The 55892-nt window shown below is 72.4% G+C and carries 53 protein-coding genes (1 of these 53 running past the window's edge); 29 read left to right on the plus strand and 24 right to left on the minus strand.

Annotated features, from left to right (window positions below):
• Positions 1-127 precede the first annotated feature (127 nt).
• The 3 genes from FHS88_RS17560 to dnaJ all read left to right on the plus strand — a co-directional run bounded on the left by FHS88_RS17560 (position 128) and on the right by dnaJ (position 4845).
• Positions 128-988 carry a hypothetical protein gene (locus tag FHS88_RS17560; protein ID WP_184486779.1) on the plus strand — a complete coding sequence of 287 codons (861 nt, stop codon included), beginning with the start codon at positions 128-130 and terminating at the stop codon, positions 986-988.
• Between the two features lie 324 nt (positions 989-1312).
• Positions 1313-3235 (plus strand): molecular chaperone DnaK, encoded by a 1923-nt coding sequence (gene dnaK / locus FHS88_RS17565; RefSeq protein WP_184486780.1) that lies wholly within the window; start codon positions 1313-1315, stop codon positions 3233-3235.
• A 449-nt stretch (positions 3236-3684) separates the two neighbouring features.
• Complete coding sequence (gene dnaJ / locus FHS88_RS17570) at positions 3685-4845, plus strand: molecular chaperone DnaJ (protein ID WP_184486781.1); 1161 nt, start codon at positions 3685-3687, stop codon at positions 4843-4845.
• Positions 4846-5344: 499 nt separating this feature from the next.
• Here dnaJ and FHS88_RS17575 read toward each other — a convergent pair whose 3' ends face one another.
• The 5 genes from FHS88_RS17575 to hemJ all read right to left on the minus strand — a co-directional run bounded on the left by FHS88_RS17575 (position 5345) and on the right by hemJ (position 9233).
• Positions 5345-5917 carry a nucleotide exchange factor GrpE gene (locus FHS88_RS17575; protein ID WP_184486782.1) on the minus strand — a complete coding sequence of 191 codons (573 nt, stop codon included), beginning with the start codon at positions 5915-5917 and terminating at the stop codon, positions 5345-5347.
• A 106-nt stretch (positions 5918-6023) separates the two neighbouring features.
• Positions 6024-6371, minus strand: a complete 348-nt coding sequence (locus FHS88_RS17580) for a hypothetical protein (protein WP_184486783.1) — start codon at positions 6369-6371, stop codon at positions 6024-6026.
• Between the two features lie 122 nt (positions 6372-6493).
• Positions 6494-7048 (minus strand): HD domain-containing protein, encoded by a 555-nt coding sequence (locus tag FHS88_RS17585; RefSeq protein WP_184486784.1) that lies wholly within the window; start codon positions 7046-7048, stop codon positions 6494-6496.
• 121 nt (positions 7049-7169) lie between these two features.
• Positions 7170-8444 (minus strand): transcription termination factor Rho, encoded by a 1275-nt coding sequence (gene rho, locus FHS88_RS17590; protein WP_184486785.1) that lies wholly within the window; start codon positions 8442-8444, stop codon positions 7170-7172.
• Between the two features lie 336 nt (positions 8445-8780).
• Positions 8781-9233, minus strand: a complete 453-nt coding sequence (gene hemJ / locus FHS88_RS17595; protein ID WP_184486786.1) for a protoporphyrinogen oxidase HemJ — start codon at positions 9231-9233, stop codon at positions 8781-8783.
• A 154-nt stretch (positions 9234-9387) separates the two neighbouring features.
• Between hemJ and FHS88_RS17600 the strand changes: the two genes are divergently transcribed.
• The 4 genes from FHS88_RS17600 to FHS88_RS17615 all read left to right on the plus strand — a co-directional run bounded on the left by FHS88_RS17600 (position 9388) and on the right by FHS88_RS17615 (position 15209).
• A complete protein-coding gene (locus FHS88_RS17600) occupies positions 9388-10311 on the plus strand; it encodes a 3-hydroxyacyl-CoA dehydrogenase family protein (RefSeq protein WP_184486787.1) in 924 nt (307 codons plus the stop codon).
• The gene (locus tag FHS88_RS17605; protein WP_184486788.1) at positions 10308-11609 is read left to right on the plus strand and encodes an FAD-dependent oxidoreductase; all 1302 of its coding nucleotides are present in this window, start codon (positions 10308-10310) and stop codon (positions 11607-11609) included. The genes FHS88_RS17600 and FHS88_RS17605 overlap by 4 nt, the downstream gene beginning before the upstream one ends.
• Positions 11610-11813: 204 nt before the next feature.
• Positions 11814-13007 carry an MFS transporter gene (locus FHS88_RS17610; RefSeq protein ID WP_246420217.1) on the plus strand — a complete coding sequence of 398 codons (1194 nt, stop codon included), beginning with the start codon at positions 11814-11816 and terminating at the stop codon, positions 13005-13007.
• A 624-nt stretch (positions 13008-13631) separates the two neighbouring features.
• Positions 13632-15209 carry an ABC transporter substrate-binding protein gene (locus FHS88_RS17615; RefSeq protein ID WP_184486789.1) on the plus strand — a complete coding sequence of 526 codons (1578 nt, stop codon included), beginning with the start codon at positions 13632-13634 and terminating at the stop codon, positions 15207-15209.
• A 40-nt stretch (positions 15210-15249) separates the two neighbouring features.
• On the opposite strand, the gene FHS88_RS17620 is transcribed toward FHS88_RS17615, so the two are convergent.
• From FHS88_RS17620 to FHS88_RS17645, 6 genes are all read right to left on the minus strand, one after another.
• Positions 15250-16125 carry a DUF6683 family protein gene (locus FHS88_RS17620; RefSeq protein WP_184486790.1) on the minus strand — a complete coding sequence of 292 codons (876 nt, stop codon included), beginning with the start codon at positions 16123-16125 and terminating at the stop codon, positions 15250-15252.
• A 116-nt stretch (positions 16126-16241) separates the two neighbouring features.
• Positions 16242-16850, minus strand: a complete 609-nt coding sequence (locus FHS88_RS17625) for a malonic semialdehyde reductase (protein WP_184486791.1) — start codon at positions 16848-16850, stop codon at positions 16242-16244.
• A gap of 200 nt (positions 16851-17050) precedes the next feature.
• On the minus strand, positions 17051-17620 hold the full coding sequence (locus FHS88_RS17630) for a NifU family protein (RefSeq protein WP_184486792.1): 570 nt from the start codon (positions 17618-17620) through the stop codon (positions 17051-17053).
• Between the two features lie 79 nt (positions 17621-17699).
• On the minus strand, positions 17700-18206 hold the full coding sequence (locus tag FHS88_RS17635; RefSeq protein WP_184486793.1) for a universal stress protein: 507 nt from the start codon (positions 18204-18206) through the stop codon (positions 17700-17702).
• A gap of 8 nt (positions 18207-18214) precedes the next feature.
• The gene (locus tag FHS88_RS17640; RefSeq protein ID WP_184486794.1) at positions 18215-18982 is read right to left on the minus strand and encodes a TIGR02186 family protein; all 768 of its coding nucleotides are present in this window, start codon (positions 18980-18982) and stop codon (positions 18215-18217) included.
• On the minus strand, positions 18979-19890 hold the full coding sequence (locus FHS88_RS17645) for a TSUP family transporter (protein WP_184486795.1): 912 nt from the start codon (positions 19888-19890) through the stop codon (positions 18979-18981). The genes FHS88_RS17640 and FHS88_RS17645 overlap by 4 nt, the downstream gene beginning before the upstream one ends.
• Before the next feature lie 134 nt (positions 19891-20024).
• Between FHS88_RS17645 and FHS88_RS17650 the strand changes: the two genes are divergently transcribed.
• The 3 genes from FHS88_RS17650 (at position 20025) to FHS88_RS17660 (ending at position 23191) form a co-directional block, all read left to right on the plus strand.
• Positions 20025-21611 (plus strand): bifunctional metallophosphatase/5'-nucleotidase, encoded by a 1587-nt coding sequence (locus tag FHS88_RS17650; protein WP_184486796.1) that lies wholly within the window; start codon positions 20025-20027, stop codon positions 21609-21611.
• A gap of 89 nt (positions 21612-21700) precedes the next feature.
• Positions 21701-22393 (plus strand): aquaporin Z, encoded by a 693-nt coding sequence (gene aqpZ / locus FHS88_RS17655; RefSeq protein WP_184486797.1) that lies wholly within the window; start codon positions 21701-21703, stop codon positions 22391-22393.
• A 33-nt stretch (positions 22394-22426) separates the two neighbouring features.
• Positions 22427-23191: a maleate cis-trans isomerase family protein gene (locus FHS88_RS17660; protein ID WP_184486798.1), complete on the plus strand. Its 765-nt coding sequence runs from the start codon at positions 22427-22429 to the stop codon at positions 23189-23191.
• On the opposite strand, the gene FHS88_RS17665 is transcribed toward FHS88_RS17660, so the two are convergent.
• The gene (locus FHS88_RS17665; protein WP_184486799.1) at positions 23188-23727 is read right to left on the minus strand and encodes a Yip1 family protein; all 540 of its coding nucleotides are present in this window, start codon (positions 23725-23727) and stop codon (positions 23188-23190) included. The genes FHS88_RS17660 and FHS88_RS17665 overlap by 4 nt on opposite strands.
• A 109-nt stretch (positions 23728-23836) precedes the next feature.
• On the opposite strand from FHS88_RS17665, the gene FHS88_RS17670 reads away from it, so the two are divergent.
• The 5 genes from FHS88_RS17670 to FHS88_RS17690 are packed head-to-tail and all read left to right on the plus strand — an operon-like array spanning position 23837 to position 28066.
• On the plus strand, positions 23837-25105 hold the full coding sequence (locus FHS88_RS17670; RefSeq protein WP_184486800.1) for an AmpG family muropeptide MFS transporter: 1269 nt from the start codon (positions 23837-23839) through the stop codon (positions 25103-25105).
• Complete coding sequence (locus tag FHS88_RS17675; RefSeq protein ID WP_184486801.1) at positions 25102-25446, plus strand: DMT family protein; 345 nt, start codon at positions 25102-25104, stop codon at positions 25444-25446. The genes FHS88_RS17670 and FHS88_RS17675 overlap by 4 nt, the downstream gene beginning before the upstream one ends.
• 48 nt (positions 25447-25494) lie before the next feature.
• Positions 25495-26376: a class I SAM-dependent methyltransferase gene (locus tag FHS88_RS17680; protein WP_184486802.1), complete on the plus strand. Its 882-nt coding sequence runs from the start codon at positions 25495-25497 to the stop codon at positions 26374-26376.
• A 59-nt stretch (positions 26377-26435) separates the two neighbouring features.
• Entirely contained in the window at positions 26436-27542 is a 1107-nt protein-coding gene (gene ald, locus FHS88_RS17685; protein WP_184486803.1) for an alanine dehydrogenase, read from the plus strand.
• Complete coding sequence (locus tag FHS88_RS17690) at positions 27539-28066, plus strand: hypothetical protein (RefSeq protein WP_184486804.1); 528 nt, start codon at positions 27539-27541, stop codon at positions 28064-28066. Before ald ends, FHS88_RS17690 begins: the two co-directional genes overlap by 4 nt.
• Here the strand turns inward: FHS88_RS17690 and FHS88_RS17695 are convergent, their stop codons facing one another.
• Positions 28067-28465 (minus strand): nuclear transport factor 2 family protein, encoded by a 399-nt coding sequence (locus FHS88_RS17695; protein ID WP_184486805.1) that lies wholly within the window; start codon positions 28463-28465, stop codon positions 28067-28069.
• 70 nt (positions 28466-28535) lie between these two features.
• On the opposite strand from FHS88_RS17695, the gene FHS88_RS17700 reads away from it, so the two are divergent.
• Positions 28536-28997, plus strand: coding sequence for a MarR family winged helix-turn-helix transcriptional regulator (locus tag FHS88_RS17700; protein ID WP_184486806.1), 462 nt, complete (start codon positions 28536-28538; stop codon positions 28995-28997).
• On the opposite strand, the gene FHS88_RS17705 is transcribed toward FHS88_RS17700, so the two are convergent.
• The 6 genes from FHS88_RS17705 to FHS88_RS17730 form a co-directional block, all read right to left on the minus strand.
• Positions 28998-29963 carry a Bug family tripartite tricarboxylate transporter substrate binding protein gene (locus tag FHS88_RS17705; RefSeq protein WP_184486807.1) on the minus strand — a complete coding sequence of 322 codons (966 nt, stop codon included), beginning with the start codon at positions 29961-29963 and terminating at the stop codon, positions 28998-29000. It lies immediately after the preceding gene.
• Between the two features lie 629 nt (positions 29964-30592).
• Positions 30593-32179, minus strand: a complete 1587-nt coding sequence (locus FHS88_RS17710; protein ID WP_184486808.1) for a dipeptide ABC transporter ATP-binding protein — start codon at positions 32177-32179, stop codon at positions 30593-30595.
• Positions 32176-33009 carry an ABC transporter permease gene (locus FHS88_RS17715; protein WP_184486809.1) on the minus strand — a complete coding sequence of 278 codons (834 nt, stop codon included), beginning with the start codon at positions 33007-33009 and terminating at the stop codon, positions 32176-32178. The genes FHS88_RS17710 and FHS88_RS17715 overlap by 4 nt, the downstream gene beginning before the upstream one ends.
• A complete protein-coding gene (locus tag FHS88_RS17720) occupies positions 33009-33986 on the minus strand; it encodes an ABC transporter permease (RefSeq protein ID WP_184486810.1) in 978 nt (325 codons plus the stop codon). The genes FHS88_RS17715 and FHS88_RS17720 overlap by 1 nt, the downstream gene beginning before the upstream one ends.
• Positions 33983-35575, minus strand: a complete 1593-nt coding sequence (locus tag FHS88_RS17725) for an ABC transporter substrate-binding protein (protein ID WP_211842353.1) — start codon at positions 35573-35575, stop codon at positions 33983-33985. Before FHS88_RS17725 ends, FHS88_RS17720 begins: the two co-directional genes overlap by 4 nt.
• A gap of 23 nt (positions 35576-35598) precedes the next feature.
• Positions 35599-36387 (minus strand): VOC family protein, encoded by a 789-nt coding sequence (locus FHS88_RS17730; RefSeq protein ID WP_184486812.1) that lies wholly within the window; start codon positions 36385-36387, stop codon positions 35599-35601.
• A 205-nt stretch (positions 36388-36592) separates the two neighbouring features.
• Here FHS88_RS17730 and FHS88_RS17735 point away from each other — a divergent pair, with 205 nt between their 5' ends.
• Both FHS88_RS17735 and FHS88_RS17740 read left to right on the plus strand, forming a co-directional pair.
• Positions 36593-37600, plus strand: a complete 1008-nt coding sequence (locus FHS88_RS17735; RefSeq protein WP_184486813.1) for a VOC family protein — start codon at positions 36593-36595, stop codon at positions 37598-37600.
• Between the two features lie 46 nt (positions 37601-37646).
• Positions 37647-39194: a D-aminopeptidase gene (locus FHS88_RS17740; protein ID WP_184486814.1), complete on the plus strand. Its 1548-nt coding sequence runs from the start codon at positions 37647-37649 to the stop codon at positions 39192-39194.
• Between the two features lies 1 nt (position 39195).
• On the opposite strand, the gene FHS88_RS17745 is transcribed toward FHS88_RS17740, so the two are convergent.
• On the minus strand, positions 39196-40563 hold the full coding sequence (locus FHS88_RS17745) for an MmgE/PrpD family protein (RefSeq protein ID WP_184486815.1): 1368 nt from the start codon (positions 40561-40563) through the stop codon (positions 39196-39198).
• A 150-nt stretch (positions 40564-40713) separates the two neighbouring features.
• Between FHS88_RS17745 and FHS88_RS17750 the strand changes: the two genes are divergently transcribed.
• Positions 40714-41766 carry an SDR family oxidoreductase gene (locus FHS88_RS17750; protein ID WP_184486816.1) on the plus strand — a complete coding sequence of 351 codons (1053 nt, stop codon included), beginning with the start codon at positions 40714-40716 and terminating at the stop codon, positions 41764-41766.
• Positions 41767-41791: 25 nt separating this feature from the next.
• Entirely contained in the window at positions 41792-42709 is a 918-nt protein-coding gene (locus tag FHS88_RS17755) for an SMP-30/gluconolactonase/LRE family protein (protein ID WP_184486817.1), read from the plus strand.
• Positions 42710-42766: 57 nt separating this feature from the next.
• Here the strand turns inward: FHS88_RS17755 and FHS88_RS17760 are convergent, their stop codons facing one another.
• On the minus strand, positions 42767-43537 hold the full coding sequence (locus FHS88_RS17760) for a GntR family transcriptional regulator (RefSeq protein ID WP_211842354.1): 771 nt from the start codon (positions 43535-43537) through the stop codon (positions 42767-42769).
• Positions 43538-43605: 68 nt separating this feature from the next.
• Here FHS88_RS17760 and tcuA point away from each other — a divergent pair, with 68 nt between their 5' ends.
• The 5 genes from tcuA to FHS88_RS17785 all read left to right on the plus strand — a co-directional run bounded on the left by tcuA (position 43606) and on the right by FHS88_RS17785 (position 48570).
• Positions 43606-45003, plus strand: a complete 1398-nt coding sequence (tcuA, locus tag FHS88_RS17765; protein WP_184486818.1) for an FAD-dependent tricarballylate dehydrogenase TcuA — start codon at positions 43606-43608, stop codon at positions 45001-45003.
• Between the two features lie 4 nt (positions 45004-45007).
• Positions 45008-46120 carry a tricarballylate utilization 4Fe-4S protein TcuB gene (gene tcuB, locus FHS88_RS17770; RefSeq protein ID WP_184486819.1) on the plus strand — a complete coding sequence of 371 codons (1113 nt, stop codon included), beginning with the start codon at positions 45008-45010 and terminating at the stop codon, positions 46118-46120.
• Positions 46121-46192: 72 nt separating this feature from the next.
• Positions 46193-46807, plus strand: coding sequence for a M35 family metallopeptidase (locus tag FHS88_RS17775; RefSeq protein ID WP_184486820.1), 615 nt, complete (start codon positions 46193-46195; stop codon positions 46805-46807).
• 186 nt (positions 46808-46993) lie between these two features.
• Complete coding sequence (locus FHS88_RS17780) at positions 46994-48166, plus strand: thiolase domain-containing protein (RefSeq protein ID WP_184486821.1); 1173 nt, start codon at positions 46994-46996, stop codon at positions 48164-48166.
• 5 nt (positions 48167-48171) lie between these two features.
• Positions 48172-48570, plus strand: coding sequence for a Zn-ribbon domain-containing OB-fold protein (locus FHS88_RS17785; protein WP_184486822.1), 399 nt, complete (start codon positions 48172-48174; stop codon positions 48568-48570).
• Positions 48571-48657: 87 nt separating this feature from the next.
• Here FHS88_RS17785 and FHS88_RS17790 read toward each other — a convergent pair whose 3' ends face one another.
• Positions 48658-49635, minus strand: a complete 978-nt coding sequence (locus FHS88_RS17790) for a Bug family tripartite tricarboxylate transporter substrate binding protein (RefSeq protein ID WP_184486823.1) — start codon at positions 49633-49635, stop codon at positions 48658-48660.
• Between the two features lie 304 nt (positions 49636-49939).
• Between FHS88_RS17790 and FHS88_RS17795 the strand changes: the two genes are divergently transcribed.
• The gene (locus FHS88_RS17795) at positions 49940-50680 is read left to right on the plus strand and encodes a THxN family PEP-CTERM protein (RefSeq protein WP_184486824.1); all 741 of its coding nucleotides are present in this window, start codon (positions 49940-49942) and stop codon (positions 50678-50680) included.
• Between the two features lie 83 nt (positions 50681-50763).
• On the opposite strand, the gene FHS88_RS17800 is transcribed toward FHS88_RS17795, so the two are convergent.
• Both FHS88_RS17800 and FHS88_RS17805 read right to left on the minus strand, forming a co-directional pair.
• Positions 50764-51411: a CoA pyrophosphatase gene (locus FHS88_RS17800; RefSeq protein WP_184486825.1), complete on the minus strand. Its 648-nt coding sequence runs from the start codon at positions 51409-51411 to the stop codon at positions 50764-50766.
• Complete coding sequence (locus FHS88_RS17805; RefSeq protein ID WP_246420219.1) at positions 51408-51980, minus strand: DUF1285 domain-containing protein; 573 nt, start codon at positions 51978-51980, stop codon at positions 51408-51410. Before FHS88_RS17805 ends, FHS88_RS17800 begins: the two co-directional genes overlap by 4 nt.
• Before the next feature lie 122 nt (positions 51981-52102).
• On the opposite strand from FHS88_RS17805, the gene FHS88_RS17810 reads away from it, so the two are divergent.
• From FHS88_RS17810 to FHS88_RS17820, 3 genes are all read left to right on the plus strand, one after another.
• Entirely contained in the window at positions 52103-53107 is a 1005-nt protein-coding gene (locus FHS88_RS17810; protein WP_184486827.1) for an AAA family ATPase, read from the plus strand.
• A gap of 247 nt (positions 53108-53354) precedes the next feature.
• Positions 53355-54209 carry a DUF58 domain-containing protein gene (locus tag FHS88_RS17815; protein WP_338146646.1) on the plus strand — a complete coding sequence of 285 codons (855 nt, stop codon included), beginning with the start codon at positions 53355-53357 and terminating at the stop codon, positions 54207-54209.
• A protein-coding gene (locus FHS88_RS17820; RefSeq protein ID WP_184486828.1) for a DUF4159 domain-containing protein crosses the window boundary here: on the plus strand, positions 54209-55892 show its 5' portion. Its footprint extends 1052 nt past the window's final position; 1684 of the gene's 2736 nt are visible here — the first part of the coding sequence; the start codon lies at positions 54209-54211; its stop codon lies beyond the right edge, outside the window. The genes FHS88_RS17815 and FHS88_RS17820 overlap by 1 nt, the downstream gene beginning before the upstream one ends.

Below are 55892 nucleotides of genomic sequence, written 5' to 3' on the forward strand. Positions count from 1 at the left end.
TCGCTACCCGCTACGACCAGACCGCCGAGAGCTTCCTCGGCTTCGCGACACTCGCCTCCATCCGACTGTGGATCAGGTTTGTCCACGCGGCCTAACGTTGGCAGAGAACCAACAGGAGGACCAAACCGTGGCAGAGATCCTCGCCTATACGTTCGAAATCAAAGACCAGAATGGAAGCGTCATTGGGGACGTGAAAGTTTATGCTGAGGACGCTACCGGTGGTGTGAACTTCCGCTTCGACACGACTTTGCCTGATGGCTACAGAATTGATCTCAACGGATTCTTTGTCGATACAGGGGGAGATGGAGGGGCCATACGCGCCTTCGGCACGAAGTCCAACAACATGAACGGGGGGAATAACGACGGCTACGACTATGCCATCGCGCTCGGTTCTGTGGGCGGCAACGATGCCGATTTCGTGGATGGCACCCGATTCATGGCGGGCATTACAGTGGCGGACCTTGCCGGGTCCGATGCTGGCCTCCGCGCCACGAGCTACGGCCTGGACGGCGAGGGCAGCCTGAAGCTGGTGGCTGAGTACACCCCGCCGCCGCCGCCGCCGGGCGATGACTTCCCGCTCTGGGGCCAGGATATCTCGAACACGATCCTGGTGTTCAACACCACGGCGGGTGACGAGAAGCCGAAGCCGGAGGGCGATGGCTACTACACAGTGAAGATCGACAATTGGCCCAATCCCGCCGACGACGACCTGGATAACTCCATCGGCGACATCATTGCCTGGCTGGAAGCCCATGATCCTATCTTCATGCAGGAACAGTACGACGCCTCCGAACTCCTGATGGGTGTCATCATCAAGGGTGGCAACCAGGACACGAACTTCTATGCCTTCGGGGACAATAACCTGAACGGCACCCTTCCCGACGACCCGCCCGCTGGCCTGGGCCTGACTTGGGATGGCAGCGACAATCCGCAGCCGGCGAACGCCGTCGACGTGAGCTACACCTACGAGTCCGTCCTTGGTGTCTGAGAAGGCCGACCATTGACCGTGCGGGGCGGCAGAGGTCGCCGCCCCGCGCCGCGACGGGAACGCGCCGCGCCTGCCCGCCTGGTGACGCAGCCCCGCGGTGTTGCCCGGGCCCGCCGTTGCGGCGCGCGACCGTCGCGGCCATCGCGCGACAGGGCTTGTCCCCGCGCACCGGCATCAATACATCACCGTTCGTCAGGGCCCGCACGCCATGCGGGGACCCGAACCACCCCCATCCGCGGCGGCCCGCGCCGCCGGTTCAGCACAGGGGGCGGGCACGGCGCCAATCCCGGGCCGATCCCGCCTGCCGCAGAGGAGAGTACACGGATGAGCAAGGTCATCGGCATCGACCTCGGCACCACCAATTCCTGCGTCGCCATCATGGAAGGCAAGGACGTCAGGGTCATCGAGAACGCCGAGGGTGCCCGCACCACCCCCTCCATGGTCGCCTTCGCCAAGAACGGCGAGCGGCTGGTGGGCCAGGCCGCGAAGCGCCAGGCGGTGACGAACCCCACGGGCACGCTCTTCGCCGTCAAGCGCCTGATCGGGCGCCGCTTCGACGACCCGATGGTGCAGAAGGAGATCGCGCTCGCGCCCTTCAAGATCACCAAGGCCGCCAATGGCGACGCCTGGGTGCAGGTGGACGGCAAGGACTACGCCCCGCAGCAGATCAGCGCCATGGTGCTGACCAAGATGAAGGAGACGGCCGAGGCCTATCTCGGCGAGACCGTCTCCCAGGCGGTCATCACCGTCCCCGCCTACTTCAACGACGCCCAGCGCCAGGCGACGAAGGAGGCCGGCGCGATCGCGGGCCTCGAGGTGCTGCGCATCATCAACGAGCCGACGGCCGCGGCGCTGGCCTACGGCATGGACCAGAAGAAGGGCGGCACGATCGCGGTCTATGACCTCGGCGGCGGCACCTTCGACGTCTCCATCCTCGAGATCGGCGACGGCGTCTTCGAGGTGAAGTCCACCAACGGCGACACCTTCCTGGGTGGCGAGGACTTCGACCAGCGCATCATCGACTACCTGGCGGATGAGTTCCGCAAGGAGCAGGGCATCGACCTGCGCGGCGACAAGCTCGCGCTGCAGCGCCTGAAGGAAGCCGCCGAGAAGGCGAAGATCGAGCTCTCCTCCGCCAAGGAGACCGAGGTCAACCTGCCCTTCATCACCGCCGACGCCTCCGGGCCGAAGCACCTCGTGATGAAGCTGACGCGCGCCAAGCTCGAAGCCCTGGTGGACGACCTGATCCAGCGCACGCTCGAGCCCTGCAAGCAGGCGCTGAAGGATGCCGGCCTGTCGGCGGGCGAGATCGACGAGGTGATCCTGGTCGGCGGCATGACCCGCATGCCCAAGGTCATCGAGACGGTGAAGGGCTTCTTCGGCAAGGACCCGGCGCGCAACGTCAATCCCGATGAGGTCGTGGCCATCGGCGCGGCGATCCAGGGCGGCGTGCTGCGCGGCGACGTGAAGGACGTGCTGCTGCTCGACGTGACGCCGCTCAGCCTCGGCATCGAGACGCTGGGCGGGGTGTTCACGCGCCTGATCGACCGCAACACGACCATCCCGACCAAGAAGAGCCAGGTCTTCTCGACCGCCGACGACAACCAGACCGCGGTGACCATCAAGGTCTACCAGGGCGAGCGCGAGATGGCGGCCGACAACAAGATGCTCGGCACCTTCGACCTCACGGGCATCCCGCCCGCGCCGCGCGGCGTGCCGCAGATCGAGGTGACCTTCGACATCGACGCCAACGGCATCGTCTCCGTCAGCGCGAAGGACAAGGCCACCGGCAAGGAGCAGCAGATCCGCATCCAGGCCAAGTCCGGCCTGTCGGACGCCGACATCGAGCGCATGGTCAAGGACGCCGAGGCCCACGCCGCCGAGGACAAGAAGCGGCGCGAGCTGGTCGAGGCGCGCAACCAGCTCGACGCGCTGGTGCACCAGACCGAGCGCACGCTGCGCGAGAACGGCGACAAGGTGCCGCCGGCCGAGAAGGCGGATGTCGAGGCCGCGGTCGCCGACGCCAAGGCGGCGATCGAGAAGCAGGACCCCGAGGCCGTGACGCGCGCCAGCGAGCGCCTCGGCCAGGCGGCGATGCGCATGGGCGAGGCCATCTACAAGGCCCAGCAGTCCGAGCCGAAGCCCGAGGGCGGCGGCGAGGGCGGCGGTTCCTCCGGCCCCGGCGGCGACAAGGTCGTGGACGCCGAGTTCGAGGAAGTGGACCCGAACAAGCGCAAGCCGTCCTGAGCGGACAGGACGCGCCGAGCATGAGCCGCACCGCCCGGTTCCGCCAAGGACCGGGCGGCGCATCCTTCGGGGCCGCCGGATGAGGCGCGATCGGGCAGTGACAGGCGGGCGGGCGGCGCAGCGCGGGGCCGGGAGCGCGGCGACGCGGCGTGTCGCCGGCCGCCGTTTGTCGCAGGCACGGGCCCGCCGCGATGCATGCCTGGGGGTCTCACGCGCGAGCGGCACGATGCCGGGCGCGCCATGCGACGGCGCCGCGGCGTCGCGCCCGGCCGTCGCGCGCAGAACCCCAGGCGGCCGCGCTCCGGCGGCACCGGGCGCGGCGGCGACGCGGGCCGATGCCCGCCCCTTGCTGGGCGCGGCCCGGTGGGCGGCCATCCACGGCGCCTCCGTCCAGGGCACGAAGGCAGGCCGCGCGCATGCGCGGCGCCCGCCGATTGAGGGCAAGACCCATGTCCAAGCGTGACTACTACGAGGTGCTCGGCGTCGCGCGCGACGCCGACGAGGAGGCCCTGAAGAAGGCCTACCGCAAGCTCGCGATGAAATGGCACCCCGACCGCAACCAGGGGAACAAGGAGGCCGAGGCCAAGTTCAAGGAACTGAACGAGGCCTACGACGTGCTCAAGGACGCCGAGAAGCGCGCCGCCTATGACCGCTTCGGCCACGCCGCCTTCGAGCAGGGCGGCCCGGGCGGGCCCGGCGGCTTCGGCGGCGGCGGCGGCAGCCCCTTCGGCGGCGCCTTCGAGGACATCTTCGAAGAGATGTTCGGCCGCTTCGGCGGCGGCGGGCGCAATGGCCGCGGCGGCGCCACGGGGCGCGGGGCCGACCTGCGCACGCAGGTCGAGATCAGCCTCGAGGAAGCCTTCGCCGGCACCAAGACGAACATCCGCATCCCGACCTCGGTCTCCTGCGAGGCCTGCAAGGGCACGGGCGCCGAGGGCGGCTCCTCGGCCGGGGTGCAGACCTGCGGGACCTGCGGCGGCCAGGGCAAGGTGCGCGCGCAGCAGGGCTTCTTCCTGATCGAGCGCACCTGCCCGACCTGCGGCGGCTCGGGGCGGATCATCAAGAACCCCTGCAAGATCTGCCACGGGGCGGGGCGCGTGCAGCGCGAGCGCACGCTGAACGTGACCATCCCGCCCGGCGTGGAGGACGGCACGCGCATTCGCCTCGCCGGCGAGGGCGAGGCCGGGCTGCGCGGCGCGCCCTCAGGCGACCTCTACGTGGATGTCGCGGTCAAGCCGCACCCGATCTTCCAGCGCGACGGGTCGAACATCTTCATCCGCGTGCCGCTGCGCATGACGCAGGCGGCGCTCGGCGGGCATGTCGAGGTGCCGAGCATCGACGGCGGCCGCGCCCGCGTGACGATCCCGCCCGGCACGCAGACCGGCGACCAGTTCCGCCTGCGCGGCAAGGGCTTCTCGGTCCTGCGTTCGGCCGCGCGGGGGGACATGTATGTCCAGGTGAGCGTCGAGACGCCGCAGAACCTGACGCCGCGGCAGCGCGAACTGCTCGAGCAGTTCGAGGCCGAGGCGGCGAAGAACGCCAAGAGCAGCCCGGAAAGCGAGGGCTTCTTCGCCAAGGTGAAGGAGTTCTGGGACGGGCTCGGGCGGTAGCGCCGGGACGCGGGCGGCGGCCCCTCGCGCGGACTGCGCGGAGGGCACCGGATCGCCCGCCCGCACGGCCAGCACGCCGCAGGCGCATGGCGCCGTTATGGTCCGATGCGGCGGCAACCGGGAGCCGACCAGAAGCCGCGATCACCCGCGTTTGCTTCCCTGACCCGCCGGCCGCCCGCCGCGCAGGCGCGCGGATCATCTGATCGCCGTCTGCCTCACGCCGGCCGACTTGCGCCCGCCGCGGATCCGCGGGCATCGGCGCGCTTCGGCCGCAGACGGGGGCGCTGCCCTGGCCCGACACCGCGAGGGCCGGCAGGAACCGGGCGTCGCCGCCCAAGCCCCTGCCCTGCGCGAGACCGGAGCGGCCCGGCCGTGAGCCCTGGCTTGTCGCAGCGTCTGCCCGGCCTCGAGGAGCGGCGGCGTGGCGGGCCAAGGGCATGCACGCGGCGGACGGGGCCCGCGTCCGCATCCGCCGCGGATCGCATGACGGGGCTGGCGCTCAGGCCGCCGGCCGGGTCGCCACCACCACCATCGCCGGCTTCAGCAGCCGCCCGTTCAGCGTCCAGGCCGGGGTCCAGCAGGCGCTGACGGTGCCGGGCTCGGTGCCCTCGATCGCCGGCTGCTCGGCCATGGCCTGGTGCAGTTCGGGGTCGAAGGGCTTGCCCGTCGGATCCTCGCGCCGGATGCCGTTGCGTTCGAGGATGCCGAGGAAGGAGCGTTCCACCCCTTCGAAACCGTCGCGGATCTTGGCGATGGCCTCGGGCTCGTTCTCCGCCTTGGGCGGCAGGGCATCGAGGCCGCGGCGGAGGTTCTCCGCCGCCTCCACCACGTCGCGGGCGAATTTCTGCGTGGCGTAGGCGCGCGCATCGGCCACCTCGCGCTGGGTGCGGGCGCGCAGGTTCTGCATCTCGGCCTCGGCGCGCAGCCACTTGTCGCGCAGCGCGGCGACCTCGGCCTCGAGGGCGGCGATGCGCTCCTCCGGGGTGGGGTCGGGACGGGGGGCGTCCTCGGCGGGCGGCGCCGTCTCGGCCGCCTCGGTTTCGGCGGGTGGGGTGTCCTGCTTCTCGCTCATCTCGGGATCGCGTCTCATGTCGCGGGCGCGGCGCGGGGCCGCTTGTCAGGGCATCACGTAAGCCCCCGGCGGCCGATGGACAAGCCGCGCCCGCGCACGGCGCGCCCTATTGGGTGGCGAGAGCCTCATGCAGCGTGCGCGGCCGGCGCGGCTGCGGCTGGGCCTGCTGCGGCGGCGGGCGCTGCGGGCGATCGGCGCTGCGATACTCGGGGCGGCGGTCGTGGTAGCGCCGGTCGTAGCGGTCGTCGCGCCAGGCGCGCGGCGGCGGGGCGCCGTAATAGGGGCGGCTGCCCCAGCCGGGGCTGTAGCCGCGGGCATAGCCGGGCGCATAGCCGTAGGACGGCGCGTAGCCATAGGCCGGCGCATAGCCGTAGCGCGGCGAATCGTCGTAAGCGCAGGCCGGCGCGACGGAAACGGCTGCAAGCAGCAGCAGGGCGGTCGTCAGGCGGCGCATGGCGGGTCCTCCCGGTTGCGCCAGCATAGCACCATGGCCGTCCGGCGCTGCGGCGGCATGATGATGGCGCCGCGAAGGCAGGCGGCGGCTTCCCCCGCCGCTTCCGGGGGCGGGCGCCCCGCTCAGGGCGCTTCCTGCGCGAGGCGGGCGACGGCGGCGCGGTAGGTCTCGCGGAACAGCGCGTCGAGGGCCGGATTGACGCCCATCAGCCCCTCCGCCACGCGTCCGGCCCAACCGATGTATTCGGTGCGGCGGGCGTGGTTCCAGTTCGCCGGCGGGCTGTCGGCAATCGCGCGCAGGTTGGAGATCTTGTCCGCGAGCTTGAGCTGCCGAGCGGCTTCGGACTTCCGGGGTGCCTCGCTGACCTGCAGCGCCTTGCGCGTCTCCTTGGGCAGGGTCTTGTCGTCGGTGGCCTCGGCGACGATGGCGGCGACCGCCTCGCCGAACTCGGCGACGAGCTGCTCGTGGGTGACCTCGGTGTCCTCGACCGTGTCGTGCAAGAGCCCGGCGATGATCGCCTCGGGCGGGGCGCCGTGCTCGGCAAGGATCGCGGCGACCTCGATGACGTGGTTGACGTAGGGCTCCCGCGCCGCGCCCTTGCGGACCTGCGTGGCATGGGCGCGCGCGGCGAAGAGCGCGGCGCGCAGCAGGGCGGCGGGGTCGGCTTGCGGGTTCATGCGGCTCCTGTCCTGGCGCGGCGCCGGGGCAGCGCGCGCGATGGGGGCGGCACGCCGGCCGCCCGGCGGGTCATCGCGCCGCGCCGCGGGCATGCCGGTGCTGCGGATGCGCGGGGCGCCCTCAGGTGTTCATGGCGTCGAAGAAGTCCTGGTTCGTCTTGCTGTACTTCAGCTTGTCGAGCAGGAACTCCATCGCGTCCTGCGTGCCCATCGGGTTCAGGATGCGGCGCAGCACCCACATCTTGGCGAGCGTGGCGCGATCGACCAGCAGCTCCTCCTTGCGGGTGCCGGACTTGGTGATGTCGATCGCGGGGAAGACGCGCTTGTCCGACAGCTTGCGGTCGAGCACGATCTCCGAGTTGCCGGTGCCCTTGAACTCCTCGAAGATCACCTCGTCCATGCGGCTGCCGGTGTCGATCAGCGCGGTCGCGATGATGGTCAGGCTGCCGCCTTCCTCGATGTTGCGGGCGGCACCGAAGAAGCGCTTCGGGCGCTGCAGGGCGTTCGCGTCCACGCCGCCCGTCAGCACCTTGCCCGAGGAGGGCACCACCGAGTTGTAGGCGCGGCCGAGGCGCGTGATCGAGTCGAGCAGGATCACCACGTCGCGCTTGTGCTCGACGAGGCGCTTGGCCTTCTCGAGCACCATCTCGGTCACCTGGACGTGGCGCGTGGCGGGCTCGTCGAAGGTGGAGGCGACGACCTCCCCGCGCACCGTGCGGGCCATGTCCGTGACTTCCTCGGGGCGCTCGTCGATCAGCAGCACCATCAGGAAGACGTCGGGGTTGTTCGCGGTGATGGACTTGGCGATGTTCTGCAGCATCACCGTCTTGCCGGTGCGCGGCGGGGCGACGATCAGCGCGCGCTGGCCCATGCCGATCGGCGCGATCAGGTCGATGACGCGATGCGTCATGTCCTTCATCGGCCCCTTGGCGACGCTCTCGACCTCGGGGTTCTCCATCTTCAGCCGCCGGTTCGGGTAGAGCGGCGTGAGGTTGTCGAAGTTGATGCGGTGCTTGATGGCCTCGGGCGGCTCGAAGTTGATCGCGTTGACCTTGAGCAGGGAGAAGTAGCGCTCCCCGTCCTTCGGCGCGCGGATCTGGCCTTCCACCGTGTCGCCGGTGCGCAGGCCGAAGCGGCGCACCTGGGCGGGCGAGACGTAGATGTCGTCGGGCCCGGGCAGGAAGTTCGCCTGCGGGCTGCGCAGATAGCCGAAGCCGTCGGGCAGGATCTCGAGCGTGCCCTCGCCGAAGATCGCCTGCTCGTTCTCCGCGAGCGTCTTGAGGATGGCGAACATCATGTCCTGCTTGCGCAGGATGGAGGCGTTCTCGACGCCGACTTCCTCCGCGAAGGCGAGGAGGTCGGCGGGGCTCTTGGCCTTGAGTTCGGAGAGGTGCATGGGTCCTGGACGCGGTCCGACAGCAGGGGATTGGCCGGGACGTTCCCGAAGGCCGGCCGGCGCGGCATGGCCGCGGCAGGCGGGCCCGTTCGCCCCGGGGCCGCGCCATGGATGGCGCGAGGGGCGAAGTCCCGTGGATAAGGAAGGAATTGGCGGCGCCAGGCGCGGAACGCCCCGCACCGCTGGCGGGAAGCGCGCGAACCCTATGGAGGCCCGGCGCGCCCGTCAACGGGGGATGTGCGGCGCGGGGGGCGGAAAATCAAGCACCGGGCCGGCGCGGGAGGGTCTCGGGGGGCCACATCCGCGCCTCGGGCCCGCCCGGCCGCGCGCCGCGGGTCAGAACGGCTTCACGATCACCATGACGACGATGAGGATGAGCGCCAGCGTCGGCACCTCGTTGGCGATGCGCCAGCCGCGCTCGCTGCGCGTGTTGGCGTCCCGCGCGAAGCGCTTCCGCGCGATCGAGAGGTCGTGGTGGAACCAGGTCATGGCGAGGATGCCGAGCAGCTTCCCGTGCCACCAGCCGCCCCGCCAGTCCACGATGCCCGGCGTCAGCACCAGCAGCACGCCGAAGGTCCAGGTCCAGATCATCGCCGGGTTCATGATGGCGCGCAGCAGGCGCCGCTCCATCACCTTGAACAGTTCGGACTGCGCGGAGCCGGGGGCGACCTGGCAGTGATAGACGTAGAGGCGCGGCAGGTAGAACAGCCCCGCCATCCAGGCGAAGGCGCCGAGCAGATGCGCCGCCTTGATCCACGGATACCAGGGGGCGAGGGCGTCGATCGTCATGGCGCGGGATGCTGCTTCGCGCAGGCGCCGCACGCAAGCGGGCGGCCCGCCGAGGCGCGGCTGCCGCGACATCCGCGCCCGGCCCTCACGGCCGCCGGCGGTTCCACGCGCGCGGAGGCTGCTCTAGGCTGGCCTGCAACGGGAGGCGGACGCCATGGCCATCGCGATCCTCGGCAACGGCATCATCGGGCACGGCATGGCGGATGTGTTCGCCAAGGCCGGCCACGAGGTGCGCCTGATCGGGAGGAGCGAGGCGAGCCTCGCCGCCGCGCTCGCGCGCATCCGCGAATCCATGGGCGTCTTCGCGGCCGAGGGGCTGTTCGAGGCGGCGCAGATCGAGCCCGCCATGGCGCGCATCTCGACCGCCACCGACCTCGCCGCCGCGCAGGGCTGCGACTTCGTCTTCGAGGCGGTGCCGGAGGACATGGAGCTCAAGCTGTCGCTGTTCGAGCGGCTCGACGCGATGCTGCCCCCCACGGCCATCCTCGCCTCCTCCTCCGGCCATCCGGCGAGCGCGCTGGCGGCGCGCATGACGCACCGGGCGCGGATGGTGGCGGCGCATTTCTGGTACCCGCCGCAGCTCCTGCCGCTGGTCGAGGTCTGCGGCGGGCCAGAGACGGCGCCCGAGGTGGTGGATCGCACCGTCGCGCTGCTGCGCGCGGCGGGCAAGGAGCCGGTGGTCATCGAGAAGGAGGTGCCGGGCTTCATCGGCAACCGCATCCAGTTCGCCGCCCTGCGCGAGGCCTGGTCGCTCTGGGCGCGCGGCGTCGCCTCGGCCGAGGCGATCGACGCCGTGGTGCGGCATTCGATCGGGCGGCGGCTCGGCGTGACGGGGCCGATCGAATCGGCCGATCTCGGCGGCCTCGACACCATGTGGCATTTCGCGCGCTTCCTGCAGCCGGACCTCGACGCCGAGCCGCAGCCGCCCGAGGCGATCGGGCGGCTGGTGGAGCAGGGCGCGCGCGGCGTGGCCAACGGGCGCGGGGTGCATGACTGGTCGCGCCGCGACGGCGCCGCGCTGGCCGAGGCGCGGCGGCGCGAACTGATCCGCTGGCTGAAGGCGGACCGCGCCCGGTGAGCCTGCCGCCCGGCCACGCCGAGGCGCCGCACTGGTGGGAGGCCGCGCCGCGCCCCGTCCTGCCCGAACAGCCGGTGCCGGCGCGCAGCGATGCGGTGATCGTCGGCTCGGGCATCACCGGGCTCAATGCCGCGCTGGTGCTCGCGCGCGCGGGGCGGCAGGTGACGGTCTTCGAGGCGGGCGATCCCGGCGCGGGGGCGAGCACGCGCAATGCCGGCTATGTCGGCCGTTCGCTCAAGCACGACTATTCCGCGCTGCTGCGCCGCCATGGCCGGGCCATGGCCGCCGCCGTCTATGCCGAGATGCAGGCGGCGAACGACGCGGTGTTCGAGGTGGTCGAGGCCGAGGGCATCGCCTGCCATCTCGAACGCTGCGGGCGGGTGGTGCTCGCGCATTCGCCGCGGCAGATGCGCGACCTCGCGGCGGAACTCGCGCTGAGGCAGGAGCATCTGGGCGAGGCGCACATGCTGCTCGACCGCGCGGGCGTGGCCGCCGAGACCGGCTCGGACCGCTTCGCGGGCGGGGCGCTGATCCCGGACCTCGCGGCGCTGCATCCGGGGCTCTACCACGCCGGGCTGCTGGAGCGCGCGCTGGCGGCCGGCGTCACGGTGCTGGCGCGCACGCCGGCCACCGGCGTGGGCGGCGAACGCGGGGCGCTGCGGGTGGCGAGCACGCGTGGCAGCACCCTGGCGCGCGAGGTGCTGTTCGCCACCAACGGCTATACCGGCGAAGGCGCGCCCGGCTGGCTGCGCCGCCGTGTCATCCCCTTCGATGCCTGGATGTTCGCGACCGAGGTGCTCTCGCCCAACCAGGTCGCGGCGATCCTGCCCGCGAACCGCACCTTCATCGACACCAACCACGACATCCTCTTCGCGCGCCGCTCGCCGGACGGGCGGCGCATCCTGTTCGGCGGGCAGACCGGCGTGCGGCCGCGCCCGGTGCGCGAGCGCGCCGCGGCGCTGCATGCGCTCGCGGCCTCGGTGCTGCCGGGCATGGCGGGGCTGCGCGTGGACCAGGCCTGGACGGGGCGCTGCGCGGGGACGCTCGACCTCTATCCGCACCTCGCGGAGCGCGACGGGGTGTGGTTCGCGGGCGGCTACTGCTTCGCCGGCGTGCCGATGGGGACCTATCTCGGTCGCAAGGCGGCGTGGCAGATGCTGGGGCGGGCGGAGGGCGCCACGCATTTCGCGACCCGCCCCTTCCCCGGCCAGCCGCTGCCGGAGGTGGCGCGGCGGCTGGTGCCGGCGGTGATGGCCTATTGGCGGGCCTGCGACCGGCGGGCGATGCGGGCGCGGTGACGCCCGCCCGCCCCGCCCCGGGCGGCGGCCGGCTCGCGGCGGCCCGGCGCGGTTCGCGCGTGCTGTGCGCGGAGCGGGCGCCCGCGCGGCCTGCATGGCGCCGCCGCGTCCCTGCATGCCCGCGCGCCGGCCTGCTCCGGCACGCCGCACGCGGAGAAGGGACGCGGCCTTGCCGCCGCCTTCGCTGCGGCGCAGCATGAGGCCATGACCCCCCCGCCGGACGACGAGGCCGCCAGCCGCGCGCGCATGCGCCGGGTGCTCGCGATGTATGGCCCGGCGGTCTTCGCCGGCGCGCTCGCCACCCGCGCGACCGACCCGGTGGTGGCCGACATCGCCGCCGATTTCGGCACCACCGCCGCCCAGGTGGCGCTGCTCGGCACCGCCTACACCCTGCCCTTCGCCCTGGTGCAGCCCATCCTCGGCCCGGTGGCGGACGCGATCGGCAAGCGGCGGGTGGTGACGGTCTGCGTCGGGCTGCTGTGCGTGATGCTCGCGCTCTCGGCGCTCGCGGCCTCGCTCGGCTGGCTGATGGCCTTCCGCGCGCTCTCCGGCGCGGCGGCGGGCGGCATGATGCCGCTGACGCTCGCCATCATGGCCGATGCCGTGCCGCTGAAGGAGCGGCAGGTGGCGCTGTCGCGCATGCTGGTCTTCGGCATCTCCGGCCAGATCGCGGGCGGGGCCATCGCCGGGCCCGTCGCCGCGGTGGCGGGCTGGCGCGGCATGCTCGTGCTCTGCGCCGCCGCGGCCGTGGCCGGGCTGCTCGCGCTGCTGACGGCGGGGCGCGGGGCGGCGCCCGAGGCCGTCACGCGCTACGACCCGGTGCTCGCCGCCAGGCGCTACCGCGGCATCCTGCGCAACCCCAGCGCCGTGCCGCTCTATGCCTCGGTCGCGATCGAGGGCGCGCTCGTCTTCGGCTCCTTCCCCTTCATCGCGCCGCTGATGATTGCCCGCGGCATCGGCGGCACCACCGAGGCGGGGCTCGCCATCGGCGCCTTCGGCATCGGCGGCCTCGCCTATGCGGCGATGGCGCGGCCGCTGCTCGGCCGCTTCGGCCAGGCGGGGGTGGTGCGGATCGGGGGCGGGGTCGGCTTCCTGGCCCTGGCGGGGCTCGCCCTGGCGCCCGCCCTGGCGGTGGCGGTCGGCGCCGGCTTCCTGCTCGGCACCGCCTTCTACATGATCCACAACGCGATCCAGACGCGGGCCACGGAACTCTCGCCGCAGTTCCGCGGCAGCGCGGTCTCGCTGCACGCCTTCTCCTTCTTCGCGGGGCAGTCGCTCGGGCCGGTGGCCTTCGGCCTGGGGGCGGCGACGATCGGGCTCGGGGCCTCGCTCGGGGTGGCGGCGGTGCTGCTGGCCGTGCTGGCCTGGTCGCTGGCGAGACGCCCGGCACAGGGCTGAGGGAACGGAAGGTGATTCACGCGCCCGGATCGCGATGGCCGGGTTGCGATGAATCAAGCACTTGGTCCGAGTCGCGCGAACGAATCGCTGACGACCGCCGCCCGATTCGCAAAGCCGCCTGAAATCAAAGGCTTGTGGTGCGCCCCGGGGCGCGGGCACAAGCGTGTTCGCGCTCCGTGCGCGCCCCGGTCCCGAGTCGCGGCCGATTCGCACGGAGCGTCTCCGGTGCGGCTCCGTGGGGCGTCGCGGCGGGACCGATCGCGCCACCCGCGAACCCGCTGATGCCGGAGCAGGCGCGGAAAGGGCCGCGGTCCGATGCGCAGCCCGGCGCAGCGTCGCGGCCGATCCGCCTGCGACTGTTCGGGCGCAGCCGCGCGCGCCGTTCGGGGGGGGCAGGGGGAACAACGCGCGCTCGCAAACGCCCGACAAGCGGTGCGAAAGACCGCGTGGCGCGTTTTCGCTCCGGCGCGGCGGGGACGATGGAGCGAACCAGCCCTCGGCACGCCGCGCGCGGGATCTGCGCCGCATCATCCGGTCCGGCACAGCGGGAGGGCGGTTTCCCGCCGGGGCGAAAGCGCCCTAGGCTCGCGCCCAACACCGAAGGAACCGCCGAGGAGAACGCCCATGATCCGTCGCCGCTCGCTCTTCGCCGCCGGCGCGGCCGGCCTCGCCGCCGCGCCGGCCATCGCGCAGAACACGCGCGCCACCACGCTGCGCTTCGTGCCCCAGGCCAACCTCTCGGTGCTCGATCCGATCTTCACCACCGCGACGGTGACGGGGAACCACGGCTACCACGTCTACGACACGCTCTACGGCGTGGACGCGCAGCTCCGCCCGCAGCCGCAGATGGTCGAGGGGCACGAGGTCTCCGCCGACGGCCTCACCTGGTCCTTCCGCCTGCGGGAGGGGCTGCGCTTCCACGACGGCAGCCCGGTGCGCTCGGCCGACTGCGTGGCCTCCATCACCCGCTGGTGCGCGCGCGAGCCCTTCGGCCAGTTGCTCGCCCGCGTGGTCGAGGAATGGACCGTCCGGGACGACCGCAACTTCCGCGTCCGCCTCAAGCGCGCCTTCCCGCTCCTGCTCGACGCGCTGGCCAAGCCGGATTCCTCGACGCTGTTCGTGATGCCCGAGCGGATCGCGAGCACCGATCCGGGCCGCGCCATCACCGAGGTGATCGGCTCCGGCCCCTACCGCTTCATCGCCGGCGAATACAATTCCGGCAGCCGCGTGGTGTACGAGAAGTTCGACGGCTACGTCCCGCGCAGCGAGCCGCCCTCCTGGACCTCGGGCGGCAAGGTCGCGCATTTCCGGCGCATCGAGTGGCACATCCTGCCCGACCCCGCGACCGCCGCCGCCGCCCTGCAGAACGGCGAGGTGGACTGGTGGGAGCGGCCGCACCCCGATCTCGGCGCGCTGCTCGCGCGCTCCCGCGACGTGCGGCGGGAGGTGACGGACCCGAACGGGCGGCTCGCGGTGATGCGCATGAACTGCCTGCACCCGCCCTTCGACAACGCCGCCATCCGCAAGGCGGTGCGCCTTTCCGTGCTGCAGGAGGACTACATGCGCGCCTCCCGCGGCGATGCGCGGGAGGACTGGGACATCACCCGCAGCCTCTGGCCGCGCGGTACGCCCTATTACCGCGACGAGGGCGAGGCGATGATGCCCGGCAACCTCGATGCCGCCCGCGCCGCGCTGCGCGAGGCGGGCTATGCCGGCCAGCGCGTGGTCATCATCAACCCGACGGACTTCCCCGATATCGGCCCGCTCGGCCTGGTCTCGGCAGACCGCCTGAAGCGGATCGGGATGAACATCGACCTCGCCGACAGCGACTGGGGCACCGTTGTGCAGCGGCGCAACAACCGCGAATCCGTGGACCGCGGCGGCTGGTCCATGCTGCACACCACGGGCGGGGCCACGGCCTGGGCCAACCCGGCGCTGTCCTTCCTGGTGCGCGGCCAGGGCACGCGCGGCTGGTTCGGCTGGTGGGAGAGCGCGCGCGCCGAGGAACTGGCCGAGGCCTGGCTCTACGAGCGCGACCCGGCGCGGCAGGCCGCGATCGCGCACGAACTCGGCCGGCACGCGCTGGAGGAGGCGGCCTTCCTGCCGCTCGGCCAGTTCCGCATCCGCACGGCCTTCCGCCGGGACATCACGGGCATCCTGCAGGGCTCCTCGCCCTATCCGTGGAACGTGCGGCGGGGCTGAGACCGGTGGGCGAAGGGCCGGACCCTTCGCCCGCCTCGCGTCAGCGCGGCTGGAAGCCGCTCGCGACCAGGGTGAAGCGGCGCAGGTCCACCCGTTGCTCGCGCAGCACGGCCTGCGCGACCTCCTCGCGGAAGGCGGCGAGCGCGGCGCGGTTGCCGGCGTTGCGCAGATCCTGGTGGCGGATGGCGATGGCCATGGCATGGAAGGCGAGGCGCTCGGCCGTCGCCTGACGCTCGGCCTCGGTCTGGCCCGCCATGGCGGGATCGGCCGCCAGCATCTGCCGCGCCTGCCCGCGCACCGCGGCGATGCCGGCGGGCTGCGCCAGCGCATCGCCGCCGGTCGCGACCTCCCAGGCGATGAGGTAGAAGGCGGCGACGACATCGGCGAGGTCGCGCGGATCGTAGCCGTGGCGCGTCAGCAGCGCGTCGAACTGCCGCCAGATCGCGCCGCTTTCCACCGCCGGGCGCAGCCGCGCCGGATCCTGCCCGCCGGGCAGGGTGGAGGAGAGCACCTCCTGCCGGATGCGCGCGGAGATGGCGGGATCGGCCCGGTAGGCCGTCGTGCCGGGGACGAGCCCGGTGCCGGTCTGGCGCGGCAGGGGTTCGGGCTTCGCTGTGGGTGGCAGGAGGGCGGGGCCGATGCCCGCGCCCCCCGGACCGGGGGCGACGGCGCCGCGCGGCGGCAGCGCCTGCGGCGCGGCGCCGGGCGCCGGCGTGATCGGCACCAGCACGGCCTGATCGGGCGCGGGAAAGAGCCGCAGCCCGGCACCCACCGCGGCGGAGCCGTCGGGCGAAAGGACACCGTAGGGCAGCATGGCGGGACGGCCATCGGCCATGCCCGGCTGGGCCTTCGCGGCACCCGGGCCGGCCAGCGCGCCTACCAGGGCTGCCACGGCGATCAGCAGGCGTTCGGCCATGACGCGCGCCCCTTGCAGGAGACTGACGCGGCGGAGGATCGGCCTTCCGCCGCGCGGATTCAAGCCGGGCGCGTCACACGCCGTGAAGCGTTTCGGCGCCCGGATTCGCGCGCGCCCTATTCGAGGCGCGCCGCCTCCTCGAAGGACAGGCGCGGGTTGCGAGGGAACAGTCCGGCCGGGTCGCCATAGCCGAGATTGACCAGGAAGTTGGACTTCCAGTTGGTGCCGGCGAGGAAGGCCTCGTCCACCTTCGCGTTGTCGAAGCCGCTCATCGGCCCGGCATCGAGGCCGACCGCGCGCGCGGCGAGAATCAGGTAGGCGCCCTGCAGCGAGCCGTTGCGGAAGGCGGTCTGCTCGGCGAAGGAATAGGAGCCGGTGAACCAGGTCTTCGCATCCGGCGCGTGCGGGAAGAGCTCCGGCAGCCTGTCGTAGAAGTTCAGGTCGTGCGCGACGATCACGGTGACCGGCGCGGTCATCGTCTTCTCGACATTGCCGGCCGAGAGCGCGGGCTTGAGCTTCGCCTTGCCTTCCGGGGTGCGCACGAAGACGAAGCGCGCGGGCGAGGCATTGGCCGAGGTCGGCCCCCATTTCAGCAGGTCGTAGAGCTCGCGCAGCTTCGCATCCGGCACCGGCCGGTCGGTCCACTTGTTGTGGGTCCGCGCCTCGCGGAAGAGGCGGTCGAGGGCACGGTCGTCGAGGGTCTCGTTCGCGGTGGTCGCGTCCATGTCGGTCATCCAGCCTGGTTGAGGGGCCTGGCCCCCGGCCGGCAAGGGTTGGGCCCTTGCCAGCCGGGCGTCAGGCTCCGGTTTCGCGCGCGGCCGTCCGGCCGGCCCCGCGGCATGGGTGGGGATATGGCCGCCTCGGGCCGCGCCGCCATGCCCGGCCGGGAATGGCGGCGATCACCCGCGCCAATGACGGCGGGGCGTCAGGCCTCCACCTGCTCGACCGCCACCACCTCCGGCACGTAGTGGCGCAGCATGTTCTCGACCCCGTGCTTGAGCGTGGCGCGCGAGGAGGGGCAGCCCGAGCAGGCGCCCTGCATGTGCAGCCGCACGATGCCGTCGCGGAAGCCGCGGAACACGATGTCCCCGCCGTCGCCGGCCACCGCGGGGCGCACGCGGGTGTCCAGCAGTTCCTTGATCTGCGCCACGATCTCCTGGTCCGCCGGGTCGTAGTCGTCGCCGTGCTCGCCCTCGGCCTCGCCGGCCTCGAGCACCGGCATGCCGGAGAGGAAATGCTCCATCACCGCGCCCAGCACCCGCGGGCGCAGCAGCGTCCAGTCGGCGTCGTGCACCTTGGTCACGGTGACGAAATCGGCGCCGAGGAAGACGCGGGCGACATCGCCGACCTGGAAGATGCGCTCGGCAAGGGGGGAGCGGCCGGCGGCCTCGGCGGCGGAGGTGAAATCCGCCGTGCCGCGGCTGCCGAGCACGTCGCGCCCGGGCAGGAACTTCAGCGTGGCGGGGTTCGGGGTGGCCTCGGTCTCGATGAACATGGCGGGGTTCCGCGCAGGGAATGGATACCCGACCTATGTGGTCCGGTTTGACGCGCGGCGCAACTCTGCGAGGCCCGGCTCAGGTGATCCGGTCGAGTTCCTTCTCGTCCAGCGTGCCGGGCACCAGCGTCATCGGCACCGTCAGACGGCTGGCGTAGCGGCCGGTCAGCGCGGTGATCAGCGGGCCCGGCCCGCCGCTGCCGGGCGCCATGGCCAGCACCAGGATCGAGATGCGCGGATCCTCCTCGAGCAGCGCCAGCAGCTCGTCCCGCGGCTCGCCCTCGCGGATGATGAGGATGGGAAAGCCGCCCGTGATCTCGTTCACCTCGGCGGCGAGGCCGCCGAGCAGCTTCTCGGCCTCCTGCCGCCGCTCCTCCTGCATCATGGCGCCGACGCCGGCCCATTCGACGAGGCCTGCGGGCTCGATCACCCGCAGCAGCGCGACGCGGCCGCCGCCCTTGCGCGCGCGCAGGCAGGCGTAGCGCAGCGCCACCGCGCGCTCGGGGCTGTCGTCCACCACGACCAGGAAGATGCGATCGCGCTTCGCGGCGGTCGCGGCGGCGGCGGCTTCCTCGCTTCCGGGCATGTCGGTCCTCAGCTCCGGCGGAACAGGACGCTGCCGAGCCAGCCCGCCAGGGCGGCCAGCAGGATGCAGGCGATACCATAAAGCAGCGGCGCGTTCCGCGCGACCGAGGCGATCGAGGCCGCGGTGCCCACCCGGTCCACGCGCAGGAAGAGTTCCTGCCGCGCGACGATGCGCCGCTCGCGCACCAGCAGCACCTCGACGCGGTAGTCGCCGGTCTGCACCGTGTCGGGGAAGGAGACGCGGGCGCTGAACAGCCGCCCGCCGGCCAGCGCGACCGGCGCGGCGTATTCCTGCCAGCGCCCGTCCTGCTGCTTGAGCTCGAGCAGCGCGGCGCGGAAGGCCGGGGCCTGGGCGCCCTCGGCGCGCAGCGGCAGGGCATCGAGGCCGAGCCGGGCGGCGCGGCGCACATCCTCGGGCAGCACCTCCCAGACCGGGCGCGTCGAGGCGAGCGCGTAGAAGCCGGGGATGTCGGGGAACACGGCGGCCGGCCCGTTCACCCAGAAGCCGAGGACATTGACCTTGCGCCGCACCACCGCCGGCTGGGAGGGGCCCCAGGCGACGATCACCACATCCTCCCCGCTCTCGGGGCCGATCAGCCGCTCGGTGGCGCCGAACACCATCACCGAGGCGCCGGTGAAGCCGGTCGTGATCTCCACCCGGTCGGTCGAGATGTCGGCGGTGAGCTGCGGCGTGCTCGCGGCCCCGGGCGCCTGCGCGGCAGCCGGCGCCCCGAGGCCGAGCAGCGCCGCCAGGGCGAGCGCCGCGAGCCGCCTCACGGCACCGGCCCGATGGAGAACAGGTTCTCCGGCGCGCGCACGAGGTCGTAGAGCAGGCCGAGCGCCACGCTCAGCACCAGCAGGCCGAGCAGGGCGCGCGTCTCCTCCCCGCGCAGCCGGGTGCCCATGGCGGCGCCGAACTGCGCCCCGGCCACGCCGCCGGCCAGCAGCAGCAGCGTCAGCACGATGTCCACGCTGCCCACCTGCAGCGCCTGCAGCAGCGTCACGTTGGCCGAGACGAACACGACCTGGAACAGCGAGGTGCCGATCACCACCGAGGTCGGCATGCCCAGCAGGTAGATCATGGCCGGCACCAGCATGAAGCCGCCGCCCACGCCCATCACGGCGGAGAGGATGCCGATGCCGAAGCCCACCAGCAGCGGCGGCACGACCGAGATGTAGAGGCGCGACTTGCGGAACCGCACCTTGAAGGGCAGGCCGTGCAGCCAGGTGTGCTCGTGCGCCTTGGCCACCGCGATGCCGGCGCGGCGGCGGAAGATGGCGCGCACGCTCTCGCGCACCATCAGCAGCCCGACGATGCCGAGCACGACGACGTAGAAGAGCGCCACCGCGAGGTCCACCTGCCCCGCCCGCCTCAGCGCCGCGAAGAGCTGCACGCCGAGCGCCGACCCCGCGAAGCCGCCCGCGAGCAGCACCACGCCCATGCGCGCATCCACGTTGTCGCGCCGCCATTGCGCGATGAGCCCCGAGACCGAGGCGCCGAGGGTCTGGTTCGCGCCCGAGGCCACCGCCACGGGGGAGGGGATGCCGATCAGGATGAGCAGCGGCGTCAGCAGGAAGCCCCCGCCCACGCCGAACAGCCCCGACAGCCAGCCCACGCCGAAGCCGATGCCCAGCAGCAGCAGGGCATCCACACTCATCTCGGCGATCGGCAGGTAGACCTGCACCGCGTCCCGGCCCCGGTTGCTGCGAATCCTCGGTGCCACAGGGTTTGAACCCGGGCGGCGCGAGGGACAAGGGACAATCGCGCCCGGACGGGGCAGGATTGCGGCAGCCGCCCCACCATCCGGGACCCGCCCGCATGATGCCCAGCCGCCGCGCCCTGCTCGCCGCCGCCCTCGCCGCCCCCGCGCTGCGCGCCGCGCGCGCCGAGACGGCGCACCGCATCCGCCTCGTCCATGTGAACGACTTCCACAGCCGGCACGAGCCGGTGGCGCGCGCGACCGGGGCGGCCTGCCGGGCCGACGCGCCCTGCCTCGGCGGCTCGGCGCGCCTGGCCGGCGCCATCGCGGCCGCCAGGGCCGAGGCCGCCGCCGCCGGGCGCGGCGTGGTCGCGGTGGATGCCGGCGACCAGTTCATGGGCAGCCTGTTCTACACGCAGCATCGCGGCGCGGCGGAGCTCGCGGTGATGAAGGCCTGGGGCTGCGAGGCCATGGCGCCCGGCAACCACGAATTCGACAACGGCCCGGCCAATTTCGCCCGCTTCGTCGAAGGGGCGGATTTCCCCATCCTCGCCGCGAATATCGAGGCGCGGGACGAACCCGCCCTGGCCGGCAGGCTGCGCCCGTGGTGGGAGACGCGCCGCGGCGGCGCGCGCATCGCCTTCATCGGGATCACCACGCCCGAGACGCCGCTGCTCTCCTCCCCCGGCCCGAATCTCCGATTCACCGACCCGGCCGAGGCGGTGACGCGCGCCGTCGCCGCCATCCGCTCCGGGGGGCCGGCGACGGTGGTGCTCCTCTCCCACAGCGGGCTGCAGGCCGACCGGGCGCTGGCGCAGGCCACGGGCGGGGTGGACGTCATCATCGGGGGGCATTCGCACACGCTGCTCGCCGCCGAGCCGGATGCGGACGGTCCCTCCCCGCTGCTCGTGGACGGGCGGGACCGCGCGGTGCGGATCGTGCAGACCGGCGCCTATGGCCGCTTCCTCGGCATGCTCGACCTCGACCTCGCCGCGGATGGGCGGGTGGCGGCGACCGGCGGGGCCTGCGCGCCGGTCGGCACCGCCTTCCCGGAGGATGCCCGCGTCGCCGCCCTCATCGCCGAACTCGCCCGCCCGCTCGAGGAGACGCGGCGGCGCGTGGTCGGCACGCTGCCCGCGCCGCTCGGCAATGCGGAATGCCGGCGCGGGGAATGCCTGCTCGGCAACATCGTCGCCGAGGCGCTGCTTGCCCGCGCGCAGGGGGCGGAGATCGCCATCACCAATGGCGGCGGGCTGCGCGCAGGCCTGCCCGGCGGCGCGGTCACCTATGGCGACGTGCTGACCACCCTGCCCTTCGGCAACACGCTGGCGCTGATGGGCCTGCGCGGGGCGGATGTCGCGGCGGCGCTGGAGAACGGGCTGTCCCAGGGCGCCGGCACGGCGGGCCGCTTCCCGCAGGTCGCGGGGCTGCGCTTCGCCTGGGACCCGACGGCGCCGCCCGGGGCGCGCCTGCGCGGGGTCGAGGTCGCCGAGGGCGGGCGCTTCGTCCCGCTCGACCCCGGCCGGGTCTATCGCGTCGCCACCAACGACTTCATGCGCCGCGGCGGCGACGGCTACGCGGCGTTCCGCGACCGCGCCCTCGACCCCTATGACGGCGGCGTGCTGCTCGAGGAGGCGCTGGCCGACTTCATCGCCTCGGGCCGCGCGGCGGCGGTGCGGCTGGACGGGCGCATCGCCGTGCGCTGAGCCCCGCGCGCCGCAGGAAGCGGTTGCGGAGGCGGATCGCCCTCGGGCTATCCTCGCTGCGGGCAAGACGCCCGTGGGGAGGTCGCCGCATGGCACCGAAACTGGCCGCCGAGTTCATCGGCACGCTCTGGCTCACGCTCGGGGGATGCGGCTCGGCCGTGCTCGCCGCCGCCTTCCCGGAGGTCGGGATCGGGCTGCTCGGCGTCTCCTTCGCCTTCGGGCTGACCGTGCTGACCATGGCCTATGCGATCGGCCATGTCTCGGGCTGCCACCTGAACCCGGCGGTGACACTCGGCCTGGTGGCGGCGGGGCGGTTCCCGGGCAGCCAGGCCATTCCCTACATCTTCGTGCAGGTGCTGGGCGCGATCGCGGCGGCGGGCATCCTCTGGGCCATCGCCACCGGCAAGCCGGGCTTCGAGGTGGGCGGCTTCGCGGCCAACGGCTTCGGGGAGCATTCGCCCGGCAAGTATTCGATGAACGCCGCGCTGCTGACCGAAGTGGTGATGACCTTTTTCTTCCTCGTCATCATCCTCGGCGCGACGCATCCGCAGGCGCCCAAGGGCTTCGCCCCCATCGCCATCGGCCTCGGCCTGACGCTGATCCACCTGATCTCGATCCCGGTCACCAACACCTCGGTCAATCCCGCGCGCAGCACGGGCCCGGCGCTGGTGGTGGGCGGCTGGGCGCTGCAGCAGCTCTGGCTGTTCTGGGTGGCGCCGATCCTCGGCGCGGTGCTGGCCGGCGTCGCCTCCCGCACCCTCTGGCCGGACGACCGCCAGTAGGCGGCACGCGCGAGGGCTGGCAGGCTCGCGGCGATGGACGCCCCGCCGCTCAACCCGCATCCCACCCTCGCCCCGCGCCTGCTGATGGGCGTGGTGGTGCCCGCCACCAACGTGACCACCGAGGCGGAGATGGACGACCTCCGCCCGCATGGCGTCATCAACGCCACCGCGCGCATCGCCAACCCCGACGCCGCCGTCGCCTCGGACGCCGATGCGGCCGTGGTGCGCGCGGCGATGGTGGCGGGGCTGATGGGCGCGCTCGACACGCTGGCGCCGGCGCGGCCCGGGCATGTCGTGATCGGCGTGATGGTGGAGAATTTCGTCGGCGGCGGCGCGGCGGGCGAGGCATTGCTGGCCGAGGCGGCGGCGCGCATCGGCTGCCCGGTCAGCGCGCCGACCCAGGCGAGCCTCGCCGCGCTCGCCGCCCTCGACGTGCGCAGCGTCGCGCTGCTGACGCCCTTCTTCCCCGCCGGCGACGCCGCGGCGAAGGCCTTCCTCGAGGAGGCGGGCATCGCCGTGCCGCGCGTGCTCGGCCTGCGCGCGCCGGGGCCCGCGGCGATCGGGCGCGTGACGGCGCAGCGCCTGCGCGAGGCGGTGCGCGACCTCGACGGGCCGGACGTGCAGGCCATCCTGCAGGTCGGCACCAACCTGCCCTTCGCGGCGGTGGCGCGCGAGGCGGAGGCCGCGCTCGGCAAGCCGGTGCTGGCGACCAATCCGGTGACCTACTGGCACGCGCTGCGCCGCGCCGGGATCGCCGAGCGGATCCCGGGCGCGGGGCGGCTCTTCGCGCTCGCCTAGATGAAGATGCTCTTGAGCAGCCAGACCGCGAGATAGACCAGGATGGCGACGCCGATCACCGCCAGGGTGAAGGTCAGCGCCTTCTCCTGCGGCACGCGCATGACGATCGGCACGCCGCGATAGAGGGTGTAGAGGGCGTAGATCGCGCCTGCCAGCGCCACCAGCCCGCCCAGGATCGGGATGATGATGGCCCCGCCCGCCACCCAGGCCGCGGTCGGGTAGAAGGCGGCGAGCTTCAGCGCCGCCTGGCCGTCCTGCGGGCCGCCGAAGCTCGGCGCCAGCGCCTCGATGATCTTCGCCATCACGATCACGCCGATCAGCGCCAGCACGTAGCTGACGATCGCGTTGGTGATCGCGCCGAAGAAGAAGCCGAGGGCCATCATCAGCAGCATCCCGGCGATGGCCGGGATGGCGGCGAGGATCATCACGTAGCGCGTGAAGACCGGCACGAGTTCCACCGGCTCGGCCGCGATGGTCCGCCATTCCTGATCGGGCGCGAGGATCATCCCCTTCACGCGCGCGATGAGCTCGTTCATGCCGCCCCCCTCGGGTGGTTCATTGCCCGGCCGATACTGCGCAGGCGGAGCGCGTCGGGGCAAGCCCGCCGCGCTTCTCCGCGCCGCCGGCATCTGCCAGCCTGCGCCGATGCCCGAATCGGCCCCGCTCCGCTGGCGCGACCGGCGCTTCCTGGTGCTGCTCGCGCTCGGCTTCTCGGCCGGCGTGCCGCTGCCGCTCACGGCCTTCACGCTGCGCCAGTGGTTCGCCGAATCCGGCGTCTCGCTGGCCGCGATCGGCCTGACGGCGCTGATCGGGCTCGCCTATTCCCTGAAATTCCTGTGGGCGCCGGTGCTCGACCATGCGGCCGCGCCGCTCTTCCGCCGCTGGGGGCGGCGGCGCGGCTGGCTCGCGAGCATCCAGCCCGCGCTCGCGCTGGCCATCCTCGCCCTCGGCCTGACCGACCCTGCGGCCGATGCGACCCTCACCGTCATGGTCGCCGTCGCAGTGGCCTTCCTCTCCGCGAGCCAGGACATCGTGGTGGATGCCTACCGCATCGAGGCGCTGGCCGAGCGCGAGCAGGGCTACGGCCTCGCCTGCTATGTCTGGGGCTATCGGGGCGCGCTGCTCGCGGCCGGGGGCGGGGCGCTGGCCATGGCCGAGTTCGGCGGCTGGTCCTTCGCCTTCGCCATGTGCGCGGCGATGATCGGGGTGGGCTTCGCGGCCACCATCGCTGCCCCCGAGCCAGGCCGCCCCCCGCCCGAAGCCCCGCCCGGCTGGGGCGCGCGGCTGCGCATCGCGGTGGTCGAGCCCTTCGCGGATTTCGTGCGCCGGCGCCACTGGTTCGTCATCCTCGCCTTCGTCGCGCTGTTCAAGCTGGGCGAGGCGCTGGCCGGGATCATGACGCCCTCCTTCTACCGCGCGCTCGGCTTCTCGCGGCTCGAGGTCGCCTCGGTCTCCTCGGTCTTCGGGCTGTTCGCGACACTCGCCGGGGCGCTGGCGGGCGGCTGGCTGGTCGCGCGGATCGGCACCGCGCGGGCGCTGATCCTGACCGGCCTCGGCCAGATGCTGTCGAACCTGATGTATGTCGCCCTCTACTACGCGGGGCACGACATAGGCTGGCTGTTCGCCCAGGTCGGGATCGAGAACTTCACCGACGGGCTCGCCGATGCGGCCTTCATCACCTACCTCTCGGCCCTGACGAGCCGCGCCTTCACGGCGACGCAGTATGCGCTGCTCTCCTCCCTCGCCGCCGTGCCGCTGCGCACGCTGGGCGCGAGTTCGGGCTGGCTTGCGGAAATGCTCGGCTGGCCGGCCTTCTTCCTGATGACGACCTTCGCCGCAGTGCCGGCCATGGCGATCATGCTGTGGCTGCTCAGGCACCTGCCGCCCCCCGCACCGCCCGAGGACCGGAGATGAGCCCCTGGATCGCAACCCCGCTGCTGCTGATCGCCTCGAACATCCTGATGACCTTCGCCTGGTACGGGCACCTCAAGGCGCCGTCCTGGCCGCTGTGGATGGCGGTGCTGGTCTCCTGGGGGATCGCCTTCTTCGAATACTGCCTCGCCGTGCCGGCCAACCGCATCGGCTTCGGCACCTTCACCGGGCAGCAGCTCAAGGTGATGCAGGAGGTCATCACCATCGCCGTCTTCGCCGTATTCAGCGTGCTCTATCTCGGCGAGACGCTGCGCTGGAACTTCCTCGCCGCCGGGGCGTGCCTCGTGGCGGCGGTGGTGTTCATCTTCCTGCCGGTGGAGTGAGCAGGCAATATCGGCAGCCGGGCTCGCCGCCCGTCCGGAGGGAAACGAATGCACTGGAGGCTGCAGATCCTGCGCGGAACCCTCTATTCGCAGGTGCCGTTCTCTGCCCAGCTCCGGGCGCTCAAGCGCAAGCTCCGCCCCCCATCAGGCGAGGGCAGGAATGCGCGTTATGCGGTTGCCGACGGGCTTCATCAGATCGCCCTTCTGCGCCGGGCGGGGGTGCCGTTCACCGGCACCGTCCTGGAAATGGGGACAGGCTGGCTGCCGATCATTCCAATCATCTACGCGGCCGCCGGATTCGAACGCTTCATTCTGACCGACACCGAGGCGCTCCTGCTGCCTTCCGGGCTGGACATTGCCGTCGGCGCGGTACGCCGGCGGCTGCCTCTGGTCAGTCAAGGACTGGGGCTGACGGAACGCGAGACCGCCGACGCGCTGGATCGGCCGCTTCGTTACGAGTACCGCGCGCCCTGGCGGCCCTCCCTCGCCGACGAGGCCAGCGCCGATGGCCTGTTCTCGCGCTGCGTCTTCGAACATGTCCGGCCGGCCGAGATCGAGGAATTTCTCCGCGAGGCACGCCGGATAGTCCGGCCCGGTGGCTGGATGTGCCACACCGTGGACAACGGCGACCATTGGGCACACATTAATCCGCAGCGCAGCCGGGTGGCGTTCCTGGCTTGGCGATCGGGCAGCCTGGTCGAGCGCTTCGCCGCTCTCAATCACTACGGATACAACAATCGTCTGCGGCACGCGGACTATCTGGACATGTTCCGTCGGACGGGATGGGAAGTCGTGCTCTCGGAGGGCGTCCCGGACGAAGCAAGCCTTGCCGACCTCGCGCGGATGCGGCTCGCGCCTCCTTTCGATGCGCGGGATCACCGCGACCTCGCAATCCTCTCGTCCCATTTCGTGCTGCGCAATCCCGCATGACGGCTGGCTTGCGTCCAATGCAACGCGTCGTCTCATTCGGCCGCTGATCGGAGAGTCCCATGCGCGTCGGTGTCCCGAAGGAAGTCAAGGTCCACGAATACCGCGTGGGCCTCGTGCCCGGATCGGTCCGCGAACTGGTCCTGAACGGGCACGAGGTGCTCGTCGAGACCGGCGCGGGCGCGGCCATCGGCTTTCCCGACGAGGCCTACCTCGCCGCCGGGGCGCGCATCGCACCGGATGCGGCGACGGTCTTCGCCGAGGCGGAGCTCATCGTGAAGGTCAAGGAACCGCAGCCCTTCGAATGGGCACGGCTGAAGCCCGGCCAGGTGCTCTTCACCTATCTTCATCTCGCCCCCGATCCCGCCCAGGCGAAGGGGCTGATGGAGAGCGGCTGCACCGCCATCGCCTACGAGACGGTCACCGACGCGCAGGGCGGCCTGCCGCTGCTCGCGCCCATGAGCGAGGTGGCCGGGCGCATGGCCGTGCAGGTGGGCGCGCGCTGCCTCGAGAAGGAGGCCGGCGGCTCCGGCATCCTGCTCTCCGGCGTGCCGGGCGTGGCGCCCGGGCGCGTCGTCATCATCGGCGGCGGCGTGGTGGGATCCAACGCGGCGCGCATCGCCAACGGGATGCGCGCCCATGTCACGGTGCTGGACCGCAACCCGCGCGTGCTGGCCGCGCTCGACATCGAGTTCAACGGGCTGGTGGACACGCTCTTCGCCACGCGCGATGCGATCGAGCGCGCCGTGCTGGAGGCCGACCTCGTGATCGGCGCGGTGCTGGTGCCCGGCGCTGCCGCGCCGCGGCTTGTCAGCCGCGAGACGGTGGCGCGCATGCGCCCGGGCAGCGTGATGGTGGACGTCGCGATAGACCAGGGCGGCTGCTTCGAGACCTCCCGCCCCACCACCCATGCCGAGCCGACCTATGTGGTGGACGGCGTCGTGCATTACTGCGTCACCAACATGCCGGGCGCGGTCGCGCGCACCTCGGCGGTGGCGCTGAACAACGCGACGCTGCCCTTCACGCTGCAGATCGCGCAGATGGGCTGGCGGCGCGCGGCCGAGGCGAGCCCGCACCTCGCGGCCGGGGTGAACGTGCATGCCGGCGCGGTGACGCATCCCGCGGTGGCCGCGGCGCTCGGCCTGCCGCTCGGGACGCTCGGGCCATGACGGCGCCGATCGAGATCCGCCTCGGCAGCCCCGCGCAGCTCTTCAACACGCTCGATCCCACGCCCTTCCGCGAAGGCGACCTCGCCACCGAGGCGGAGGAGTACATCCTCGACTGGGCGGGGGAGCTGCCGCCCAAGGCGCCGCTCGCCATCGTGCTGCACCTGCCGCCGGCCGAGGCCGCGACGCCGGCCGCCGCCGCGCTGCCCACCGCCGTCACCGGGCACTTCGCCCGCCGCGCCGAGGCCGCGACGCGCGACCTGCGGCGCAACTTCCGCGAGGGGCGCACCGCGCTTGCGGTCGGGCTCGCCATCCTCGCCGCCTGCCTCGGCATCGCGCTCCTGCTCACGCCGGAGGGCGAGGCGCGCGGCCTCGCGCGCTTCGTGCAGGAGAGCTTCGTCATCGTGGGCTGGGTCGCGCTGTGGAAGCCGGCCGAGATCCTGCTCTACGATTGGCTGCCCATCGCGCGGAAGCGGGCGCTGTTCCGCCGCCTCGCGGCCGCGCCGGTGCGTATTGCCGCGGACTGATCAGCCGATCCGGCGCCAGCCTTCATAGACCGTCTCGCACGCGATGCGGCCGTCGCGCATGGCGAAAAGGTGCAGCAGCCGCATCTCGACCAGGCTGCCGACGGGCAGCGGCGCGTTGGCGACACCCGCCCCGGTCAGGCGGAAACGCACGGTGCAGTCGTCCACGACATGATCGGCGGTGGCGAAGCGCGTGCCTGGCGTGATCTCGACATCGGCCATGGAGGCGAACATCGCGCGGTAGTTGGCCTCGATCGCCTCGCGGGTGGTCAGGCGCAGCCCGCGCGTCGGCATCTCGAGCACGATGTCGTCGGTGTAGAGGCCCATCACCAGGGCGGGGTCGCGCGCCTCGTCGCGGATATGCGCCTCGACTGTGGCGAGGTTGCGGGCGATCGGATCCATCGGAGCCTCTTTCGTCAGGGGGACTGACGATTGATTGACAGATGTTCTGACGGTCTGTCAAGCATGCAACATGGATGATCGCCCCGCCCCCGAACGCCGCCAGACCCTGGGCGCCCTGCTGCGCCTGCCCTACGAGGCCCTGCAGCGCGAGGTCTATGGCGGCCTCGCCGCGCGCGGCTTCCCCGAGATCCGCCCCGCCCATTCCGCGGTGTTCCGCCACATCGCGCCGGGCGGCTCTCGGCTCACCGCTCTCGCCGAGCGCGCGGGCATGACCAAGCAGTCCATGGCCTATCTGGTGGACGGGCTCGAGGCCGCGGGCCATGTCCGGAGCCTGCCCGACCCGCGCGACGGCCGGGCCCGCCTCGTGACGCTGACGGCGAAGGGGGAGAAGGTGGTCGCCGCGCTGCTCGAACTCGGCGCCGAGGCCGAGGCGCGGCTGGCCGGGCGGATCGGCGCCAAGCGCGCCGCGCGCCTGCGCCGCGCGCTCGAGGAATGGGTCGCGGCGATCGAGCAGGACCGCCGCGCGCGCTGATCAGAGCTGGATGTCGAGCCGCCGCAGCAGCGGCCGCCAGCGTTCCGCCTCGCGCGTCAGGAACGCCTGGAAATCGGCGGGCGTTCCCCCCGCCGCCTGGATGCCCTCGTTGAGCAGGCGGTCGCGCACGGCAGCTTCCGCAAGTGCGGCGCCCGCCGCCGCATTGAGGCGCGCGACGGCGGCCGGCGGAGTGCGCGCCGGCACCAGCAGCCCGAACCAGGTGATGGCGACGAGACCGGGCCAGATCTCGTTGAACACCGGCTGGTCCGGCAGGTTCGGCAGCCGCGTTTCCCCGGTCCAGCCGATGATCTTCGCCCGGCCCGTGCGCGCGAGCGCAAGGCCGGTCGCCCCGCCGACCAGCACGCTGTCCAGCGTGCCGGCCAGCAGGTCGGTCATCTGGTGCGCATCGCCGCGATAGCCGACATCCTGCCAGTCGAGGCCGAGGCGGTCTGCGATCAGCGCGCCGGCGATGTGGTTGAAGGATCCGCGCCCGTTGTGCCCCCAGGTCACGCGGCCCGGATTGGCGCGCACATGGGCGACGAAGCCCTCCAGCGTGTCCGGGATGCCGGGCTTGACGGCGATGCAGAAGGGCAGCGTCGCGACATGCAGGACGGGGGCGAAATCCTCGGGCCGGTAGGGCAGGTTGCGCCCGATAAGCGGGTTGATCGTCAGCGTGGTGCCCGAGGACATCAGCATGGTGTGGCCGTCGGGTGCGGCGCGCGCCACCGCCTCCGCCCCGATCACCGTCTGTCCGCCGGGCCGGTTGTCGATCACGATGTTCTGCCCCAGCAGCGGCACCATGCGTTCGGCAAGCGCCCGCGCGGTCACGTCGGTCGAACCGCCCGGCGGGAAGGGCACCACGATGGTCAGCGGGCGCGTCGGGTTCCACTGCGCCTGGGCCTGGGCAGCGCCCGCGGCGGCAAGGCCGAGCGCGGGCAGGGCCCGCCTTCCGATGGCGATGGTCATGGACGGTCCTCCGGTTGTCGTTGCCGCCAGCCTGCCACCGCCGGCGGCGCGGCGCCAAGGCTGAACGCCGTGTCTGACCCGCAGGTCGGAGGCGCGACGACCCCGCACCGACAGTCCCGGCACGGCCGCCGCATCGCGGCTGGCCCATGATGGGGCGGAGGCCGGCGCGATCGGGATGGTTTCAGACCACGCCCGACAGGGATGCGGAGTTTTCCGCCCGGAAGCGTGTCGCCGAAGGGAAATCGCTGATGCGCTGGCCGGCGGCGCAGCACGCGCCTTCCGAGACGGACACTGAGCAGTGTCAGGTGCCGGCTGCGCCAGGCCGGCGCCGCTCCGAAGGAGCAGGGCCACCCGCCTCGTCACCGCGATCGAGCGCCGCGCGAACCGCGCGATGGGTGCGCCGTCCAGCGCCGCCCCATACGCCGCGACGTCATTCCTTCCCGGCAGGCCACCCCCGATGCGGGACTGTCCGGTGCGACGTGCTGACCGCCAAACACCGCGCGACGGTGCTGCGGGCTCGACCATGGCGCGCGAAAGGATGCTGGATCGAAGATCACCCACAGACGCTGAGAAGGACGTCCGCCTGAGCCAGTCCGGCGACAGCGGCCTGGGTTGCCGTCCCCTTGCGCTCACGCCCCGAACAGCGCGCGGCCGGGGATCGCCTCGATCAGGCTGCGGGTATAGGCGCTGCGCGGGGCGGCGAAGACCTCGCCGATGCGGCCCGTCTCCTCCACCACGCCGCCCCGCATCACCGCCACCTCGTCGCAGAGCTGCGCGGCGACGCGCAGGTCATGCGTGATGAACAGGATGGACAGGCCGAGCCGTTCCTGCAGTTCGCGCAGCAGCGCCAGAACCTGCGCCTGCACGCTGACATCGAGGGCCGAGACCGGCTCGTCCGCCACCAGCACCTGCGGCTTCATCGCGAGCGCGCGGGCGATCCCGATGCGCTGGCGTTGCCCGCCCGAGAACTCATGCGGGAAGCGGTCCACCGACTCCGGATCGAGGCCGACCAGCACGAAGAGTTCGCGCGCCTCCGCCATGGCCTGGGCGCGCGGCGTGCCGGCCGCGATCGGCCCCTGCGCGACCTGCGCGCCGGCGCGCCGGCGCGGATTGAGCGAGGCATAGGGATCCTGGAACACCATCTGAACGAGGCGCGAGGCCGCGCGCCGGTCCGGCGGCAGGCGCGCCCCGGCGATCACCACCTCCCCCTCATCGGCGCCGAGCAGGCCGACGACGCAGCGCGCCAGCGTGGACTTGCCCGAGCCGCTCTCGCCCACCACCGCGAGCGTGCTGCCGCGCCGGAGCGTGACCGAGACGGCATCGAGCGCGCGCACGGGCTTGCGGCGGCGGAACAGGCCCCGGCTGGCGTAGGTCTTGGTCAGGGCGCGCACCTCGAGCACCGCCTCCTCGGCCAGCGCACGCGGCGGCGGCGCGTGCAGGCCGGGCACGGCAGCGAGCAACGCCCTGGTGTAGTCGTGCCGCGGGTTGGTGAGGACTTCGCGCGCCGTGCCCTGCTCGACCACGCGGCCGAGGCGCATCACGGCCACGCGGTCGGCGATCTCGGCCACCACGCCGAAATCGTGGGTGATGAACATCACCGCCGTGCCGTGGCGCCGCTGGAGGTCCTTGATCAGCGCAAGAACCTGCGCCTGCGTCGTCACGTCGAGCGCCGTGGTTGGTTCGTCGCAGATCAGCACCTCGGGCTCCAGCGCGAGGGCCATCGCGATCATCACGCGCTGGCGCTGGCCGCCCGAGAGTTCGTGCGGATAGGCGCGCAGAGCGCCCTCGGGGTCCGGCAGGCTGACCTCGCGCAGCGCGGCGACGGCGCGGCGCGCGGCTTCCTTCGCATCGAGGCCGAGATGCACCCGCCACATCTCGCCGATCTGCTCGCCCACCGTCATCAGCGGGTTCAGGGCGGTCATCGGCTCCTGGAACACCATGGCGATGCGGCGGCCGCGGATGCTGCGCCACTGCTCGGACGACTTGCCGCGCAGCTCCTCCCCCGACAGCGCCATGCGCCCGGCGGTGATGGCGAGGCCCGGCGCTAGCAGCCCCATCACGGCGGAGGCGGTCACCGACTTGCCCGAGCCGCTTTCGCCCACCACGCAGAGGATCTCGCCGGCCGCAACACTCAGCGAGACATCCTCGATGGCGTTCTCCCGGTCCGCGCCCCGAGGCAGGCGGATGGTGAGATGCTCGACGAGAAGCCGTGTCATCGCCCGCTGGCCAGCCGCGGGTTCAGCGCATCGTTCAGCCCCTGGCCGACCAGCGAGACGCCGAGGATCGTCATCAGGATCGCGACACCCGGAATGGCCGAGACATACCACTCGGTCCGCAGCACGTTGCGCCCCAGCCCGATCAGGTTCCCCCAGGAGGGCACGTTCGGATCCGAAAGCTGCAGGAAGGCGAGCGCGCTCTCGAGCAGGATGGCGACGGCCATCACCACCGAGGCATAGACGATCACGGGCGGCAGGGCGTTGGGCAGCACCTCGCGCAGGATGAGGTGCGCATCCGACAACCCCTGCACCCGGCACGCCTGCACGAAATCCCGCGTGCGCAGGGTGAGGAACTCCGCGCGTGTCAGCCGCGCCACGGGTGGCCAGGAAACGATGCCGATGGCGATCGTCACCGTCTCGATGGTGCTGCCGAACACCGCCACGAGCACCAGCAGCAGCAGGAAGTTGGGCAGCGTCTGGAAGGCCTCGGTCACGCGCATCAGCGCGGTGTCCACGGCGCCGCCGTAGAAGCCCGCCAGCGCGCCGATCGCGATGCCGATCATCGCGGCGATGGAGGTGGCGACGAAGCCGATCAGCAGCGAGACCCGCGCCCCGTGGAAGAGCTGCGCCGCGATGTCGCGCCCCGAGGAATCCGTCCCGAGCGGGAAGCGCGGATTCTGCCCCGGCCATTGCAGAGGGCGCCCGGCAAGGCCGAGCGGATCCCCCGGGTAGAACCAGTGGGCGCCGATGCCCATCACCAGCACGGCGAGCAGGATGACGCTGCCGATCAGCGCCGGCGGGCTGCGCAGATAGGCCTTGAGCGCGCGCATCAGGACTCCGAGGAGATGCGCGGGTCGAGCCGCGCGTAGAGAATGTCCACGACGAAATTGATGGCGATGACGAGCAGCGCCGAGACGAAGACGATGCCAAGCAGCGTATTGAGGTCGCGCTGCACGACGCTTTCATAGGCCAGCCGCCCGAGGCCCGGCAGGGCGAAGACGCTCTCGACCACCACCGATCCGCCGAGCATGGTGCCCGCCTGCAGCCCGATCAGCGTGACCATCGGCAGCATCGCGTTGCGCAGCACGTGCCGCGCCACCACCCGCGTCTCGCTCAGGCCCTTGGCGCGCGCGGTGCGCACGAAGTCGAGCGAGAGCACCTCCAGCATCGAGGCGCGCATGATGCGCAGGTAGATCGCGAGGAAGATGAGCCCCAGCGTCAGCGTCGGCAGCACCAGATGCCGCGCGATGTCGAGCACCGCGGCGATTCCGGTGTAGGACTGCGTGATATCCGAGAAGCCGCCCGCCGGCAGCCACTGCAGATAGACGCTGAACACCACGATCGCCATCAGCCCGAACCAGAAGGAGGGCGTGGCGTAGAAGATCAGCCCCAGCGTCGAGATCAGCGTGTCCGGCCAGCGGTTGACCCGTCGCGCGGCGATCACGCCGAGCACGAGGCCGAAGAAGAATGCGAAGGACAGCGCAGAGGCCATCAGCAGGATCGTCGGCGGCAGGCGCTCGAGGATCACGGTCGCGACCGGCTTGCCGTAGATCGCGGAGAAGCCGAGATCGAGGGTCGCGAGCCGCAGCAGGTAGTTCCAGAGCTGCGCCGCGATCCCGGCATCGAGGCCGTAGAAGCGGCGCATCTCCTCCGCGAAGGCGGCGTCGCCGCCGCCGATCTGCGCCATCAGCGCGTCCACCGTGTCCCCGGGCGCGAACTGCAGCAGCAGGAACATGCCCATCAGGATCAGCAGCAGGGTGGGCAGCGAGGCGGCGAGCCGCCGCCCCGCGAGACGCAGGACCCTCAAGGCGCCAGCCAGGTGTCGTGCCAGGTCGAGGACGCCCAGCGCGGATTGTTCCCCGCATTGCGGATGCGGCGGTTGAAGACCGAGACGAAGATCTGCTCGATCGGCATCCACAGCGGCAGTTCCGTCTGCACCGCGCGTACGAAGTCGGCGTAGAGCGCCCTGCGCTTGACCGGGTCCACCTCGGTCGCCGCGGCGTCGATGATCGCGTCGATGCGCTCGTCCTTCCAGCCCCACTGGTTCGTCCAGGGCGCGCCGACCGGGCTGCCGGAACGGTACCACACCGTGGTGCTGACCGCCGGATCCGAGCGGTACTGGTGCCAGCCGGTCGCGAGGTCGAAGGCGTGCTCGCGATACACCGTGCGCAGATAGCCCGCGGCGTCGAGGCGGACGATCTCGATCCGGATGCCGACCTGGCCGAGCGACTGCTGGATGAAGGTGGACCACAGCGCGATGTCCTCGCCCCAGGGGGCCGGGTGCAGGCGCAGCGTGAAGCGCACGCCCCCCGCCCCGCGGCGGTGGCCGGCCTCGTCAAGCAGGCGGTTCGCCAGCGCGGTGTCGAAGCGGTACTGCGGCATGTCCGGGCCGGGATAGTAGTCGGTCGAGACCGAGGGGATCGGCCCGGTCCCGGGCTTGGCGAAGGGGCCGAGGAAGTTCTCGATGAAGAAGGGGACGTTCAGCGAATGGGCGATGGCGCGGCGCACGCGGATGTCGGCCAGAACCGGATTGCGGAAATTGAACTCCAGCGTGTTGGTGCGGACATTGCCCTCGTTGCCGCGCGTCGTCGCCTCGAAGCGCGGGTCGCGGCCGAGGCGCTGCATGTCGGCGATGCTCAGCGACGAATAGGGCGCGAAGAGGATCTGCCCCGCCTCCATCTGCGCCGCCGCCGCCGCGCGGTCACCGACGACGCGCCAGACGATGCGGTCGAGATAGGGCATGTTCTCGCGCCAGTAGTTCGGGTTGCGCTCGGCGATGATGAACTGGCCGCGCTCGTACTGCACGAAGCGGAACGGGCCGGTGCCGATGGGCGCGGTGTTGGCCGGGTTCTGCCGGATGTCGCCCGACTCGAACACATGCTTGGGCGAGATGTAGCCGAGGTCGGGCAGCGCGCGCAGCAGCAGCCCCTGCGGCATGGGCCGCGAATAGCGGAATACCGCGGTATGCGCGTCCGGCGTGTCCACCGCCTCGAGGAACTGCTGCAGCGTGGTCCCGTAGTTCAGGATCTTCTTCCACATCTCCATCGCCGTGAACTGCACGTCGGCGGAGGTGAAGGGCCTGCCGTCGTGCCAGGTCACGCCGCGGCGCAGGCGGAAGGTGTGGGTCAGCCCGTCCGGCGCGCTCTCCCAGGATTCCGCCAGCGTGCCGACCGGATTGCCCTGCGCGTCGAGGTCGAGCAGCGCCTCCTGGATCTTGCCGCCGACGATGTAGACGCCGGTCGAGGCCTGCAGAGAAGGGTTGAGGATGCGCTGCTCGGTGGCGAAGTGCACCGTCAGCACGCCGCCGCGGCGCGGCGTCTCCTGCGCCATCGCGGGCACGGGCAGCATGGCGGCGCTGCCCATCAGCAGCATGTCGCGGCGGGTCGGTCCGGTCATGGTGGGTCTCCTGTCGCGGGCCATCAGGGGGTTTCGAAGATCACGGCGACGCCGGTCGCGAAGCCGGGCGGGCGCGGCGTGGCGGTGCCGAGCACGATGGCCGCGCCGCCCTCCTCGGGCAGGGCGGCCTCTTCGCATTGCGCGAGGCGCGCGATGACCGCGCGCGGCGCGAAACCGACATCGCCCCGGCCCGGGCCTGTCTGCACGAGATGCACCTCGCCGTCGCGGAGCATCGGCGCGTCGATCGCGGCGGCAAGCCCGGCGGCGCCGCCGGCCGGATCGGCGGTCGCGACCAGAACCCGCAGGATGCGCGTCACGCCGTTCGGGTGGGATTGCAGGGCGGGCACCCACACCGCCTCGGGCGTGTGGTGCTGGCAGGCGAAGATGCCGAGGCCGCCCACGCGCTGCTCGGGCGGCCAGCGAAAGACCGAGAAGCGCGCCTCCGCCACCGTGTCGTCGGGCATCGGCACGGGCCGCCCGAACTCCACCGGGCCGATGGCGGGCACGCCGCGCGCGCGCAGCGCCTCGGCGCCGGCCGCCGCGTCGGTGGTGGTGAAGGCGGCGCGATCCAGCCCATCCCGCACCGCCACGAAATCACGCAGCGCCTGGTTGTGCGGCGTCGGCGAGACGGGCGAAAGCAGTTCGAGGTAGTCCCGCCCGAACATCATCGTGTGGTTGGCGCTGCCGATATGCGCGCTGTGCAGGCCGCGGGGCGAGAGCGTGAATCCGAGCGCGCGCCAGGCCTGCGCCGCGGCATCGAGGTCGCGCACCGCAACGACGAGATGGTCGAGCCCGGTCAGGGTCGGGATCATGGAAGCCCCCAGGATGGTCCGGTCACTCTAGGCATCGCGCGTGTTGCGTCGCAACAACGGACAGGGCCTTCCCCGCGGGGGCTCCGCCGGGCGATGGTCTTCGCCGAAGCGGGACATGCGGTGCCGCGCCTTCGTCCGGCACGTTCCCGGAACGCCGCCGACCCGGCTAGACTGGCAGGGATCGCGGCGGGCGGAGGATGGGTCCATGGCGGTTCAGGCGCTCGGCTATGTCGGCCTGCATGCGCGCTCGCTCGACGACTGGGTGGCGTTCGGCGCGCAGCTCCTGGGCATGCAGCTTGCCGAGCGCAGCCGCGCGCAGCTCGTCTTCCGCATGGATGACCGCCGCCAGCGCCTGCTGGTCACGCCCGATGCCGCCGACGGGCCGGCCTTCTTCGGCTGGGAGGTCGCGGACGCCGCCGCGCTCGATGCGCTAGCCACGCGGCTCGAGGATGCCGGCGTTCCGGTCATGCGCGGCGATGCGGCGCTCTGCGCGCAGCGGCGCGTCGCGGGGATGGCGGTCTGCACCGATCCGCTCGGCAACCGCATCGAACTGGTGCATGGCTGCGAGAGCACGACGGAGCCCTTCCTGCCCGGGCGCTGCATCAGCGGCTTCCGCACCGGGGCCCTCGGCATGGGCCATGCCGTGCTGCTGGTGCCGCGGCTGGAGGCGGTGCTGCCCTTCTACACGGGGCTGCTCGGCTTCCGCGTCTCGGACTTCGTGCTGGACCCCTTCAAGGCGTATTTCCTGCACTGCAATCCGCGGCACCACAGCCTCGCGCTGATCGAAGGGCCCGCGCCGCGCCTGCATCACCTGATGGTCGAATGCTTCAGCCTCGATGACGTCGGCCAGGGCTACGACCTCGCGCTCGCGCAGGAGGGGCGCGTCGCGACCACGCTCGGCCGCCACACCAACGACTGGATGACGAGCTTCTACGCCACCACGCCCGGCGGCTTCCTGATGGAATACGGCTGGGGCGGCCGCGCCGTGGACCCCGCAACCTGGGTGCCGCGGGAGGAGACGCACGGCCCGAGCCTCTGGGGCCATGAGCGCCTGCTCGCGCCGCCCGCACTGCGCGAGGCCGCGGCGCGGCTGCGCATGGAGGCGGCGGCGCAGGGCGTGCGCGCGCCGGTGCAGGTGCTGGCCGGCAACCACACGCTGCGCCGGGGCGAGTGCGCCTGGTGGGACGCCGCCGTGCGCGACGCCGCGGATTAGCCGCCCCGCGTTTGCGCCCGCGCCGCGCGCGGGAGAGACTGCGCGCATGACCGATCCTCTCGAACAGGCTGCCGCGGCGATTCCGCGCGCCTATCCCGGCCCCGGCGGCGCCCTGGCCGTGCTCCGCGAGGGCCGCGTGCTGCTGCGCCACGCCTGGGGCTACGCCAATGCCGAGCGCCGCATCCCCTTCACCCCGCGCACGCTGTTCCGCATGTGCTCCATCACCAAGCAGTTCGCCTGCGGCGTGCTGCTGGAGGAGTTCCCGGATCCGTCGGTGCTGGATGGGGATGTGCGCGCCCGGCTGCCGCTGCTCGAAGGCGCGGCGCCGGGGATGCTGCACCTCTGCCACAACCAGTCGGGCCTGCGCGACTACTGGGCGGTGGCGATGCTGCACGGCTCGCCGGTGGAAGCGCCCTTCGGCGACGTGGAGGCGGCACACATCATCGGCGCGACGCGCTCGCTGCATTTCGCGCCGGGCACGCGCTATTCCTACGTCAACCAGAATTTCCGCCTTGTCTCGGACATACTGGAAAAACGGACGGGCCGCGGCTTCGCGGAACTGCTGCGGCGGCGCGTTTTCGACCGCGCGGGCATGGAGAGCGCCTTCCTCGCCGCCGACACCCGCGCCATGCCCGACGGGACCGAGGGCTACGAAGGCGGCCAGGCGACGGGCTTCCGCGCGGCGGAGAATCGCCTCCTGTGGACGGGCGATGCCGGCCTCGGCGCCTCGCTCGACGACATGATCGCCTGGGAGCGCCACATCGACGCGACGCGGGAGGATCCGGGCGCGCTGTATGCGAGGCTCTCCGCGCCCGTCGTCTTCGCGGACGGCGCGCGCGCGGAATACGGCTTCGGGCTGCATCGCGCGCAGGAGTTCGGCCATGCGCTGACCGGCCATGGCGGCGCGCTGCGCGGCTGGCGCAGCCACCGCCTGCATGTGGCGGCCGAGCGGCTCTCGGTCGTCGTGCTGTTCAACCATCTCTCGGACGCGCATGCCGCCGCGCTGGACCTGCTGGCGGCCGCGCTCGGCGTGCCGCGCGCGACGCCGCCCGCGCCCCCTCCGCCGCCGGATTGGGCCGGCGCCTATATGGAACCGGAGACCGGCCTTTCCGCGCGGCTCGACCTGCAGCCCGAGGGCCGCCTGCGGCTGCGCTTCGGCCATGTCGCGGAGTGGCTCGTCATGCAGCCGGACGGCAGCGCGGCGAATGGCCGCGTCCGGCTCGCGATGACGGCGCGGGGCCTGCGGATGGAACGCCCGGCCGAGAACCTCGCGAGCCTGCTGCGCCCGGCCGGCGGCGAGGCACGCCACGACATCGCGGGCCGCTACCGCTGCGCGGAACTCGATGCGGAACTCACCATCACCGACGGCGGAGGCGTCGCCTATGGCGCCTTCTCCGGCTTCCTCGGGCAGGGGCGGATGGAACTGCTGGAACCGATCGGCCCAGACCTATGGGCGCTGCCCTGTCCGCGCGCGCTGGACCATTCCCCGCCGGGCGACTGGACGCTGGCCTTCGAGCGCGACGATGCGGGCGCGGTGCGCGGCGTGCGCGTGGGGTGCTGGCTCGCGCGCGGGCTGCTCTACGCGAAGGCGTGATTCACGGCGCGCCGGGCGCAAGCAAGGCGGAGACGGCCTCCACGGAACCGCCATCGGGCAGGCGCAGGATGGCGTCCCTGAGGCGCGCCGCCTGCGCCCCACCGAGCAGCGGCTCGCAATTGCCGCGGAACTTGTCCTCGAGTTCCGCATCGCTGAGCGGCGCGCCGGGGTCGCCCTTGGGGAGCATCACCGTCTCGGTGAAGGATTGCCCGTCCTCCATCGTGATGGTCACGCGCGCCGGGAACTTCGCGGGATAGAGCGCGTTCAGCGCGGGGTCGGCGATCACCTCGGTGCGGTCGAGCACGCGGCGGATCAGCGGGTCGTGGATCCGCCCGGGCGCGAACTGCGCCTGCGTCAGCGCGCCATCCACCGCAGCGGCGGCGATGCAGTAGGGGACGGAGACGCGCGCGGCCATCGGCGTCGCCGCCTCCTTGGCGGAGAAATGCGACTTCACCGTGTCGTAGGTCTCGTTGGTGATGCGCGCGATGCGCGCGGGGTCCGGACGGTGCCGTGCGACGATGGCCAGCGTCGCCTGGATGGGCGAATGGCTCGCGAGGATGGAGGGGAAGAACTTGAAGCCGTTCTGCAGGATCTCCCAGCGCGTGCCGAGGCCCTCCGTCAGCGCCGACGCCCTGGGCTCCAGCGAGAAGGCGGCGAGGTAGCCCTTCGGATGCTCCAGGATGCCCGGCGGGGCCGTCATGCCGAGGGCCGCGAGCTGGGCCGAGAGCACGCCGTTCAGCGCCGCCTTGCCCGGATGCAGGCTCTTGGTCATGTCCCCCGATTCGAAGAAGGTGTTGAGCCCCGCCGCCTGTGTCCCCGCGAGGCCCAGCGCGCGCTGCACGCCATCGGCATCGAGGCCCATGGCATGCGCCGCGCTCGCCGCGCCGCCGAAGGTTCCGTTGGTCGCGGTCGAATGCCAGAAGCGGTAATGCGTGGGCATCACCGCCATGCCGACGCGCACCGCCACCTCGTAGCCCGCGACGATGGCCGCGAGCATCGGTCGCCCGCCCAACCCGCGCGCTTGCGCGAGCGCCAGCGACGCGGGCAGCACGACGGAGCCGACATGCAGCAGCGCGCGCTTGTGCGTGTCGTCATTGTCCGCCGCGTTCACCAGGATGCCGTTGGCCAGCGCCGCGAAGGCGGGCTGGGCGGCGAGCCCCGCCGCGCCGATCACCCCCGCCCCGGGCTGCGCCGGATACATCGCAGCGATGTCGCGGGCGATGCGTGCCTTCTCGCGGTCCTCGGTCCAGGCCGCGACGGCGCAGCCGATCGCATCGAGCGCGACGCGCGCCGCCTGCGCCATGACCTCGGGGGGCAGATCCTCGTGCCGCAGCGCGGCGACGAACTCCGCGAGCGCGCGCGTCGTCATGGGCGTCCTCCATCGTGCTTGCGCCGGAGCGTGGAGGCGCCGGCGCGGGCGCGCAAGGCCCAGCCGTTGACGCGGCCCGCGCGCCTCGCTCAGCATCGCCGCGGACGGAGAGGAAACGCGCATGCAGGCCGCCCGAGCGGAACGCGCCCGATGAGCGCCGAATGCACCCTGCTCGTCGCGGGCGCGACCGGCGCCGCGGCGACGCGCATGATCGAACGCGCCCGCGCGCTGCCGGGCTTCCGCGTCATCGGCCTGTCGCGCAACCGCCCGGAGGATGCGCCCGAGTGGATCGTCGCCGATCTCGCGGACGCGCAGGGCCTCGCCCGCGCGCTCGCGACGCGGCCGGACGTCACGCACATCGTCTATGCAGCGCGCGCACCGCATGGCGAGACGGGCGTCGAGGACGTGCCCGCGAATGTCGGCATGCTGCGGAACCTTCTGGATGCGGCGGAGGCCGCGCTGCCGCACTTCGCCCATCTCCACCTGATCCATGGCGGCAAGTGGTACGGGCTGCATATCGGCCCCTACCGCACGCCGGCGCGGGAGGACGACCCGCGCCATCTCCCGCCGAACTTCTACTACGACCAGCAGGATCTCGTCGCCGCGCGGCAGCGGGGGCGGGCCTGGACGTGGTCGGCCAGCCGCCCGAACTTCGTGCTCGATGTCGCACCGGGCCGCGCGCGCAACATGGTCTCGACGCTCGGCGCCTATGCCGCGATCTGCCGCGAACTGGGCGCGCCCTTCGACTTCCCCGGCAAGCCCGGAGCCTGGGACAGGCTGCACGAGGTGACGGACGCCTCGCTGCTCGCCGAGGGCGTGCTGTGGATGCTGCGCGAGCCCCGCTGCGCCAACCGCGCCTTCAACATCACGAACGGGGACGCCTTCCGCTGGTGCGACCTCTGGCCCTTCCTGGCCGAGCTGTTCGGCCTGCGCTGCGGGAAGCCGCGCCCGATGGCGATGGCGCACTGGATGGCCGACAAGGGGCCGGTCTGGGAAGCGATCCGGGCGAGGCACGGGCTGGCGCTGCCGCTGGCCCAGGTGGCGTCCTGGAGCTTCGCGGACTTCTTCCTGAACATGGACTACGACGTGCTGTCCTCGATGACCGCGGCGCGCGCCGCGGGGTTCACGGGATTCGTGGACAGCTGGGCGATGTTCGCCGACCAGGTCGCCGGATACCGCGCCGCGCGCATCCTGCCGCCCTGATGCAACGCCGAGGCAGGGAAACGCCATGTACGCCGCACCGCCCGAGATCCTTGCGGAGATCCATACGGAAGTGCCCGAGGCGCTGCGCATCCGCGGCCGGTCGAGCGAATGGCTCTACGGCCGCCCGGGTCCGACGCCGCATTCCTTCCTCGAGGGCCCGTCCTTCGACCGCGCGGGCCATCTCTGGCTGACCGACATCGCCTTCGGCCGCATATTCCGCGTGAGCCCCTCGGGCGAGTGGAGCGTGGTTGCCGAGTACGACGGCGAGCCCAACGGCCTCGCCTTCCATCGCGACGGCTGGGCGGCGATCACGGATGCGAAGCGCGGGCTGCTGCGGCTCGATCCCGAGACGGGCACGATATCGCCGCTGGTGCCGCGGGCGCGCCGGGAGGGCTTCCGCGGCGTCAACGACTGCACCTTCGCGATGAACGGCGACCTCTTCTTCACCGACCAGGGCCAGACCGGGCTGCACGACCCGGCCGGCCGCGTGTACCGGCTGCGCGCGGGCGCCGCGCAGGCCGATGCGCTCGTTTCCAACGTGCCGAGCCCGAACGGCCTCGTGCTCGCGGCGGACGGCCACACGCTCCATGTCGCGGCGACACGCGACAACGCCATCTGGCGCGTGCCCATCACCGAGGATGGCGGCGTGATCCGCGTGGGCCGCTTCATCCAGATGTCGGGCGGGCTCGCGGGGCCCGACGGCATGGCGCTCGACGTGAAGGGCAACCTCGTCGTCGCGCATGCCGGCATGGGCACGGTGTGGATCTTCTCGCGCCTGGGCGAACCGCTGCTGCGCATCCGCTCGCCGCGCGGCCTCGGCACCACGAATGTCTGCTTCGGCGGCCCGGAGAACCGCGACATCTTCATCACCGAGAGCGAGAGCGGCACCGTGCTGCGCGCGCGGTGGGAGCATCCGGGGCAGGCGCTGTTCTCCCACGCCTGACGCCCGAAGCGCACCAGGACCGGGTTTCGCCCGCCGGCATCGGTCAGCGCCGGTTCGTCAGCGCCTTCCGCCCGGCACTGCCACCGGTACGCCGACCGTGCCCACCATCCAGGCGAGGCGGTGCTTCTGCGCCGCGCGCGCATGGGCACGCGCGGCGGTCTCCGCGGCATCGCCGTCGCGCCGGATGATGGCCTCGAGGATCGCGCGATGCTCGGCATGGGCCTGCTCGGCGCGCCCGCCGCGCGTCAGCAGCGTCGGCAGCAGGGACATGGTGGCGGCGAGCTGCTCGAGGCTGCGCAGGAGGTAGCGGTTGTGCGCGGCGAGGTAGAGCAGCCCGTGCAGCCGCTGGTTCACCTGCGCGAGCGCCTCGCCGTCGCCGAAGCAGGCGGGTTCCTGCTCCACGATCTCGGCCATCGCCGCGATCTCGGTCTCGCTCGCATGCTGCGCGGCGAGGCGCGCGGCCGCGCCCTCCAGCACCTCGCGCATCACGTAGAGCTCGACCACCTGCTGGTGGTCCGGCCGCGTCACCGCGAGGCCGCGGCGCGGCTCGTGCGTCACCAGCCCCTCGGCCTCCAGCCGCGCGATGGCCTGCCTCACCGGCGTGCGCGAGACGCCGAAGCGCGCCGCGAGGTCGGTCTCGGTCAGCCTTTCGCCGGGGGCCAGCGCGCCGGCGCGGATGGCCTCGCGGATGCGCGCATAGGCTTCCTGGCCGAGATCGCGGGAGGAGGTCGGTCCGCCATCCATGCCTGCCCTATAGCCCGGCCGCGCCGCGGCGCGGAAGGCGGACAGGGCCGGCTGCAGCGGGCTTGCGGCGGCGGTCTTGCGCATCACGCCGGTTCGTATATTCTTGGATGCAACTGGATACAAGCGCACCATCCCTCCGTAGGGAACCGGCCATGGCGGATCTGAGCGAGACCTTCGACGTGCTGGTCGCGGGCGGCGGCAATGCAGCGCTCTGCGCCGCCATCACCGCCTGCCGGGCCGGCGCGCGCGTCGTGGTGGCCGAGCACGCGCCGCGGGCGATGCGCGGCGGCAATTCCCGCCACACCCGCAACCTGCGCGCGCTGCACCACGGCCCGACCGGCGTGCTGACCGATTCCTATCTCGAGGAGGAATACTGGGACGATCTGCGCCGCGTCACCGCGGGCAAGACCGACGAGACGCTGGCGCGGCTGTGCATCCGCGCCTCCGAGCACGCACCCGGATTCCTCGAATCCTGCGGCGTGGTGTTCCAGCCCTCGCTCTCGGGCACGCTCTCGCTCAGCCGCACCAACGCCTTCTTCCTCGGCGGCGGCAAGGCGCTGGTGAACGCCCTCTACCGCACGGCGGAGGCGCTCGGCATCACCATCCTCTACGACACCGAGGTGCAGCACATCGTGGTGAAGGACGGCTTCGCGACCGAGGCCATCGTCTCCCACCGCGGCTTTCCCGCGCGCATCCGCTTCAAGGCCTTCATCGCCTCGGCCGGCGGCTTCCAGGCCAACCGCGAATGGCTGCGCCGGTACTGGGGGGATGCGGCGGACAACTTCCAGATCCGCGGCACGCCCTATGCACAGGGCCGCGTGCTGAAGGATCTGCTCGCGCAGGGCGTGCAGGAGGTGGGCGACCCCACCCAGTTCCACGCGGTCGCCAACGACGCCCGCGCGCCGATGGAGGATGGCGGCCTCGCCATGCGGCTCGACTGCGTGCCCTTCTCCATCGTGGTGAACCGCGACGTCGAGCGTTTCTACGACGAGGGCGAGGATGTCTGGCCCAAGCGCTACGCCATCTGGGGCCGGCTGATCGCGCAGCAGCCGGGCCAGGTCGCCTTCGCGATCAACGACTCCAAGGCGCAGATGGACTACCTGCCGCCGGTCTTCGCGCCCTACCGCGCGGACACCATCGCGGACCTCGCCGCGCAGATCGGCCTCGATGCCGCGAAGCTCGAGAAGTTGGTGGCCGACTACAACGCCGCCGTGCGGCCGGGCACCTTCAAGGCGCAGTCGCTCGACGACTGCCGCACCGAGGGGCTGAGCCCGCCGAAATCCCACTGGGCGCGGCGCATCGACACCCCGCCCTACTACTGCCACCCGCTGCGGCCTGGCATCACCTTCACCTTCCTCGGCGTGAAGGTGAACGAGCGCGCGCGGGTGATGATGCAGGACGGCACGCCCTCGGCGAACATGTTCGCGAGCGGGGAGATCATGTCCGGCAACATCCTCGGCCAGGGCTACCTCGCCGGCTTCGGCATGGCGATCGGCACCGTCTTCGGCCGCATCGCGGGCGAGGAAGCCGCGAAACTCGTGAGGAACTGAGGCGATGGCCCACGAATCCGCGACCGTCGCCGAGGCCCGGCGGCAGATGGAAATCTGCAATGCCTGCCGCTACTGCGAAGGCTACTGCGCCGTCTTCCCCGCGATGGCGATGCGCCGCGCCTTCACCGAGGGCGACCTCGCGCACCTCGCCAATCTCTGCCATGGCTGCAAGGGCTGCTACCACGCCTGCCAATATGCGCCGCCGCACGCCTTCGGCATCAACATCCCCGCCACCTTCGCCGAACTGCGCAACGAGACCTACGCGAAGCACGCCTGGCCGGCGGGCTTCGGCCGGCTGTTCGAGCGCAACGGCACGGTGGTCTCGGCCTTCGCCGCGCTCGGCGTGACGCTCGCGCTGCTGCTGACGGTGGCGCTGCAGGATCCGGCGGTGCTGTGGTCGGCGCAGCGCGGCGTCGGCGCCTTCTTCCGCGTCATCCCGCACTGGCTGATGATCGCGCTCGGCGTCGCGACCTTCGGCTATGCCATCCTCGCCATGGCGATGGGCGCGCGCTCCTACCTGCGGGCGACGGGTGGCGCCGGCGGCGGCCTCGCGCCCGCGGCCGAGGCGACGATGGACATCGTGACCATGCGCCATCTCGGCGGCGGCGGGCATGGCTGCAACGACCTCGACGACGGCTTCGCCATGCGGCGCCGCTGGCTGCACCAGGCGCTGTTCGGCGGCTTCATGCTGTGCTTCGCCGCCACCTGCACGGGCACCATCTACCACTACGTGTTCGGCTGGTACTCGCCGCATGCCTTCCTCTCCCTGCCGGTGCAGCTCGGCACCTGGGGCGGCGTGTTCATGATGATCGGCGCGGCGGGGCTGATGCATGTGAAGGTCATCACCGATCCCGGCCCGGTCTCGCGCAAGGTGCTGGGGGGCGAGTTCGCCATCCTCGGCCTGCTGTTCCTGATCGCGGCGACGGGGTTGCTGCTGCTCGCGGTGCGGCACACGGGCGCGATGGGCATCATGCTCGCGCTGCATCTCGGCCTGGTCTTCGCCTTCTTCCTGCTGATGCCCTATTCCAAGATGGTGCACGGCCTCTACCGCGCCATCGCGCTGCTGCGGAACGCGAAGGAGAAGCGCGGCGCCGCGCCGATCGCCGCGGCCGGCTGAAGCGTTTCAGCGCCGGGCCGTTCCCGGCGCGGCATCCTCCGCCTGCCACCCGAGAGGAAGGCAGACCGAGAGATGCGCAGGATCCTTGCCGCCGCCCTCGCCCTCGCCGCGCTGATCGCCGCGCCGCTGCCGGCCGGGGCGCAGGGCGTGAAGGGCGCCGAGCGCCAGGCGCTCACGCAGAACGGCCAGTGCAGCGCCGAGCAGCGCGTGGCGATCCGCCGCGGCTTCGCCGATGCGCGGCGGATGACGAACGAGTCGATCGCCGCCCTCACGCTGGAGCCCGAGCGCATCCAGGGCCATCTCGAACGCTTCTTCGGCACGAACCCGGCCGGGGCCATCGCCAAGAACTTCCACGCCATCGCCGAGGGTCTCGACAGCCGCGAGAACCGCATCGCCTACGAATGCAACCGCGCCGGCGCCTGCGGCAACGCCACCTTCGCCTATGTGCGCTGGGGCGGGAATGCGCGGGAGGTGATGGGCTTCTGCCCCGGCTACTTCCGCGCCGCGCGCAGCGGCCAGGACAGCCAGGGCGGCATCGTCATCCACGAGATGAGCCACCTCGCCCTCGGCACGCGCGACCACGCCTACCAGCCGCGCGGCGCCGAGGCGCTGGCGAAGGACGACCCCGCCGCCGCCCAGATGAACGCCGACAGCTACGAATACTTCGCCGAGTTCCTGCCGCGCTGATACTGCCCCCCAGCCTGGCAGCGAAACCCCGCCGGGCACCGCGCAATCCCGCGCGGCCCGGCGGGGACCTTCCTTCCCTCGGCCGCGGCTGACCGATCGGTCGGCGCGGCCGCGGCCCCCTCGACAGGCGGGCCGGTGGCTGCTTCCCTGCGCGCGACAACGCCAGCAGGAGGAACCGCCCCCGCCATGAGCATCAACGGCGCCGCCTACATCGTCGGGGCCTTCGAGCACCCGACGCGCAAGGCCGAGGGCCAATCGGTCGCGCAACTGCATGCGGAGGTCGCCTTCGGCGCGCTCCAGGATGCGGGCCTCACGAAGGACGACGTGGACGGCTTCTTCTGCACCGGCGCAGCACCGGGGCTCGGGCCGCTCAACATGGCCGACTACATGGGCCTGACGAAGCTGCGCCACGTGGACAGCACGGACATGGGCGGCTGCTCCTATGTCATGCATGTCGGCCATGCGGCGCAGGCCATCAAGGAAGGGCGCTGCAACATCGCCCTCATCACGCTCGCCGGCCGGCCGCGCGCCGAGGGCATGGCGACGGGGACGGTGCCGCGCTCCTGGGCGCCGAACATCCCGGACGATCCGTTCGAGATCCCGATGGCGCGCACCGTGGTCACGTCCTACGCGAATGTCGCCTCGCGCCACATGTACGAATACGGCACGACCTCCGAGCAGCTCGCCTGGATCAAGGTCGCCGCCTCGCAGCACGCGCAGCACAATCCGCACGCCATGCTGCCCAAGGTCGTCACGGTCGAGGACGTGCTGAACTCGCCCATGGTGGCGGACCCGCTGCACCGGCTCGACTGCTGCGTCATCTCGGATGGCGGCGGCGCGCTGATCGTGGCGCGGCCGGAGATCGCGAAGTCGCTCAAGCGCCCGCTGGTGAAGGTGCTGGGCTGCGCCGAGGCCACCAAGAACCAGGCGGCCGGCTATCTCGACCTCACCTATTCGGCCGCGCGCCAGTCCGGCGCGGCGGCCTTCGAGGAGGCGCGCGTCACGCCGAAGGACATCCAGTACGCCTCCATCTACGACAGCTTCACCATCACGGTGCTGATGCAGATCGAGGATCTGGGTTTCGCCGAGAAGGGCAAGGGCGGCGCCTTCGTCGCCGACGGCAACCTGATCTCGGGCGTCGGGAAGCTGCCCTTCAACACCGATGGCGGGGGCCTGTGCAACAACCACCCGGCCAATCGCGGCGGCATGACCAAGGTCATCGAGGCGGTGCGCCAGCTCCGCGGCGAGGCGCACCCGAAGGTGCAGGTGCCGGGCTGCAGGCTCGCGCTCGCCAACGGCATCGGCGGCCTGCTCGGCCACCGGCACGGTTCCGCCACGCTCATCATGGAACGGGAGTGATCACCATGGCGACCCAGGCCGCCAACCGCGCCATCCCCGCCCCCAAGGAAGACCCGACCACCAAGCCCTTCTGGGACGCCGCCCGCGAGGGCCGCTTCCTCATCGGGCTGTGCAAGGACACCGGCAAGCACTTCTGGTATCCGCGCGGCTGCTCGCCCTTCACGCTGTCGAACAACGTGGAGCTGGTGGAGGCGAAGGGCACGGGCACCATCTACTCCTTCACCGTCATGCGCTCGAAGGAGCCGCACGCGCCGGCCTATGTGGAGCTCGACGAGGGCCCGCGCATCTTCACCAACATCGTCGATTGCGACCTCGATGCGCTGAAGATCGGCCAGAAGGTGAAGCTGGTCTTCAAGCCGACCGAAGAGGGCGGCGCGCCGGTGCCGATGTTCACGCCGGCCTGAACCGCACGGCCAGGCGACGCGCCGGGGCCATCGCGGCCCCGGAAAGCCGGGGGCGGGAGGCGATCCTCCCGCCCTTTCTCATGCGCGCTATTCGAGCCGCGCCCCCGAGATCCGCACCGCCTCCTGCCAGGTCGGGCGCTCGCGGTCGGCGCGGGCCTTGAGATCCTCAGCGCTCGTCCAGACCGCGAGTGCGCCGGAGCGCAGGAAGCGGTCCTTGAACGCCTGGTCGTCCACGATCTGGCGCAGCGCCGCGCTGAGGCGGTCGATGACGGCCCGCGGCGTGCCGTTGGGGAAGATGAAGCCCTGCCAGGAGGAGACGACGAAGTTATCCATCCCCGCCTGCGCCATGGTCGGGATCTGGTCCATCGTCGGCCAGCGCTCGGCGCTGGTCACGGCCAGCGCCCGCATCCGCCCCTCCTGGATGACGGGGACATAGGAAGTCAGGTTGTCCAGCGCGAAGTCGAGGTCGCCCGAGAGCATCGCCGGGATGGTCTGCGCCGCGCCGCGGAACGGGACGTGCGTGCCCTCGATTCCCGCCCGCGCGCAGAACAGCGCGCCCGAGAGATGCGGCGTGGTGCCCACCCCCGGCGAGCCGTAGGAGATGCCGCCGCGCTTGGCCTTCCCCCAGGCGATGAAGTCCCGCAGCGTCTGGGACGGGTTGTGCTGGGCAGCCACCACCGCGACGTTCGGCAGGTCCCAGGCGATTCCGACCGGCACCAGGTCGCGGTCCGGGTCGTAGGGCAGGCGGGTATAGAGGAAGCGGTTGATCACCAGGTGCCCGACCGAGGCGATACCCATTGTGTAGCCGTCGGGCGCGGCCTTGGCGGTGGCGTCAATGCCGATGTTGCCGCCGGCGCCGGCGCGGTTCTCGACCACGAAGTTCTGGCCGAGCAGGGCCTGCAGACGTTCGGCATAGATGCGGACCAGCACGTCGGTGGACCCGCCGGGCGGCCAGGGCACGATGATGCGCACGGGCCGGTTCGGCCACTCGCCCTGGGCCTGGACGATGCCCGGCGCGGCGAGCAGGCCGGTGCCGGCGGCGAGGAGGGTGCGGCGGGTGGTCATGACGTTCCATCTCCCGGATTGGTGATGGGAAGGAGATAGAGCGGACGGCGGGGGCTGGCCAGCCACGCGGCGCCGCGCGGTCCGGCCCGACGGAGTCGGGATTCCTTACAGACTTGTGAGGCCTCGTGCGCCACGGCCAGGAAACATAGCCAAAACAGCGATCTAACGGCGAAAAATGCGTGGCCCGTTTATTGCTCCAGTCGCTCCGGCGGCGGATCGGGACCCCCTATCCCCTCCGCCCCACCCCGCAGCAGCCGCGCTCCCCCCTTCCGATGCGCGGCCCCATGAGGGGAGCAAAACCACCATGCGTAAGGGCCTCATCGCCTCCGCCGCAGCCATCGCGCTTCTGGCGCCGGGCGCGGCCTCGGCGGCCTCGGTGTCCATCGACGTCATCACCGCCACCTGGTCCAACGTCGTCGGCGGCTCGGCCGTCAACTTCACCGGCAACGGCACCGCCTCCGCCTCGGTCAACTGGGGCACGGGGGGGCCGCAGAGCGGCTACGTCTTCACCGCCGCGACGATGCCGATCGCCTCCCTGCTGCCGCCCTCGCCCTCGCCCGATTTCACCCTTGGCACCTTCACGCACCGCAACTTCCCGATCACCTCGGGGACGAGCATCACCGGCGTCCGCCTGACCATCACCGCCGGCATCAGCATCGACAACGTCAGCCAGGGCACGAAGAACTTCGTGTTCGACTTCGACCACTGGGAGACGCCGAACGGTGCCAATCCCTGCGCCAATGGCGGGGCGAATGGTTCCGGCGTCAACGAATTCGGCTGCGCCGACCGGGTCCAGGTGGGCTTCAACAACCTCTCCGAGAGCATCGTCATCGGCGCCGACACCTACACGCTGAACATCGTCGGCTTCGAGATCAACGGCGTGCCGTTCAGCGAGTTCTGGACCAAGGAGAACGCCAGCAACTCGGCGCTGATCCGCGCCAACTGGACGCTGCGCTCCGAGGTGGTTCCCGCCCCGATGTCCCTTGCCCTGTTCGGCATGGGCCTCGCCGGGCTCGGCCTCGCGATGCGCCGCCGCGCGGCCTGACCGGGACACCCCGGCGCCGGGCCCGCCCCGGCGCCGGGACCGCCTCCGGCGCGGCAGCCCCGCGCATTCCGGACGGCCCGGCCCTAGCCCCGCCCGCGCAGCACCGCCGCCAGCGTCACCAGCATCGAGGCGGTCGCGCCCCAGATGTAGTGCCGTTCATGCGGCCAGACCCAGAACTCGCGTATCCGCCCGCGGAACTCCTGCCGCCGCCGCTCGGGCGCGGCGGGGTCCAGCAGCCGCGCGAGCGGATATTCGAAGGGCTCCTCCACCTCGGCCGGATCGTGCCGCAGGCCGAAGGGCGGGCGCAGCAGCGCCACCACGGGCGTGACCAGGTAGCCGGTGCCGGTCAGCACGCTCGGCAGCCGGCCGACCAGTTCGGGCAGGCCCGGGTCGAGCCCGACCTCCTCCTCCGCCTCGCGCAGCGCGGCCTCTTCGGGCGTCTCCCCCGCCTCCATCCGCCCGCCGGGGAAGGAGACCTGCCCGGCATGGGAACTCAGCCGCGCCGAGCGCAGCGTCAGCAGCACGGTGGGCTCGGGATGCACGACCAGCGGCACCAGCACCGCCGCCTGCACGATGCGCCCGCCCGCGCGCGCGGCGCGGTCGAGATCCTCCTGCGGGGATGGCCGGTCGCGCGGGACGGAATCGGGGTCGGCGAGCCGCTGCCGCAGCGCCGCGGCGTCGAGCCGCAGCGCCGGCGCCAGCACGGGCGCTTCGCTCGGCGGCGGGCTCAATCGGCCGCCATGTCGAGCGCCGGCGCCTCGTCGATCGGGAAGAACACCCCCTCGCTCCAGACGCCGAGCACCTCGCGCCCGTCAATCGTCTCCGGCTGGGCCAGCGCGACGAGTTCGTAGAAGACGGCGCGGCTGATCCGCGCCTCGAGCCCCGGGCGCACCAGGATGTAGGGCCGCGGCTCGCGCGTGCGCGGGTCGAGGTGCACGCGGATCGGATGCTCGGCGCCCGCGGTCACCATCTCGTCGAGGTTGGTGCGGAAGGTCAGGCATTGCTGGGGAACGCCGCAGCCGCAGTCACAATCGCGCCAGAACAACTCGACCGCGAGGAAGGGCGCGTCCTCCACCTCGATGCGCCCGCGCTCGGCCGGAGTCTCGAGCCAGTAGGATCCGTCCTCGCCGCGCTTGAGCACCGATGCGAACAGGCAGACCAGAGGTTTCCGCTGGATCGGGCTGCCCTTGTAGTACCAGGTGCCATCGCGCGCGATCCGGATGGCATAGTTGCCGCATTCCATCCTCGCGCGGGCAAGCACCGTGCCTGCCGGAGGCACCGTGCCGCCCGTCTTTTCCATGCCCTGGAGCGTCATCGCCCGTCGTCGCCCTTGCACGCGCCCTGGCCGATGCGAGGTAATCCGGTATGGGGTGGCACCGGCCGGCGCGCCTCCGCGACTGTCATATAGGGAGCCATGCCCGCATGAGTGAAGTGGCCGAAACGCAGGATCCCGCCGCCCTCGTCGCCGAGGTGGAGGCGCTCGGCGCCCGCCTCGCCCGCGTCCGGGAGGCGGTGGGCAAGGTCATCTTCGGCCAGGACCTCGTGATCGAGCGCGTGCTGACCACGCTGCTCGCCGGCGGGCATGTGCTGCTCGTGGGTGTGCCGGGCCTCGGCAAGACGAAGCTCGTGGACACGCTCGGCACCGTGCTCGGCCTCGATGCCCGCCGCGTGCAGTTCACCCCGGACCTGATGCCGGCCGACATCCTCGGCTCCGAAGTGCTGGAGGAGGACGCGCACGGCAAGCGCGCCTTCCGCTTCCTGCGCGGGCCCATCTTCTGCCAACTGCTGATGGCCGACGAGATCAACCGCGCCAGCCCGCGCACGCAATCGGCGCTGCTGCAGGCGATGCAGGAACACCGCGTGGCCATCGGCGGGGAGATGCACGCGCTCCCCGCGCCCTTCCACGTGCTCGCCACGCAGAACCCGATCGAGCAGGAAGGCACCTACCCGCTGCCCGAGGCGCAACTCGACCGCTTCCTGCTCGAGATCGAGGTCGGTTACCCCGACGCCGCGGCCGAACGGGCCATGCTGCTCGCCACCACCGGCGCGCGGGAGGCACGGCCCGCGCAAGCCATGACCGGCCCCGAACTCATCGCCGCGCAAGGCCTGATCCGCCGCATCCCGGTCGGCGAACAGGTGCTGGAGGCGATCCTGAAACTGGTGCGCGGCGCCCGCCCCGAGACCTCGCCCCTGGAAACAGTGCAGAAGAACCTCTCCTGGGGGCCCGGGCCGCGCGCCGCACAGGCGCTGATGCTCGCCACCCGCGCCCGCGCGCTGCTCGACGGCCGCCTCGCACCCTCCGTGGACGACGTGATCGCACTGGCCGAACCCGTGCTGCGCCACCGCATGGCTCTGACCTTCGCCGCCCGCGCCGACGGCGTGCGACTGAGCGAAGTGATCGAGGCGCTGAAGGACAGCCTGGGGTGAGGGGACAGGCGGCCCGGGTCACGTCGGAGAGGGGCGCCGCCCCTCTCCGAACCTCTCCCCGCCAAAGGCCGAAAGGCCTTTGGAAACCAATCTCAATCGGGGTGGTGAGGGAGGGGGCGTGGCGCGCCAGTGATCGAGTGCGCGCGTGTGACGCCCCCTCCCTCACCACCCCGATCAGGTCGAGGGTTCCAAGGGCCTTAAGCCCTTGGCGGGAGGGGTCCGGGGAGGGCGGCGCCCTCCCCGGCGCGTGCCCGTGACCACCGTTCCCGTCCCCTGGGCCGAGGCCCTTGGCGCCTCGCTCCCGCCGCTTGTCGTGCAGGCCGAGCGTGTGGCGCAGACGGTCATGCAGGGTGTCCATGGCCGGCGGCGGCCGGGTCAGGGTGATGCCTTCTGGCAGTTCCGCCCCTATCTGCCGGGCGATGCGGCGGCGCGGGTGGATTGGCGGCAATCGGCCAAGTCGGACCGCCTCTTCGTGCGCGAGACGGAGTGGGAGGCGGCGCAGACCGTCGCGCTGTGGTGCCAGTCCGGGCCGGAGATGGACTGGCGCAGCGACCGCATGCTGCCCACCAAGCGCACGCGGGCGGAGTTGCTGCTGCTCGCCCTCACCTCGTTGCTGTTCCGCGGGGGCGAGAGGGTGCGCCTGTTCGGCCTGCCGCGGGCCTTCGCGGGGCGCGGCGCGCTGCCGGTTCTGGCGCAGTCGCTCCCGCGCGCCGCCGCCGTGGCGGAGGATGGGCGCATCCCGCGCCATGCGCGGGCGGTGCTGATCGGGGATTTCCTGGCGCCGCTCGAGCAGACGCGGAAGGTCGTCGCGCAACTGGCGGCGCGGGCGGTGCGGGGCCATCTGTTGCAGGTGCTCGACCCTGCCGAGGAGACCCTGCCCTTCACCGGCCGCGTCCGGTTCGAGGGCGTCGCGACCCCCGATCATGCGCTGGTGCCGCGGGTCGAGGGCGTGCGCGCGCTCTACGAGGAACGCCTTGCGCGGCATCGCGACGGGCTGCGGGCGCTGGCCGCGGCCTCCGGCTGGTCCTTCGCGACGCACCGGACGGACCATCCGCCCGAGGCCGCGCTGCTCGCGCTGCATCGCCGGCTGGCGCCCGACTGATGTGGCAGGCCGGCCCCATCGCCTTCGCGGCGCCGTGGCTGCTGGTGGCGCTGCCGGCGCTGCCGCTGCTGTGGTGGCTGCTGCGCGTGAGCCCGCCGGCGCCGCGCAGCCAGGCTTTCCCGGCCATCCGCCTGCTGCGCGACCTGCCGCCGACGGAGGAGACGCCGCACCGCACGCCCTGGTGGCTGCTGCTGTTGCGGATCGCGGCGGCGGCGCTGCTCATCCTCGGCCTCGCCCGGCCGGTGTGGCAGCCGCAGACGGGCGCGGGGGGCGATGGCCCGCTGCTGGTGGTGGTGGACAATGGCTGGGCCGCCGCCCCTGACTGGGCCGCGCGGATGGCAAGCGCGACGGCGGCCGTGGATGCCGCAGCGCGCGAGGGGCGGCGCGTGGCGCTGCTGCCAACCGCCGCACCCGAGACGGGCGAGCCGGTCGCGGCCACCGGGCTGATGCCGGCGGAGGAGGCGCGGGCGCGCCTCGCCGCGCTCCGCCCGCGCGCCTGGGCGCCGGACCGCGAGGCCGCGCTCGCCGCCCTCGCGGCCTTCCGGCGGGCCCATCCCGGCGCGATCGCGAGCCTCTATGTCGCGGACGGCGTCGAGCATGCGCGGGAGGGCGACGCCTTCTCCCCCCTCGCCGCCGCGCTGGCCGAGGCCGGGCCGCTGACCGTGGCGCAGGCCGAGGGCCGCCCGGCGCGGCTGCTGCCCATGCCGCGCGCCGAGGCCGACCGGCTGGTGGTGCGCGTGCTGCAGACGGCCCTGGCGGCGCCGAGCGAGGCGACGGTCCTCGCCCGCACCGGGGATGGGCGGGCGATCGCCTCCGCCACGCTCGCCTTCGCGGCCGGCGCGACGGAGGCCGAGGCCGCGCTCGACCTGCCGATCGAGATCCGCAACCAGGTGGTGCGCCTCGACATCGAGCCCGAGGCCGGGGCGGCGGGGACCGTGCTGCTGGACGAGCGCTTCCGCCGCCGCCCGGTGGGGCTTGCGGCCGCGCAGGAGACGACGGCGGATGCGCCGCTGACCGGCGATCTCTTCTACCTCGATCGCGCGCTCTCGCCCTATGCCGAGATCCGCCGCGGCAGCCCCGAGGCGCTGCTGGCCCGCCGCCTCGCGGTGCTGATCCTGGCCGACCGCGAGATCCCCGAGGGCCGCGAGCGCGAGGCGCTGACCCGCTGGGTCGAGCAGGGCGGGATGCTGATCCGCTTCGCCGGCCCCCGCATGGCCGAGCGCCCCGATCCGCTGCTGCCGGTCACGCTGCGCGCCGGGGAACGCGCGCTCGGCGGCGCGCTCTCCTGGGAACGGCCGCAGACCCTCGCCCCCTTTGCCGAGGGCACGCCCTTCGCCGGCCTGACGCCGCCGACCGAGGTGACGGTGGAGCGGCAGGTTCTCGCCGAGCCCTCGCCGCGGCTGACCGAGCGCTCCTGGGCGCGGCTGGCCGACGGCACGCCGCTCGTCACCGCCGCCCCGCGCGGGCAGGGGCGGATCGTGCTGTTCCATGTCACGGCCAATGCGGAATGGTCGAACCTGCCGCTGTCCGGCCTGTTCGTGGACATGCTGCGGCGGCTGGTGGCGCTCTCGGCCGGGGTGCAGGGGGCGGAGGGCGAGGCGCCGCTCGCCCCGCTCGAGGTGCTGGACGGCTTCGGCCGGCTCGGCCCCGCGACGCCGGCCGCCGCGCCCATCCCGGCCAACC

The sequence above is a fragment of the Neoroseomonas alkaliterrae genome (assembly GCF_014199195.1).
GTDB classification, from domain to species: Bacteria; Pseudomonadota; Alphaproteobacteria; order Acetobacterales; family Acetobacteraceae; genus Neoroseomonas; species Neoroseomonas alkaliterrae.

Coding starts and splice junctions, on each gene's coding strand:
- FHS88_RS17665 (WP_184486799.1), bottom strand. CDS start 23,727: ATGAACGAGCTCATCGCGCGCGTGAAGGGGATGATCCTCGCGCCCGAT.
- FHS88_RS17690 (WP_184486804.1), top strand. CDS start 27,539: ATGACGGCGCCGATCGAGATCCGCCTCGGCAGCCCCGCGCAGCTCTTC.
- FHS88_RS17780 (WP_184486821.1), top strand. CDS start 46,994: ATGAGCATCAACGGCGCCGCCTACATCGTCGGGGCCTTCGAGCACCCG.
- FHS88_RS17810 (WP_184486827.1), top strand. CDS start 52,103: ATGAGTGAAGTGGCCGAAACGCAGGATCCCGCCGCCCTCGTCGCCGAG.
- FHS88_RS17620 (WP_184486790.1), bottom strand. CDS start 16,125: ATGGCCGAACGCCTGCTGATCGCCGTGGCAGCCCTGGTAGGCGCGCTG.
- FHS88_RS17585 (WP_184486784.1), bottom strand. CDS start 7,048: ATGAACCCGCAAGCCGACCCCGCCGCCCTGCTGCGCGCCGCGCTCTTC.
- FHS88_RS17670 (WP_184486800.1), top strand. CDS start 23,837: ATGCCCGAATCGGCCCCGCTCCGCTGGCGCGACCGGCGCTTCCTGGTG.
- FHS88_RS17790 (WP_184486823.1), bottom strand. CDS start 49,635: ATGACCACCCGCCGCACCCTCCTCGCCGCCGGCACCGGCCTGCTCGCC.
- FHS88_RS17760 (WP_211842354.1), bottom strand. CDS start 43,537: ATGCGCAAGACCGCCGCCGCAAGCCCGCTGCAGCCGGCCCTGTCCGCC.
- FHS88_RS17705 (WP_184486807.1), bottom strand. CDS start 29,963: ATGACCATCGCCATCGGAAGGCGGGCCCTGCCCGCGCTCGGCCTTGCC.
- rho (WP_184486785.1), bottom strand. CDS start 8,444: ATGCACCTCTCCGAACTCAAGGCCAAGAGCCCCGCCGACCTCCTCGCC.
- tcuB (WP_184486819.1), top strand. CDS start 45,008: ATGGCCCACGAATCCGCGACCGTCGCCGAGGCCCGGCGGCAGATGGAA.
- FHS88_RS17735 (WP_184486813.1), top strand. CDS start 36,593: ATGGCGGTTCAGGCGCTCGGCTATGTCGGCCTGCATGCGCGCTCGCTC.
- FHS88_RS17805 (WP_246420219.1), bottom strand. CDS start 51,980: ATGGAAAAGACGGGCGGCACGGTGCCTCCGGCAGGCACGGTGCTTGCC.
- FHS88_RS17675 (WP_184486801.1), top strand. CDS start 25,102: ATGAGCCCCTGGATCGCAACCCCGCTGCTGCTGATCGCCTCGAACATC.
- FHS88_RS17730 (WP_184486812.1), bottom strand. CDS start 36,387: ATGATCCCGACCCTGACCGGGCTCGACCATCTCGTCGTTGCGGTGCGC.
- FHS88_RS17710 (WP_184486808.1), bottom strand. CDS start 32,179: ATGACACGGCTTCTCGTCGAGCATCTCACCATCCGCCTGCCTCGGGGC.
- FHS88_RS17630 (WP_184486792.1), bottom strand. CDS start 17,620: ATGTTCATCGAGACCGAGGCCACCCCGAACCCCGCCACGCTGAAGTTC.
- FHS88_RS17715 (WP_184486809.1), bottom strand. CDS start 33,009: ATGCGCGCGCTCAAGGCCTATCTGCGCAGCCCGCCGGCGCTGATCGGC.
- FHS88_RS17600 (WP_184486787.1), top strand. CDS start 9,388: ATGGCCATCGCGATCCTCGGCAACGGCATCATCGGGCACGGCATGGCG.
- dnaJ (WP_184486781.1), top strand. CDS start 3,685: ATGTCCAAGCGTGACTACTACGAGGTGCTCGGCGTCGCGCGCGACGCC.
- FHS88_RS17750 (WP_184486816.1), top strand. CDS start 40,714: ATGAGCGCCGAATGCACCCTGCTCGTCGCGGGCGCGACCGGCGCCGCG.
- FHS88_RS17785 (WP_184486822.1), top strand. CDS start 48,172: ATGGCGACCCAGGCCGCCAACCGCGCCATCCCCGCCCCCAAGGAAGAC.
- hemJ (WP_184486786.1), bottom strand. CDS start 9,233: ATGACGATCGACGCCCTCGCCCCCTGGTATCCGTGGATCAAGGCGGCG.
- dnaK (WP_184486780.1), top strand. CDS start 1,313: ATGAGCAAGGTCATCGGCATCGACCTCGGCACCACCAATTCCTGCGTC.
- ald (WP_184486803.1), top strand. CDS start 26,436: ATGCGCGTCGGTGTCCCGAAGGAAGTCAAGGTCCACGAATACCGCGTG.
- FHS88_RS17775 (WP_184486820.1), top strand. CDS start 46,193: ATGCGCAGGATCCTTGCCGCCGCCCTCGCCCTCGCCGCGCTGATCGCC.
- FHS88_RS17725 (WP_211842353.1), bottom strand. CDS start 35,575: ATGACCGGACCGACCCGCCGCGACATGCTGCTGATGGGCAGCGCCGCC.
- FHS88_RS17610 (WP_246420217.1), top strand. CDS start 11,814: ATGACCCCCCCGCCGGACGACGAGGCCGCCAGCCGCGCGCGCATGCGC.
- FHS88_RS17625 (WP_184486791.1), bottom strand. CDS start 16,850: ATGGACGCGACCACCGCGAACGAGACCCTCGACGACCGTGCCCTCGAC.
- aqpZ (WP_184486797.1), top strand. CDS start 21,701: ATGGCACCGAAACTGGCCGCCGAGTTCATCGGCACGCTCTGGCTCACG.
- FHS88_RS17650 (WP_184486796.1), top strand. CDS start 20,025: ATGATGCCCAGCCGCCGCGCCCTGCTCGCCGCCGCCCTCGCCGCCCCC.
- tcuA (WP_184486818.1), top strand. CDS start 43,606: ATGGCGGATCTGAGCGAGACCTTCGACGTGCTGGTCGCGGGCGGCGGC.
- FHS88_RS17795 (WP_184486824.1), top strand. CDS start 49,940: ATGCGTAAGGGCCTCATCGCCTCCGCCGCAGCCATCGCGCTTCTGGCG.
- FHS88_RS17615 (WP_184486789.1), top strand. CDS start 13,632: ATGATCCGTCGCCGCTCGCTCTTCGCCGCCGGCGCGGCCGGCCTCGCC.
- FHS88_RS17580 (WP_184486783.1), bottom strand. CDS start 6,371: ATGCGCCGCCTGACGACCGCCCTGCTGCTGCTTGCAGCCGTTTCCGTC.
- FHS88_RS17745 (WP_184486815.1), bottom strand. CDS start 40,563: ATGACGACGCGCGCGCTCGCGGAGTTCGTCGCCGCGCTGCGGCACGAG.
- FHS88_RS17660 (WP_184486798.1), top strand. CDS start 22,427: ATGGACGCCCCGCCGCTCAACCCGCATCCCACCCTCGCCCCGCGCCTG.
- FHS88_RS17755 (WP_184486817.1), top strand. CDS start 41,792: ATGTACGCCGCACCGCCCGAGATCCTTGCGGAGATCCATACGGAAGTG.
- FHS88_RS17575 (WP_184486782.1), bottom strand. CDS start 5,917: ATGAGCGAGAAGCAGGACACCCCACCCGCCGAAACCGAGGCGGCCGAG.
- FHS88_RS17635 (WP_184486793.1), bottom strand. CDS start 18,206: ATGCCCGGAAGCGAGGAAGCCGCCGCCGCCGCGACCGCCGCGAAGCGC.
- FHS88_RS17695 (WP_184486805.1), bottom strand. CDS start 28,465: ATGGATCCGATCGCCCGCAACCTCGCCACAGTCGAGGCGCATATCCGC.
- FHS88_RS17680 (WP_184486802.1), top strand. CDS start 25,495: ATGCACTGGAGGCTGCAGATCCTGCGCGGAACCCTCTATTCGCAGGTG.
- FHS88_RS17740 (WP_184486814.1), top strand. CDS start 37,647: ATGACCGATCCTCTCGAACAGGCTGCCGCGGCGATTCCGCGCGCCTAT.
- FHS88_RS17700 (WP_184486806.1), top strand. CDS start 28,536: ATGGATGATCGCCCCGCCCCCGAACGCCGCCAGACCCTGGGCGCCCTG.